Here is a 45,467-nt window from a genome sequence, read left to right on the forward strand (position 1 = left end):
AACCAGTAAAAATCCACACAAGTTGTTCTTCTATTCTCTTAATGATCTTCTCGATGATTCGTCATCATCAAGCTAGGTCGGCTATATTACTCTAAATTTCTTTAAAGTCAACAGGTAATTTAGATATTTTTAAAACTTATCAACCAACTCAAGAACCTAACTACTTTAGCCAAATCCTTGTTTCTCAACAAGTTTTTATCCGCATCACCGCCGATGGATGTGCATTCTACAGCATTTCAGGAGGGTTGCAATACCTTTCCAAAAAAAACTTATTCAACAGAACACTTTTTAGACTGAATAGTGATTTTTTATCATTTAGATTTAGTATTAAGAACTTTTTTTAAACAATTAACTCCAGTAGAATGTGCCTCTTGGTTCACATTTTTGGTTTTTTTTGATTGAAAGTACGGTTTTTGCATGCAACGGCTCAATTTATATTGCTTATAGTTTCAATAACTATAGGTCAGCTCAGTTACGCCCTTTCAAATCATACCTTTTATGAACTGACGTTAACTATATTAAGTTATACTAAATGGCCGAACACATCTAAACCCGTGATTTGTGTTTTAGATAATCCAGAAGCAGCCAATCAATTTCAAACGAGTATTAAGCTGCTCACTTACGACTATCAGGTTCAATCTGTTAATACAAAAGAATTTCCTAGAACAGAATGTCATGTGGCGTATTTTTCAAATACCTCACCTCAACAACAACAATCTTTAATTCAGTCTTATCCATCTCGCTATTTACTTTCACTGAGTACCAATAATCCTGCTTGTGAAATAGGCAGTATTTTTTGTCTTTACAATAGAAAATCATTTCCTACGTTTAAAGTTAATTTGGATGCATTAAGTTATTCCAAGGTTCACATCGACCCTCGAGTCTTAATCTTGGCGAAGAACACGGAGTAGTTAAAGTGATTTCAAATTTATATCAATCTACTTCATTACATGCATTATTCCGTAAATCTCAATTTACTATTTTTGCTATTACTTTTGTGATTTGCTCATGTACTTTCGCTACGATTTCTATGTTTACAATGGAAACCTACGCCAAACAAAATCTGCAGTTGTTAAGCCAAACTGTTATTGAACGGATTCAACCAGCAGTCGTGTTTAAGGATAAAGGGGCAATTGATCAAATTTTAAAGGATTACACAACCGAACACGCCATACGCAGTATTCATGTTTATGATCCACAACAACAATTGTTAGCAGAAAGTACAAAAAAAATAGCAAGCACGTCCTTTTTACAAAAAATGCTGGATGAATGGTTCCTGCATGATCCAATTAAACTGATGATTTTCCACCACCAAAAGAAGGTCGGAGAATTGGTTCTTTATGGTAGCTCAGAAAATATTGTTCACTTTTTAAAGACGATTATTATTGGTTTAGCCATTTCAATGTTTTTTATTGTGATTGCATTACTTTGGTCAGTTAATTTAACTTATCGTCAAATTATGCAAGCAATCAAACCACTTACACATATTGCTCAGCTAGTCAGTGATCAAAAAGCTTATAACTTAAGATTTCCTAATAATCACATTAAAGAATTCCAAAATTTGAACAATGTATTTAATGAGCTCTTAGAGGAAATTCAAATTTGGAATACGAACCTACAGAAAGAAAACAGGCAGTTATCCTTCAAAGCTCATCATGATCAACTTACGACACTGCCTAATCGTCATTTTTTCTATGAGGAATTATTGAATATCTTTGAAAACGCAAATTATAGAGAAAATTCTGCTTTAATTTTTATTGATAACAATAAGTTTAAAGTGATCAATGATCGTTATGGACACTTAGCAGGTGATGCTGTTTTAAGAGAAATGGCTCTACGTTTAAAACAATCTGTCAGACAAGAAGATTTTATTGCTCGCTTAGGTGGTGATGAGTTTGCAATTATTTTGCATTCAATTCATCACGCTGATCATCTCGAAGCGATTGCTGAAGGTTTACTCGCAAGTTGTAAGGAACCTTTAGATTTTAACGGTGAAATTATTCACTTTGGTTTTAGCTTAGGTATCGCTTTCTCCCAGTATGCAGAGAATCCAGAAGATTTGGTAATGCAAGCAGATCAAGCGATGTATAAAGCTAAAAATTTAATCCCTCATTGGTTTTTATATAAACCAGAAATTTAGGACATGTTATGCGCGCTCAAACCATTAAAATTTCATTTATAGCGTTACTCTGCCTAACATTGGCTGGCTGCTTGAGTTTTGGTCCATTAAAGTATCGTCAGGTCAAAATGTTAAAAAAAGAAGGCTTTGTGCTGACAGAAGAAGGCTGGAGCTTAGGATTACCTGAACGATTACTTTTTGATTTTAATAAATCAGATATTAAACCTGAGAATGGCAAAGAAATTGTTCGCTTGGCCAAACAACTTAACAAGTATGATCTACAAAAACTGAAAATCGTGGGTCATACAGATGATATTGGAAACCCTGAATACAATCAGAAGCTTTCTGAAGAGCGAGCTCAAAGTGTTGCAGGAATTTTCTTGAACGAAGGCTTTAAGCAAACAAATTTAAATGTGATTGGTCGTGGTTCAAATCAACCTTTCGTACCTAACACATCAGATGAAAATCGAGCTAGTAATCGTCGTGTAGCGATTATTATTCCTTAAATTAAAACTTACTGAGAAAAACCAACTGTAATGTTGGCTTTTTTATTTTAGCTCAATGATATCTATTGTCGGTGGAACTCTGAATCGAAATGGTACACCAACCATACCTGTACCTACGGTCACAAATACATCAGCATGTTCGTGGGTATAAAAGCCCTTTTTATGCCCTAAAATCGAGACTCGTTTCATAATATAATTTGTAATCCACGGCAACTCAATTTGCCCACCATGAGTATGTCCAGAAACCATCAAAGGTCTTGTAGGCAATTCTGGAACCATATCTACGGTATCAGGGTTATGAGACAGTATTAGCCATGGTTTATCCTGTGGTAATTCAGGCATGTATCGCATGTTCGCTTTACCTGCCCAAAGATCTCCAACACCGATCAATCGAAACTCGTCAAACTCAACAATCTTCCCCTCTATATCTATAACATCATTGTGTTCTAATGCTTGTTTCAACAACGCTTGAATCGGTGGCCCAGGATATTGCTCATCATGATTACCAGGTACTGAATAAACTGGCGCATGGATTTCACGCAAAATTGCTAACTCTTGAACCAATCTATTTTCAGGCTCATAAGTCCAATCACCTGCAACGACAACAAGGTCTGGTTGTTGCTGATTCAGTTTTTTAACGATGGTTTTTAATTGGCGTTCATGTCCTGAAAATAATCCAACATGCATATCGGCAACAACTGCCAATTTTATTGGTCTAGTAAACTCTCGGTCTGGATGTAAACGATATTGATGGTGCTTCACTTGAACAATATGAGGTTCAATAAATCGAGCGTAAATTAACAAACTACTCAATAAAAATACGAAAGTACTTTGGTGCAAACTATAATAGTCAGACCAACCTGCATATAAGCTAAAAAACCAAAGCGGAATTAACAAATAGGATAAATAAAAGGCTAATAAATGAATAAATGCTTTAAAAGGATGTATGGTTTCAGTTCGAGATTGATGAATCCAAGCTTGAATTAATCCCCAAAGTGCTAGAAGTGCAAAAATAGCATAGAAAATAATAATAACTGTATCTGAACTATACATTACAGACTTCATCAACCTCACCCAAGGACAGCATGCTTATATTTATCTTTTTTGATGAAATGCTATACTCAAGCACAACATTTAATCAGTAATAATTATGACGCAATTTTCTCAGATAAATAGTCAGCATACACATATAAGTACAACTACTTACAATAAAACTATGCTTGCGATTTATTGCAGTATTGCGATCGGCGTTAGTGGCTGTAGTACCTTACCTCAACATAAAACCTTGCCTACAGCTTCAGTTGCCGTAGAACCTATTGACACTTCAGAAACCACTTTAGCTCAAATCATCGAGCCTTTACAGCAACAAAACCCAAATTTGACTGGGTATCATGTTCTTTTTGAACCTTTAGAAGCATTGGCGGCTCGTCTAAGTTTAATTGATAAAGCTGAAAAAACTTTAGATCTTCAATATTATATTTGGGATAATGACAAAGTCGGTGCACTCGCCTTACATGCACTGATTCGAGCAGCGGATCGCGGCGTCAAAGTACGCTTATTGATTGATGATAATAATGCCAAACAAACTGAAGGGATTTTCCTCGCCTTAGCACAACATCCTAATATTCAAATTAAATTATTTAATCCATATCGTTTTCGCAAATATCGTGCCTTAGATATGATTTTTGACTTAAAACGCATTAACCGTCGGATGCACAATAAGAGCTTTATTACAGACCATCAAGTTGCCCTGATCGGTGGTCGAAATATGACAAATCAGTACTACAATGTTAGTGATAGTTATCAGTTCTCTGATGTTGATGTCATGCTTTTCGGTACGGCAGTCAATGATATTTCCCAATCTTTTGATGATTATTGGAATCATGAATATGCTTATGATGTTAGAGAAATCGTCAATCCCAAATCACATCGCTTGAGCTACGAAAGTTTAAAACAACAATTAGATGATCACTATAAAAAATCAACAGTGCAGAATTATCTTGATTTAACAAGCGAATCCACCGCGATCAAGTCACTAATGAATCGCGAGATTGCATTAGACTGGGTTAAAGCTGAAGTAGTAAAAGACTCTCCCGACAAAGTGAAAGCAAAAGCAAAAAAGCATGAACATTTAAACTTTCAGCTGATCAATCACCTAGAAAAACCTGAAAAAAATATCGACTTGATCTCTGCTTATTTCGTTCCAGAAAAAAAGGGTGCGAAGACATTAGGCGACTTAGCGCAAAGTGGTGTTAAAGTTAGAGTTCTAACGAACTCTTTTAAAGCCAATGATGTCGCTGTAGTACACGCTTTTTATGGTAAGTATCGTCAGAGATTGCTTGAAGACGGCGTTCAACTTTATGAATTTGTACCAGCTTTAGACAAAGAAGATTTGGATAAGCATACCGATGATTTGGCAAAAAAAGCCAAGGTCAATATGAAAGGTTTAAGCCGTTCAAGTTTACATGCCAAACTGATGGCTTTAGATGAAAAACAGGTATTTATTGGCTCCTTTAATTTCGATCCACGCTCAGCTTATCTCAATACAGAAATCGGAGTTTTATTAAATAGCCCACCTCTAGCCCAAGCTGTTCATAACACGATGGATCAAAACTTAAGCAAGTATGCATATAAATTAGTGTTAGATGCTAACAAAAAAATTAATTGGCAACGTCAAACTAATGAAGGCATGATTAATCACACCAAAGAGCCTCGAATGAAATGGTGGCAAAAAGCTGGTGTAAAATTCCTGTCATGGCTACCTATAGAAGGCTTTATGTAACATCGCTGTCAGGCATCACTTTTAATACCTTACGATGTAACTCAGCAAGTCCCTCTCTCATCTTTTGATCAACTTCTTTGGTCAGTGTATCGACTGTATGTCCAGTTACAGGAATTGCAGGTAAAGTTAGTAAGTGAGCCGTGACTTGAGGCATTTCCAAAACTCTTTGTACATGCTCTGCAAAAGACATTTCACCAATAAAAGGTGCGATCATGTCCAATTCACCTTGTTGGTTGACATAGCAAATCACGCAAATCTGCACAGGACGCTGAGCTTCAATCGCTGCCCCTAATAATCGACCATGAACTTTTTTGACTTTACGACCATCTGTCGTGGTCGCTTCTGGGAAAAAAAGAACAGGAATATCTTTTTTCAAAAACTCAGTGATCTGTTCTTTAATTCGGAGAGAATCACCTGAACCACGTTTAATAAAAAGTGTTCCACCGCCCTTTGCAAGATTGCCTAAAATTGGCCATTTCTCAACTTCAGCTTTTGCCAAAAAGAAAATGCGAGCACCTGAACCAAGCACCGCTACATCTAACCATGAGATATGATTGCTCACCCAAAGCGCTGGCTCACGAGGAATAGTTCCATGAACTTGTACCTCAATATTGAAAACCTCGCATAAACGTCGACAAAAATACTGTACATAACGTGTGTTAACAGGGTTATTAGGATCTTTATATAAGCCGTGACGATAAATGAGATAAAAACCTTCACCAATCGTTTCTAAGCCCGAAGCCAATTTTCTACTGTATAAACTAAATTTTGATAACAAATTTAAAGTTGTACCAGTAACTGCTGCTGTTTCTTGAGTCATAAATCACTAAAACCGTATGCAAGTCTGCATGTTATTAACTTGTTATATCACGCAAATATCTTTGGATAAAAGTTTCATTGATGACAAAAAGCGAACGTGGAGATAATTTTTTTCAATTTTAAATGAATAAACAGATTGATTATCATAAGTAAATCGAAATAACTGATCAAAAGGTAAGATTATGACTCCCGAAATGAGCACTCACCACGAAGACGTTAAAATTTCTTATAGATACGCTCTTAAAATGTTTCTAGGTTGGTCAATTCTATATATGGGCACCCTGATTGGTTTTATTGAGTTATTACGTCGCAATCTCATATAAACAGTCTAACTTTTTGCCCTTTCGTTGAAGTTTATTCTAGAATAGGAGTTCAATACCTAGGATAAGATACAGCGTGGAAAATATTACACAGCGACAAAGTGGTGAGCGAGCAGTTTTAGTTAGTATCTCTGTTCAAATGCTCGATGACCTTGATGCTGAAGAGTTCCAATTGCTCGCACAGTCCGCAGGTGCAGAAATTCTTGAACATATTTCTGTACAAAGAAATAAACCAGATCCTAAATTCTTTATTGGTTCTGGTAAGGTAGATGAAATTGCTGAGTTGGTACAAGAATTAGAAGCTGAGTTAGTCATTTTTGACCATTCACTCTCTCCTGCTCAAGAACGGAATTTGGAACGCATCCTGAAATGTCGTGTAATTGATCGCACTGGACTTATTTTAGATATTTTCGCCTTACGTGCACGTACACACGAAGGTAAACTTCAAGTTGAACTTGCACAACTCAAACACTTATCCACTCGCTTAATTCGCGGTTTCACTGGAAATTTAGAACAACAAAAAGGTGGTATTGGTCTTAGAGGTCCAGGTGAATCACAATTAGAAACAGATCGTCGTCTGATTCGTGTTCGAATAACTCAACTCAAAGACAAGTTAGTTAAAGTACAACAGACTCGATTACAAGGTCGTGCGGCACGTCAGAAAGCGGCGATACCGACCATTTCTTTAGTCGGTTATACCAATGCTGGAAAATCAACTTTATTTAACATCTTGGCAAAAAGTGATGTCTATGCAGCAGATCAATTATTTGCAACCTTAGACCCAACTTTAAGACGTTTAGAATGGGATGGTATCGGTACCGTTGTTTTAGCTGATACAGTTGGTTTTGTCCGCAATCTTCAACACGACTTAGTTGAATCTTTCAAAGCAACCTTAGAAGAAACTTTAGAAGCAACATTGCTATTACATGTTATTGATAGCAATAGTCCCAATATGGATGAACAAATTGAAGCCGTTGAAAGCGTGTTAAAAGAAATCGGAGCAGATGCCCCTATTTTGCATGTCTATAATAAAATTGATCTCAGTGGTGATGCAGCAAAAATCATCTACAAAGCCCCCGATGTTCCAGATCGAGTTTATGTCTCAGCTCATTCTGGACAAGGACTTGAATTATTGAGTCAAGCTGTTCAACAATGCCTTATGGGACAGTTACAACACCTCGATTTAGTTCTTAAACCTGCCTACGGTAAACTACGCACTCAGCTATACACTCTGAATGTTATTCAATCAGAACATTATGATGAGCAAGGTAATTTACAGTTAACCGTGTGTATGGCACCTAATAAACTTGAGCAGCTGATTAAACAGGCTCATTTGCCATTCGATGAAATTCTGGGAAAAAAAGCGACTCTTTTCCAACGACCACTGGAAGAGTTCGAGCTAAATGACATCACCATATCGCATTAACAGCGACCTTGAGAATATAGATACGAGTTTAAGAGAAATGAAAGATATAGATTGGACAGCTTGGTTTTGCACGATCCTGTTAATTATTGTGTTTCGTGAAGGTGCTGTTGCAATTACCAAAGTCTTTCACCATCCTGAATTAGGTAATTTAGTAGGTCTTATAGGTTTATTGGTCACATTATTAATATGGAGACGTTTCAGAAAAATCTCGAATCGTCTCATTGATACCAATAACAAAATTATGAAAGAAAGTGCTTTCGCCTTTCTTCCCATTTGTGCTGGTTCATTAATTATGTTGGTACATTTGGGCAAAGAAATTCCAATGTTTTTGTTTGTATTAACTCTCAGTACTTTATTGCCATTGTGGATTTACGCAAAAATGGCAAAACGCTGGTTATAGGAGTCTCTAAATATGTTCATGATTATTTATGGCTTTATAATCACGTTAGTTAGCTATCTGATCGCTAAACCACTGAATAAACGTATGCCACAAATTCCACTGATTGTCTTTGCGATGTTTATCGTGATTGGTTTTCTGGCTGTCTTAGGAATCCCCTACGAGCAATACATGAAAAGTGTAAATGATGTTTTTAATCATTTACTAGGTTATGTCACCGTTGCATTAGCAATTCCATTGGCTGCAATGCGCTATGATGATTTACCCCTCAAGTCTATGCTCGGTATTTTATGTTTTGCCAGTATCAGTGCGGTCGCTTTACCAATGGGACTTGCATATCTTTTGCATATGTCTGAACCGACAATCTTGGCTTTTGCAACTCGTGCAGTCACCACGCCTATCGCATTAAATATTGCAACCTTACTGCATGCTCCTTTAATGATGGTAACCTTGATTGTAATTTTATCTGGCGTGATTGGTGCTGCATTTTCTCCATGGATTCTGAAGCATATTCATGATGAGCGTGCATCAGGTTTGGCTTTAGGTTTAGCTGCACATGCGATTGGTACAGCACAAGCTTGGCAACGTGGTCCTGTCACTGGACGCTATGCTGCTTTTGGTATGGCTGTAAACGGTGTATTTACAGCGATTTGGCTGCCTACATTTATCTTGTCTTTATCTTAAAATTTGCCGCAAATATCACATAAAGATTGAACTAGTTGCCACAAATCCTACATAATGGAATATCAAACGTTAAAAGGATTTTTAATGATGGGCAAACAACTTATAGGTGCATTATTTTTATCAGTGGTCAGCAGTTTTTCATTTGCAAATGACATTACAGGAATTTGGCAAAGCATAGATGACAAAACTGGCGCACCTAAAGCATTGATTGAAATTCGTGAAGAAGCGAATGGCACATATTCAGGAAAAGTCATCAAACTTACGCCTCGTGCAGGATATACACCTAAGGAAACTTGTGTAAATTGTCCAGCGCCATATACCAACAAACCTATTTTAGGTATGGATGTGGTAACAGGTTTAAAGCATGGTGAAGGTTTGAACTATACCAATGGTCGTATTCTTGATCCAAATACGGGCAAGATTTACAGTATGAAAGCGAAATTAAGTTCAAATGGAAAACGATTACACTTACGTGGATACCTCGGTGTTTCTGCTCTTGGTCGTAATCAAATTTGGATCCGCAATGATTAAATCTTGAAGAATATCGAGCATTTAGTCCCATACTACAACTTATTTAAGACTACGGTTCAGCACTAAAAAAGCCTCATTAATGATCATTTAATCATCATGAGGCTTTTTTATTTCTAGTAAAAAATCATTGAAATTTCAAATATTAAAATAATTAACAATTGTAAAATAATGATTGAATCTATTGTTAGTAATCCGAAATAATAGCTAAACAACAATCATGGCTGAGAGGCTCAAACATGTATAAAAAAGGTATTACATTTTTCATTTTATTTAGTCTTAGCCATTTCGCTTTTGCTCAAGATATTACGGGGATCTGGCAAAGTGTGGATGATCTTACGGGCGCACCCAAAGGACAAATTGAAATTACTCAAGAGGCAAATGGTACTTTCACAGGCAAAATCATAAAAATCACGCCTCGTACAGGTTACACACCGAAAGAATTATGTACTGGTTGCCCAGCACCTTATACAAATAAGCCGATATTGGGATTAAATGTCATTACCAAACTTAAGCACAAAAAAGAGAGCACTTATACAGGTGGAAAGATTTTAGACCCTAATAGCGGAAGAATGTATAGCTTGACAGCAAAACTCAGCTCAAATGGACAACGTTTACATTTACGTGGTTATGTCGGAGTATCAGTATTGGGCCGCAGCCAGATATGGATTCGGGTAAATAATAAAGCTGCCGAGTAATACAAAAGAAGCCCTGATGATCAGGGCTTCTTTCTATGACATTTAAAGATTATCGACCTTGCAATTTTGCATAATCCAATAAAACATTTGCAGCTTCAGTAATAAAAGTTTCTTCCTCAGGTAGCGATGGACGAAGATGAGCTTTCATTTTTGCACGTGACTCAACCAAAGCATCAATTGAAGCTTGATAACTTTCCCAATTTGCATAAGGAGCCTGTCCAGTCGCTTTACGACGTTGGTTTTCTGCATCTAAAGTTTGCTTCTCAAGATCTATCAATTCAGCTCGACGTTGATCAATATCCAATACTACTTTCTTTTGATCAGCCGTTTTTTGTGAAATTGCTTTACGCTCTTCTAAATACTTAAACTGCGGATCAATTGCTACACGTTGCTGAGATAACTGAGTTAACTTCACTGTATACGGCTGAACTGAACCTTCACGTTTAAATGGCGCAGTAGGAATGGTATCCCATTTCAAGGCATTCTTAGCTTTACGCTCACCAAATTCATCGTTATAAATATCGACCAATTTAATATCAGGAATCACGCCTTTATTTTGAGTACTTCCACCTGTAACGCGATAAAATTTACGCTGTGTTAAGGTCGCCTGACCATGTGCCAAAGAATCTAGTTGAACTTGGGCTGTACCTTTACCTGTGGTAGTACTACCAATAATGATACCGCGCTCATAATCTTGGATCGCTGCAGAGTAAATTTCACTTGCAGATGCAGATGCTAAGTTAACTAGAACCGCCATAGGTCCTGCATAAATTTGCTCGCCCCCATCAGTATCTTCAAAGACATTCACATTACCGTTGCCATCTCTGATTTGTACCACTGGTCCAGATTTAATCACTTGTCCAAGCATACGAGCAACTTCTTCTAAAGAACCACCTGGATCATTACGCAGATCGACTAACACACCTTCTACTTTTTGTGCTTTTAATGATTCAAACGCTTTTGCAGTATCTTCAGACACAGAGCGATATTCAGCACCAGCACGACGTGAACGATAGTCAAAATAGAATGATGGAATTTCTATGACACCAAAGACATGCTTTTTGCCATCTCTATTGATTTCAACGGTACGTGAACGAACACCTGCATCTTCTTCTTGGATGACATCACGCACTAAAGTAACATTACGAGCCTGACTCATAGATGCGCCTGGACCAAGTAAGCGCACAACGACTTTTGTTCCACGTTTACCACGAATCAGACCAACAATCTCTGAACTCGGCCAACCTATGACATCAACCATTTTTTCGCCATCTTGGGCTACGCCAATAATACGATCGCCTGATTTGACTTGACCAGATTTACTTGCTGGCCCACCCTCTACGATGGTTTCAATTTTGGTGTAATCTTCATTGCCACGTTCAGGACGAATCGATACACCAATTCCTTCCAACTGCAAAGTTGTTTGACGATTCAGCTCCATTGCATCAATTGGTGGATAGTAATTGCTATGTGGATCATAGGTCGCCAACATTGCATTTAGAGTTTTATCTAAAACATCATCACTTTTTATACGACCTATTCTTTCTAACTGACGTGTATAACGCTTAGTGAGCGTTTGAACTGGCGTAAGGTCTTCTGGACCCGTCAAATCTTGACCATTGGCAAGAGAAGGATTTGCCTTTAATGCCTTTTGCTTCGCTTGCTCTTCTTCTTTGCTGATCGTCAAATTGATCAACTGTGAAACTAGCATTTTCTGCCAATGACTTTGTTGCTCTGCCGATGTTTTGAAATACGGCGCTTTTTCACGATCAATCTCAAGATAAACATCTTTTTGATTTAAGTTTTGTGGCTTCTTCAACTCTGCCAACATGTATTCATAAAACTGCTTCAAACGTTCACGATATTGAGCATGAATGGCATATGGTCCAGTCAAGTTCCCAGCTTTTAAAGCGCTACCAAAACTTGAGCCATATTTATTTTTATAGTCTTCAACTTCACTGCTTAAAAATAAAGAATGATCTGGATCTAAACTATCCAAATACATATCCAAAATACGATTAGATGTTGCCGCATCTAAACGCATATTTAAATAATGTTGGCGATCAACGAGTGTTGCTAACTGGCGTGCGACCAATGCTTGTTCTTGTGAAGGTTTAATTACCGTCGAAACGACTGGCGACTCTGTCGCTGCAAATGCCTCATTTACAGTATGAGAGAAAAATAATCCACCAGTCGCTATTGCAACTGCACACGCTATCATTTGAAGTTTCATAAAATTTTGGTACTTCCTTGGATATGGCAATTATTACACGCTGATCGAATCGAGATGAACATATTTCATTCGTTTTTAACCAATGTGTCTACTTATCGGCTGTGTTAAATAAATGACCAACAAGTATTTATCATCAATATCATGTAGTTTTATCATATTCTGTACTGACAAAATGTAGCAAATCATTGCACAATTTATCTATCGTTTTTTACATCAAAATTCAAACGGAATCTATATGATCGGCGCATTGATGCTAGATATTGCTGGCACAGAACTTACACAAGAAGATATTGAACTATTACAAGCACCGCAAGTCGGTGGAATGATTTTATTTGCTCGAAATATTGAATCACCTCAACAAGTACGTGCTTTAACCGATCATATGCGACAAGTTCGCCCTGACATTTTGATTGCTGTAGATCAAGAAGGTGGACGTGTTCAACGTTTAAAACAAGGTTTCACCCTACTTCCTGCAATGGGAAGACTTGGTGAACGTTACTTAGATCAGCCAGAACAAGCCGTTACTTTGGCTGAGCAATGTGGTTGGTTGATGGCAACTGAAGTACTAGCTGTAGGTATTGACTTTAGTTTCGCACCTGTACTGGATCTAAATGACATTAGTGATGTGATTGGTGATCGTGGTTTTGCTAAAAATATGCAAGATATCGTACCTCTTGCAGCAGCCTTTATGCGTGGTATGAAAAAAGCAGGCATGGCAACTACAGGCAAACACTTTCCTGGTCACGGCTCAGTCAAAGCCGATTCGCATGTTGCAGCTGCAATTGATAGCCGCTCATATCAAGAAATTTATGACAAAGATATGCAAAGCTTTATTCAGCTTATGCCTCAATTAGATGCTCTTATGCCTGCACATGTGATTTATGATCAAGTTGATCCAAATCCAGCAGGCTTTTCTCCATTTTGGTTACAACAGATTTTACGCCAAGAACTAAAATTTGATGGTGTACTATTCTCTGATGACTTAAGCATGCAAGCCGCATGTGTTGCAGGTGGTGCAGATACGCGTATTCAAGCAGCATTAAATGCAGGTTGTGACATGGGGTTGGTGTGTAATGACCGTGCAGCTGCATGTATCGCTTTAGATGGTATTGGAACATTGGCTTTACCAAATCAACAACGTTTAGAACGTATGCGCGGTAAAATTCCAAATATCGAAGTGGGTACTACACTCGTGTTAGATGAAAATTGGAACAACGTCAGAAAAGCCATTGAAGAGTTTAAGAATTCGTTTTAACTTGCGATAAATAAAAGATGATTTAACTCATCATCTGATTGACCTGTTCAGGATTGAATGGGTCAACATCCTCGCGCAAATAGGTTGTGCATGGAAATAGAATAAAATTAAGAATTGAGTCTAGGACAGATGACACAACAACTTTCAAAACATCGCCACATATCATTTACTGCGCACTATACGGGATACATTTGGTATCAAATGGGGATTTCTCATCCTGTCTTTGCTACGGCGAAAGGAAAAACGCTGGCTGCGCTTGTACATCCAATCGAAAGCTGGGCTGAGAAATATGTTGGTGGCAGTATGCGCACAACGTTGAAACAACGCCATACGATGCTTGATCAGCATTTAGAAGATCTTATTCAAAAGTATCCAGACCTTCAGGTGCTTGAAATTGCGTGTGGATTATCACCACGTGGATGGTGGTTTAGACAGCACCACCCTAGCATTTGTTATCGTGAATTAGATTTGCCTGATATGGCAGCCACCAAACAAGCGGCACTACAACAAATTGAAACCGACGCTGATGATGTACTTTCTGTTGATTTATTTACCGAAGCTTTTGCTTCTGCTTTTACCGTTTTTGATCCTCATCGCCCCTTGGTTGTGATCAGTGAAGGTTTAATCAACTATTTTGAAAAACCATTGCTACAACAACTCATTCAAGCTATTGCCAATTATGGTCGTGATTTTAAACAATTACATTATCTCACTGATCTTTATCCCGAACCCACTCAAAATAAACTAGCTACAATTATTTGGAATAGCAGCAGATTACTGAAATGGATGTCGAGAAGCGCTTTTAGCTTTCATTTCAAAACACCAAAAGAAGTTGAACATTTTTTCCACGAAGCAGGTTTTCATCAAGTTATCGTGCAACAGCCTAAACAATTTTTTGAAAATGTAAGGTTGGAAAATTCAGAACAACATTTAGGTGATCTTGTATGGATGATTAAAGCATCAAATTCTTAAAATAAAAAAGTGGTCATATAGACCACTTCTTTTTTTACAATAATTAAGCTTGTTTCTGACGCTCAATAAATCGAAGCAAACGATCTGCAACTTCAAAATTGCCATGTTTAAATAAAATACGTAATCCTTGCTCAGTTGCACCAAAGATTAAGCATTCGATTTTAAAATCGCCCTCTTCATCAGATAAATGCAATGCAAGATCACGTGGATGTTGCTTCACAAACTCTAACTGCTCAAGTTGTTCTAACTTTAAGTAAACACCAAAGAAAGTAATATCAACAATTTCTACTGGCGCTTCTGTCACATCATGGCGATGTGATAATTTAGAATGAGGATTGAGTACAGGAATACGCTCTTCACCACGACGTTCAATTTTTTTCATTTGATCACGTGTCATGGTGATAATTCCATCAAGATTGTCGATGGATTCACCCTTTAAAAAAGACGTAAACAAATTCATGGTTTCTTTGCGACGCTGCAATTGAGGTACGTGATCGGCATTCGCAATTAAAGCAAATTCCATGTTCTCGCACTGAAGCGCAAAATCAGCATTTTCGTGAGGCAAAGTAAAGCTATCGTACTGTCCTGCAGCTACCAAAGTTTTACACTGAGGTACAGGTACATCACTTAAACGCAACAAACGATTGCAGTTGATTTCATAACGCTCACGCTCTGTCGCGGTAAAATCTGCCATCTGTCTAAAGAACAAGCGCTTAGCTGTCGGAGACATCCGCGTTTTATCAAGCTTGGCATGATTTACAAGATACAAAATCACTGCTTGACCAAACTCCTCCATGCGATCTTCTCGCATGAGGTGAAGTGATTCCTCAAGTAGCATACGCCAGCTTTTACGGGTCTTTTGCATCACACCCATCAATACCATACGGTCAACCAATTCTGGTCGTTGATAGGCAAATGATGATGCGACAACCGAACCCAATGACATTCCCATCACGGAAACTTTCTCAATTCCGACGATATCAAGCCATTGACCGAGCATCTTAGACAAATCTGGTAATTCTAAAATTCCAGCGGACTCACCTGTATCAACATTGCGAATCTGCTGATTTGCACCCATTGACGGTAAGTCGATTAAAATAACAGGCCCACTTTCAAAGAGTTGCTCAACACAATACTTATAAGAGTTAAAGTTTTGAAATGCGCCCCCGACAATTACAATTGGCGTATTGTTGATCGTTTTAGGATCTGCAATTGCCATATATTCAATTTTCCAACCATCTATCCATGTTGTACGCGCTGGTTGTTTAAAACTGTTTTTATTGTAAATGTCGAAAAAACCAAAACCTGTATAGGTATGATTTAAATCCGAGTCCATTTGGATAATGGAATTCATATCCTTCCTCCATCCTTGTTTATTTTTCTGCTGCAAGAGTCTCATTTTTGGCGATTTCTACTTGCAAATTAACAAATTTATAAAATTTGTATTACATTTATCCTCTACATTTTTCATTCTATACAAATGCACGTTTTATACGCAATCATTTCCTTCACCACTCGTCCTGTTTAAAGCAATAATCTTTTGCAAAATATTTTATATTTAACATGTGCATCTCATTTATATAAGAAAAATTGCGCTAATTAACAATTTATAATTTCTTGAATTATGAGTTCAGGCTATTCATTGTTCTTCATTTGACTGTTACTATCATTATAAATACATGCAATCGTTAAAATGCTATGCAAGATTCTATTGAAAACTATATGCAACAGGTTGGTACTCAGGCACGTCGTGCGTCTCGAGTTTTAACTAGTGCATCCACTCATTTGAAAAATCATGCACTGTCTGCTATTTACACGGCTTTGGAAAATAACCAAGCGCAAATTTTAGCAGCCAATCAAATTGATATGGAAAATGGGCGCCAACGCCAATTAGATAATGCGCTTTTAGATCGCTTGGAATTAACCCCTGCTCGTTTTAAAGGGATGTTACAAGGATTAAAAGATGTCATTGCTTTGGTCGATCCTATTGGTGAAATCACAGATCTTGCTTATCGCCCCTCAGGGATTCAACTCGGAAAAATGCGTGTACCGCTCGGTGTAATTGGAATGATTTATGAATCACGTCCAAACGTAACACTTGAAGCAGCATCATTAGCTTTAAAATCGGGAAATGCCATTATTTTACGTGGCGGTTCTGAAGCACTTGAATCCAATAAAGCGATTGCAACAGCAATTCAACATGGTTTACAGGTTTCAGGGTTACCTGAACATGCAGTTCAAGTTATTGAAACTTCTGATCGTGCTGCAGTTGGTCATTTGATCACAATGACTGAGTTTGTTGACGTGATTGTGCCACGTGGTGGTAAAAGCCTCATCGAACGAATTAGCAATGAAGCTCGCATTCCTGTGATTAAGCACTTAGATGGCAATTGCCATGTATTTGTTGAAGCTCAAGCGGATTTACAAAAAGCGTTACCAATTGCATTAAATGCCAAAACACATCGCTATGGTGTGTGTAATGCGATGGAAACACTTTTGGTTGATGAAGTGATCGCTGAAGAGTTCTTGCCGAGTATTGCTGAACTTTACGCAGAAAAACAAGTTGAACTACGTGGTTGCGCTGAAACTCAACGTATTCTTGGCGATTCAGTAAAAACAGCGACTGAAGAAGATTGGTACACAGAATACTTGGGGCCAATCTTAGCGATTAAAGTTGTTAGTGGCATGGATGAGGCGATTGATCACATTAATAAGTATGGTTCACATCATACAGATGCCATCATCACTGAAAATTTTAGTTTAGCGCGTGAGTTCCTTGCTCGAGTAGACTCAAGCTCAGTCATGATTAATGCTTCGACTCGTTTTGCGGATGGTTTTGAGTATGGTCTCGGTGCCGAAATTGGTATTTCAACCGATAAAATTCATGCACGTGGTCCAGTTGGTTTAGAAGGCTTAACGTCACAAAAATGGATTGTATTTGGTGATGGTCAAATTCGCCAATAAGATAATCCTAGAATAGAACGGACAAACACGATAAAGCATCATTTTGATCTTTATCGTGTTTTTATACAAAAGATACGCTTAAAACAAACAAATCAATTAAAAGAACATTTTAATTTACAGACTATACTGATCAGATTCAATTATAAATCAGTTGTATAGGCTAAAGTCTATCTTCGCCTAAGTTACAACCCATGTTAAAACATTGCGCTTGATTCCACTGCCCCATGCGTTGCAGCAAGATCAAAGTGTTCGTCATAAAATTTAAAATCAGTTAGGTGTTCAAACGTGGCTAAATCTGTACTTGTAATTAACTGTGGTTCATCGTCGATCAAATACGCGCTTGTTTCAGAACGTCGTGAAGATCGTATTTATGGCTTGGCAGAAAACTTAGGCTCTGCTGATGCGCGTATTAAGGGAGTAACTGTCGGTGGCGAACCGCTTGAATTATCAATTCCACATGCAGACCACGCCAAAGCACTGGAAACGTTATTAGCTCGTTTAGCAAATTATAATCCTCAAGCAATTGGACATCGTGTGGTTCATGGTGGAAATCTAACGAAAGCCGAACTTTTAACACCTGAAATCGTAAAGCGTATCGAAGCAGCCACACCACTTGCACCTCTACACAATCCTGCGCATTTGATAGGAATCGAAGCAACCATGCGCTTATTCCCAGAATTACCGCAAGTTGCTGTTTTCGATACTGCATTCCACCAAACGATGCCTGAACGTGCATATCGTTATGCATTGCCACAAAATTTATATACTGAACATCAAGTACGTCGTTATGGCTTCCATGGAACTAGCCATGCCTATGTCACTGAACGTGCCAGCGAACTTGCAGGTGCCAAAAATCAAGGCGGCTGGCTCAGCGCTCACCTAGGTAATGGCAGTTCTACATGTGCAGTTTGGAATGGTCAAAGCCTTGATACCTCTATGGGTATGACACCTTTAGAAGGTGTAGTTATGGGTACACGTAGTGGAGATGTTGATCCAAGCTTACATTTATTTTTAGCTAGTAACTTAGGGTGGGATATTCAAAAGATCGACACCATGCTAAACAAAGAAAGTGGTTTACTTGGTTTATCAGGCTTATCCAATGATATGCGTACCCTTGTGGAAGCTTCTGAAAATGGTCATGAAGGTGCGACTCTAGCAATCGAAGTGTTCTGTTATCGCTTAGCAAAATCTCTGTCAGCTTTAAGTTGCGGTCTACCACGTTTGGATGGTTTAGTATTTACGGGTGGGATCGGTGAAAACTCAGCTTACGTACGTGAAAAAACGTTGGGATATTTACCACACTTCGGCTTACAGTTTAGTCAAGATAACAACAATGCCCTAGCACGTGGTACTGAAGGACGAATTGATGCTGGAACAGGTCCTCAAATTTGGGTTGTTCCAACCGATGAAGAAGGGCGTATTGCCAAAGAAACACGTCAAGTCATTGAACAGACTGCTTAAACCACAAAACAGTTAGACAAAAATTAAGGTCATTATGAATACAATTTTATTGATCCCTACAGGTGAAGGTGTTGGTTTAACATCAGCATGCTTAGGTATGATTTACGCATTGGATTGCAAAGGAATTAACGCAGGGTTTCTAAAACCTTTTTCACAAATTGCAGATACCACTATTGACCGTACTACTACGCTGTATAGTCACCTTTTTCAACATAAGTCAGTTGAACCGATTATTTATGAAAAGTTAACTCAACTAATTGCTTTAGGTGAAACTGACGAATTACTCGAAGAAGCAGTTGCCTTACATCGTCAAATCGCTGCAAATCATGATGTCATTATTGTTGAAGGACTTGTCCCAAATGGTCAGGATCATTTTGCTAGTGAAATCAATGCCGCACTTGCACAAGCACTAGATGCACAAGTCGTATTAGTCAGTACAGCTGATCTTGCAGACCCACGTAAAACAGCTGAAAAAGTTGATGCACATCTACGTCAATTTGGTGGTGCTGCATCAGCACGTACTACAGGTGTGCTCTTTATGCGCACCAAAGGACTTCCAGAAGGCACGGCTGAGATTCCTGTTACACTCGACCCAAGCTTACGTTTAGATGAAAAAATTGCAGAATTCTCAAAAGAACTGCAACGTTATAATCGTTTTATGGGCACAGATGACTTACCGATTATTGGTTTAGTCCCTTTTAGCAACATTCTGAGTGTTCCACGAAGTTTAGACATTGCATCGGTGGTTGATGGGACTTGGTTACACGAGGGTGAAGCAAAGCAACGTCGAATTCTCCATACCAGCTTGATTGCTTCAGATATCGAAGCCGAATTGCAAAAATTCGTTGCTGGTGAGCTGATCATCAGTGCAGCACAGCGAACTGACACTTTACTTGCAGCCAGTGTCGCAACTAGCAACGGGATTCCTTTAGCTGGATTAGTTTTAACAGAACAATCAGCCCCAGCGAATAACGTTCTAGAGTTCTGCCAAGGTGCCATAAAACAAGGTTTACCTATTTTACACACACCTTTAGATACGCTAGAAACAGCTCAGCGCTTACACCATTTTGGTAATGAAATCCCAGTCGATGATACTGAGCGTGCTGAACAAGTAACTCGCTTTGTTTCTAGTCATATTGATAATAACTGGCTTGATCAACACACTCAGAATAATCTACATCCACGATTATCCCCTTCTGCTTTCCGCTATGAGTTGGTACAAAAATCGATTGCAGCCAAGAAGCGTATCGTTCTACCTGAAGGTGATGAGCCACGTACTGTTCAAGCTGCTGCAATTTGTCAATCTCGCGGAATCGCGCACTGTATCTTGCTTGCAAAACCAGAATCAGTTGCTGAGGTTGCAAAAGCACGTGGCATTCAACTACCAAGTGATTTAGAAATTATTGACCCTGACAGCATTCGTGACCAATATATTGAACCGATGGTTGAATTGCGTAAAGGTAAGCTTGATGCACTACAAGCTAAAGCTCAACTGCAAGACACTGTGGTTCTCGGTACGATGATGCTAGCACTTGATCAGGTTGATGGTTTAGTTTCAGGTGCCATTCATACAACGGCCAATACTGTACGTCCAGCATTTCAATTAATAAAAACTGCACCAAATTACTCACTGGTTTCATCAATCTTTTTCATGCTATTGCCTGATGAAGTCTATGTATACGGTGACTGTGCAATTAATCCTGATCCAAATGCTGAACAGCTTGCAGAGATTGCGATTCAATCGGCTGATTCTGCAAAAGCTTTTGGTCTCGACCCTCGTATTGCAATGATCAGTTATTCAACAGGAACTTCGGGGACTGGTGCGGATGTGGAAAAAGTTGCAGAAGCGACTAAAATTGCAAAACAACGCCGCCCTGATTTATTGATTGATGGTCCTTTACAATACGATGCAGCGTCCGTTGAAAGTGTTGGTCGCCAAAAAGCACCAGACTCGCAAGTAGCTGGTCGCGCCAACGTATTTATCTTCCCTGACCTCAATACAGGTAATACCACCTACAAAGCGGTGCAACGTGCTGCCAATGTTGTAAGTGTCGGCCCGATGCTACAAGGCTTAAACAAGCCCGTAAATGATTTGTCTCGTGGTGCTTTGGTGGATGATATTGTGTTTACCATTGCCTTGACTGCGATTCAGGCAAAGCAACAAGACTAGTCAGACCTTTTTGCAATAAAGAAAGAGCCATCACTTGATCAAAGTTGATGGCTTTTTATGTTCATGGCTATGAAGTTTTAATTGCTCTGAATCGTGGCAGTTTGATAAAGAAAATCGCATTACCACATAAAATGAGAATCACACCAATCACCGCATTCATTTGCCAATCATAACCTTCCCATATAGTCGATATAACCAACGCCACCAAAGGAAATAACAAGGTGCTATATGCAGCTTTCCCCGCTCCAATTCGACCAACCAAATAAAAGTAAGCCGTAAAGCCAATCACTGAACCAAAAATCGCTAAATACAGTAATGCGCTAACCGAACTCCCTGACATGCTCGGAAAAAAGTTGTCATGCTTAAACCATGAAATTAAAGCCATTAGCAAAGAACCATACAACATGGCATAGGCATTAGTCGTAAAAATATCCAATCCATGTTTTTGATGGCGCGTACTAATCATATTGCCCAGAGAAAAACCATAAGTTCCTAAAATACACAATCCAATACCCATCAACGTATTGCTATTCAAGGTTGTACCCATGACATCGTGCCAAAACAAAGCGATGATCCCAAACAGACCAAATAATGCAGCAGGATAAAAACGGGACGATATGTGCTGAGCAAAAAATAGTTTGGCATTGATCGTGTTGAAAATCACAGCCATCGAAAAGATCACTGCTTCCAAGCCACTACTAATGTATTGCACGGCATAATAGAAACAGACAAAGTTAAATCCAAAAATACAGCATGCCTGCAACATGCAAAATAAATGATCGTGAGTTGCCAGTCTTTGCAACTTTCGACTCATCACAACAAAAGCAAACAAAACGATTGCTGAAATAAAAAATCGCCAAAACACCGCAACTGTGGTCGATATTTCACTTTGCTGTTGCAGTGTAATTGCAATCCATGTCGTCCCCCAGATCACCACAACCAAAGCATATAACAATGCATTCATAGCTTTTTAACCAAACTTAATACCACACCGAATAGTTTGATATTTGCAGCATTTCTTTTCTTTCATTTTCTTGTGATGGTTGTCATTAGCTTGCGTTTTTTAATGTTCGTTATATTCAGATGACAACTAAGGCTGAACGTCCTACACTTAAAACAATCATACTTAACACTTTGTATAGAAGATGAAATATCAAATTCTTGATCAATTACAGCAACATAAAGCTCAATTGCTTGACTCAGTTGAATTGGGTTCAGGTATGCAATTGGCCATGTGGGAAAATAATCAAGATCGCGTCAATGTCTGTAGCAATCACCATACTTTAAGTATGTATATTCATGGTGGTTATCAGAGTTATCAAAAGACACCTCAAGGTTGGCACAATGGCGGTGGGCCTGACCGTATGTGCCTCATGCCCCAAGATTATGAGTCAACATGGGACTTGCGTGATCCACTAACTTTTGTTCATCTTTACTACACAGAACAACATCTAAAACGTGTAGCAGAACAAGTTTGGGATAAAGAACCTAGCCAAATTATTTTAAATCCACAAATCTTCGTCGCTGATCCACAAATCTCAATGATCTATCGGCATTTTTTACTGAATGCTGAATGGGAAAACCGCGAAAATCATTTACAGATGAGTACAGCAACTACGCTATTGCTTAATCATCTCATCAAGAATTATAGTCATGCACAGTGGCAAGCACCTGTCGTAAAAGGTGGGCTTTCACCATATGTGCTCAAACAAGTTTTGCAATGGATTGATCAACATTTGCATTTAAGTTTGACGCTCACGGATTTAGCTGAACAAGCGCAATTAAGTGAATATCATTTTGCGCATATGTTCAAACAATCTATGAAAATGCCACCACACCAATACGTCATGCAACGTCGACTTGAGTTAGCCCATCAAGCTCTACACGCAACCAAATTAAATTTAACTGAAATTTCAATGAGATATGGCTTTAGCTCGAGCAGCCATTTTAGCCATCGTTTTAAAAAACATTTTGGATACGCACCTTCACTGCTGCGAAAAAATCAAAACTAATTATTGAAGTTTCACATATTTTAAAATCTACTTTTGTATATAGACCTTTAGCCAAAAGTCGTTTAAAACTCCCACAATCCAAGCTTTTTGTCATATAATTTAGCCCGCCAGCTTATCGCCCGCTCAAGAGAATTTTGATATGACAACGATCATCAAACAAGATGACTTGATTACATCAATCAAGGATGCCCTTCAGTTTATTTCTTACTATCACCCACAAGACTTCATCCAAGCGATGAGCCGTGCTTATGATCGTGAAGAAAACAAAGCTGCAAAAGATGCAATTGCTCAAATCCTCATCAACTCACGTATGTGTGCTGAAGGTCATCGACCAATCTGTCAAGATACAGGGATCGTCAACGTTTTCCTTGAAGTCGGCTTAGATGTTAAATTTGATTTAACCATGAGCTTAGACGATGCAGTGAACGAAGGTGTACGCCAAGGTTACTTAGAAAACTCAAACGTACTTCGTGCTTCAGTGCTTGCTGATCCAGCTTTTGGTCGTAAAAATACTAAAGACAATACACCTGCTGTCATCCACTACAAACTCGTACCAGGTAATAAAGTTGATATTACCGTTGCAGCTAAAGGTGGCGGTTCAGAAAATAAATCTAAACTTGCGATGCTAAATCCATCTGATTCAATCGTAGATTGGGTACTTAAAACTGTACCAACGATGGGTGCAGGCTGGTGCCCACCAGGTATGCTCGGTATTGGTATCGGTGGTACTGCAGAAAAAGCCATGATGCTTGCAAAAGAAGCTCTCATGGAAGAAATCAACATGGACGAATTACTTCGTCGTGGTCCACAAAGCAAGATGGAAGAACTCCGTATTGAGATCTTCGAAAAAGTAAATGCACTGGGTATTGGTGCTCAAGGTCTTGGTGGTTTGACGACTGTTCTTGATATTAAAATCAAAGACTACCCATGTCACGCTGCGGGTAAACCAGTGGGTATGATTCCGAACTGTGCTGCCACTCGTCACGCACATTTCCAATTAGATGGTACAGGCGTAGCACACATCCAAGCACCTAAACTTGAAGACTACCCTGCTGTAACTTGGGATTCATCTCAATCAAAACGTGTGAATCTAGATACGATCACACAAGAAGAAATGAATTCTTGGAAACCAGGCGATACATTACTTCTTAACGGTACAATTTATACAGGTCGTGATGCTGCACATAAGCGCATGGTCGACATGTTAAATAATGGTGAAGAACTTCCAGTCGACTTAAAAGGTAAATTCATTTACTACGTTGGTCCTGTTGATCCTGTTCGTGATGAAGTCGTTGGTCCTGCTGGTCCTACAACTGCAACGCGTATGGATAAATTTACCCGTCAAGTCTTAGAAGCAACTGGCTTGTTCGGCATGATCGGTAAAGCGGATCGTGGTCCAGCGGCTGTTGAAGCAATCAAAGATAATAAAGCAACTTACTTAATGGCTGTGGGTGGCGCTGCTTACCTCGTTTCTAAAGCTGTACGTGAAGCTGAAGTTGTTGCATTTGCTGACCTAGGTATGGAAGCAATCTACAAATTTGTGGTTGAAGATATGCCTGTTTCTGTTGCCGTTGATGTGAATGGTACGTCTATCCACGCAACTGCTCCAAAAATCTGGCAAGCAAAAATTGGTAAAATTCCAGTTGTAGATGCTGCGGCACAATAATCCGCTCAACAAAAAAAATAGCCGAATCACTGCATTCGGCTATTTTTTTATTTAAAGCTTCTGTTAAATTATAAAAATGAATAAGAATAACGAGGCAAATATGAACATAAAACCATTCCATTATCTGTTGCTATGCCTTGCTATTTGTACTTCACAGGATGTATCAGCTACTCCTGCGCAAACTAAATCTGTTCAAGAATTAATTAAAGCCAGTGACTTAGAAAAAGTACTGAACAACTCCTTTGAAGAAATGCAACCTGCTTTAGACTTAGAAGCTGAAAGGATTATTTTAGGTATTTTAAATAAAAAAAAATTAACAACCAATCAAGAACTCTTAGCAGTATTAGAACTCAGCCAATTATTAAAAGAGACCAGTTCAAAATTATTTGCTCGACCTGAAACAATTCAAGCGATTGAAAAAATTTATAAAGACACACTCAGTGAAGAAGAAATTCAGGCTTATTTAAAGTTTTTAAAAACCCCTGAAGGTAAGTCAATCAATCAGAAAAACTTACAGATTAGTACAAATGTATTTCAATATATGAATACCCTAAGTCAAAAAACGCTAAGCGATCCTGAACAAAGCATTCAATTGCAAGAGCAATTTCTATCTATCATTCAACCACTAATTCAACAGGAATAGAAATTGCTCATTAATACTATCAATTACCAAGTTAAAGGATTCCAAAGTTTAAATGGTTTAACCAAGTGAACCTCTGACTTTTGATCATATTTGGCAGGTTTTAACTCCTGAGGCTTAGAACGAACTTTACCTGAAGCATCTTGCGCAACAAAATTATAACTAGATGATTTTAATCGAGTAAATGCAATTTCTTGACGTGCCACTTTCTCTGGCATTGACATAAATGGACCTGTTGGTTCACTTCTTGGTAACTTATTCTCTTCGTCATATTTAATGAAATAAGTTTGAGCTGCATCAACTGTAAAATCTAAATATTTCGGTTTTTGAAAATGCAAACCTGCTAGAGGACGACTTACACTTAAGCGATAAGTTCCAGCTGGTAATTCCAACCAATAATAATGATTATGTAATAGACTTGGAATGCGATGACCATTGATAAATAGATTAGCAGCAGCAATTTCTTGGCGATTCCAGCGAGTGTCTGGGCGATATAAATAGACTACCGCGGCTTGCTCATTTTGTGGCTTGATAGGAGCGTAATATTGACCTAATTTTTGGTTTACCCATCCACCAACAGTAAAACCACCCACATGATATTGATCAAATAAACCTGGTTTCTTATCTGTATCGACAGGAGGTAAAGTTGCTGTTAAGACGACTGGATTTTCTTCAACTGCTTTATGGCTTTGACAGCCCGCCAAAATCCCTACACAACATAATGACAATATTAAATAACGCATGACATCCCTCAAGGCGTTTTCTTGGATTTATTTTTAACAGCGCAAAACTATGCGGATTATTCAATTTTTAAGATTAACACCTCACCGTTCAATTGCAAATAAAAAAAGCATGAAAAGCTAAGCCTTTCATGCTTTTTTAGATGAATGTGAATTAAGCAGATTTTGAATCTACAACTTTCAAATCTTTCTTCTCAATCAATTCAGCCGCTGTCGTTTGTGGTAAACGCTCTGGCTTATATGTCGGTTTAGCTGTTCCATTAATCACAGCCTCATCAACAATAACCGTGCCGACATCTTTGCGACTTGGTAAATCATACATTGTTTCAAGTAGTACATTTTCCAAGATAGAACGTAGACCACGTGCGCCAGTATTACGCTCAAGGGCTTTCTTCGCCACTGCTCGTAATGCAGACTCATCAAATACAAGGTCAACATCTTCCATCGTGAATAAATACTGATATTGGCGAGTTAATGCATTTTTTGGTTCAGTCAAAATCTGCATCAATGCTTCTTCATCCAACTCATCAAGCGTTGCAATCACTGGCAAACGACCGATAAATTCAGGAATTAAACCAAATTTCACCAAATCTGTTGCTTCAACTTGACGGAATAACTCAGAGACTTTTTTACTGTCATCTTTATTTTTCACATCAGCTGTGAAACCGATACCGCCTTTTTCCTGACGTTGCTGTACAATTTTTTCCAAACCTGAGAATGCACCACCGCAAATAAATAATATATTTGAAGTATCGATTTGGATAAATTCTTGTTGAGGATGCTTACGCCCTCCTTGTGGAGGAATCGAAGCAACTGTACCTTCAATCATTTTTAATAATGCTTGTTGTACACCCTCACCCGAAACATCGCGAGTAATCGATGGATTCTCAGACTTACGCGTGATCTTGTCGATTTCATCAATATAGATAATGCCTTTTTGAGCTTTCTCTACATCATAATCTGCCTTTTGCAGCAATTTTTGCACGATATTTTCAACATCTTCACCCACGTAACCCGCTTCGGTAAGTGTTGTCGCATCCGCCATAGCAAAAGGGACATCAAGTAAACGTGCAAGTGTTTGAGCAAGTAAAGTCTTACCAGAACCTGTTGGTCCAATTAATAAAATATTACTCTTAGCAATTTCGATGTCTTGATGTGCATGATGTGTTTGCCCAACTTTCAAACGCTTATAGTGGTTATACACCGCAACAGATAACGTTTTCTTCGCAAGATCTTGCCCAATAACATATTGATCAAGTGCTGCACGTATTTCATGTGGCTTTGGCAATGGTTTGGTTGCCCAATCACCCGCTTCAACCTGTTGACTTGTTTGAACTAAGTCTAAGCACACATCTACACATTCATTACAAATATATGCGTCCTCACCTGCAATCAGTTTCCCGACTTCAGACTGCGTTTTACCGCAAAATGAACAATGTTTTTGTCCTTGAGGATGTTCGGACATATTTACTCCAATCTTGAATCTTAAAAATTACGGACGCTTACTAAGGACTTGATCAACCAAACCATACTGTTTTGCAGCTTCAGCCGTCATGAAATTATCACGATCAGTATCACGAGCAACTGTCTCGTAATCCTGTCCGCTATGTTGCGCCATTAAACGATTTAAACGCTCTTTAATAAACAAAATCTCACGTGCATGGATTTCAATATCAGATGCTTGTCCACGGAAACCACCTAATGGTTGATGGATCATCACACGTGCATTTTCCAAGCAATAACGTTTACCTTTTGCACCGGCATTCAAAAGGAATGCACCCATAGAGGCAGCTTGCCCCATACAGTATGTCACAACATCAGGCTTAATAAACTGCATGGTATCGTAAATTGCCATACCTGCCGTTACTGAACCACCTGGAGAGTTAATATAGAGGTGAATATCTTTTTCTGGGTTTTCTGCTTCTAAAAATAACATCTGCGCGACGATTAAATTCGCCATGTTATCTTCAACTTCACCTGTCAAGAAAATAACACGCTCACGTAACAAACGTGAGTAAATATCAAAAGAACGCTCACCACGAGATGATTGTTCAACGACAACAGGAACTAAAGCATTTTCAATTGTTGGAACATACATATGTTTACTTATTCCTAAATTATTGTGACTCGATCTATGCCAACAATATGAGGGATAATCGCTGAAATTGCAAAAGGTTCAATCTGAAATATTCGAATATTTAGACTAAAATCTGGCATTTTTTAGACAAATTAACACATTCATAACACATATAAAAAAAGGCGCATTACGCGCCTTTCTTTTCAACTTTTAAAAGATTAGCCACGGCGAGCTTGTTGTTCTTTTAATAAGTCTTCGTAGCTTACAGCCACATCATTTACTTTAGCAGCAGCCAAGATGTGATCAACAACTTGGTCTTCTAACACAACTGCTTCGATTTGAGCACGTTGTTGTTTGTCATTTTTGAAGTATTCAACAACTTCTGTTGGATCCTCATAAGAAGAAGCCATGTCATTGATATAAGCATCAACGCGTGCTTGGTCAACTTCAAGTTTAGCATCAGCTAATACTTTGCTTACCAATACACCAAGCTTCACTGATTTCTCAGCTTGTTCTTTGAACAATTCATCTGGAAGCATGCTGCTGTCAAATGCGCCTGCACCTTGAGCACCAAACTGTTGAGTGAATTGTTGGATCATTTGTTGACGTTGACGATCAATTTCTTGAGCAACCATTGATGCTGGAACTTCGATTTCGTTCGCAGCTACAAGCGCATCAAACGCAGCTTGTTTAACTTGGTTGCGAAGACCGTTACGAACTTCACGTTCCATGTTTTTACGAACGTCAGCTTTTAACTTGTCTAAGCCTTCTTCTTCAGTTAAACCAAAGATTTTTAAGAATTCAGCATCAATCTCTGGAAGCTTTTGTTTTTCAACAAGTTTCACAGTGATTTTAAACTGAGCTGCTTTACCTGCTAAGTTTTCAGCTTGATAGTCTTCAGGGAAAGTTACATCAATAACTTTCTCTTCGCCTTTCTTCATGCCAACGATACCGTCTTCAAAGCCAGGAATCATACGACCTGAACCAAGAACAAGTTTAAAGTCTTCAGCTGCACCGCCTTCAAACTTCTCACCATCAACAGTACCTTCAAAATCGAAAGTCACTTGCATGTCTTTTTTTGCCATGCCTTTGGTTTCAGTCCAAGAAGCACGTTGCTTTTGTAAGTTTTCAATCATTACATCAACGTCTGCATCGTTGATTTCAGATGATTTACGATCAATCTCTAAGTCAGCAAAAGATTTAACTTCTACTTCTGGATACACTTCTACAGTCGCTTCATAAACTAAAGCGTCATCTTTGTTTTCAACTTTTTCAATGTTCGGCATGCCTACAGCATTGATTTTTTCTTGTTGAATTGCTTCGAATACTGTATCGCGAATAAGGTCATTCACAACTTCTTGATAGATGCTCGCACTATATTCACGGCGAACAACATTTAAAGGCACTTTACCTGGACGGAAGCCGTTGATCTTCACAGTTTTGGCAGTGCGTTTTAAGCGAGCTTCAAATTGCTCGTTAACACGGCTCGTCGGTACAGAAACATTTAAACGACGGGCAACGCCCGAAACCGCTTCAGTCGTTACTTGCATGGCTTCCTCGATATATAGTTAGTAGTAACAATTTTTAAAGTGCCACATTATATGACAACTTTGCTGATATACAAAATTCGACAAGCATTCTAGCAGTAAAAGTTGATCTGAACATATCAGCAAGTCATCCACGATTTATTATTTTTCATAGTTTATGAATAAACTCGGTTGTTCTTGGGTAATTTCGTGAAGAATTCTATTAGATCAATATGCTTAATTTTCACCCAATCAATTACAACACAATCTTACATTTCGCTACACTATTCTATTTCTTTTTCCAAATTTATATGATCTAAGCATCGTTAAATCCAATCGAGAAAAATTGCATATAAGAATAAGAATAATTATTATTTGCATGAATTTTAAGGTTTACATGGATACGATATGTCTTCTTTTATCAGAACACGTAAGAAGTTTGTTTCATCTGCGATTGCATCATCTCTTTCTATGATTGCAACTACAGCAATCGCGCAAGATAAAGAAAATGTGGTTCAACTCCCAACGATTCATGCAGAAGCAACTGCTGAACAATTAAAAGTTGATGTATCTGCAAACAAGAAATATGTTGCGCCATTAAAAGACACACCAAAGACAGTGTCTGTCTTATCTCAAAAGTTATTGAAAGAAACAAATTCAAATACTTTATTAGAAGCACTTCGTAATGAGCCTGGTATCACACTAGGTGCTGGTGAAGGCGGCATTCCGTATACAGATATTCCTTATATTCGTGGTTATAACGGACAAAGCGCGATCTATGTAGATGGTGTGCGCAACTCAACAACTCAAACACGTGATATGTTTGCGATTGAACAAGTCGAAGTAACTAAAGGCTCAAGCTCTGCTCTAACTGGCGGAAGTGGTGTTGGTGGCAGTATCAACATGATTCCAAAAGTTGCGCATGAAGGTGATGAATATCAAGGAAGTGTTGCAGGCGGCACAGATAACTATAAGCATATCGTACTTGACGCAAACAAAGACTTTGGTAATGGAATCGCGGGTCGTGTTATTGCGATGGGTCATGAAAATGAGAAACCAGGACAGCATAATGGTGCAGAATATGCTCGTGTTGGTATTGCGCCTAGTCTAGCTTTCGGTTTAGGAACTGAAAACCGTGCGACCTTAAGTTACTACTTTATCAAAAGTAATGATGAGCCTGATTCAGGCATTCCATTTAACAACCCTAACAATCCACCTCCAGGCTCGATCAAAGCTGATGGTCGCCCAGCAAATGTAAAACAAGGTTCTTACTATGGCTGGAAGGATCGTGATTTTGATAAGCGTGAAAACCACATTGGCTCATTGAAGCTTGAACATGATTTTAATGATGACTTAACAGTTTCAAACACTGCAACATATAGCCATTCTAAAGCAAGCTATATGTATACAAATCCAGATGATTCAAAAAGCAATATCTACAAAGGAAAAGTCTACCGTCGTGCAACACAGACCATTCGTGACACCGATGCATTTACCGACCAACTTTCTTTAGCTGGGAAATTCAAAACTGGAGCAATAACACATAGCTTCAATGTTGGTGCTGAATATAATCGTGAAGAAACCAATCGCGGTAACTATAATATTAGTTATCCTGGATATACAGGTACAACGACTGCTGGTTTCAATGATAAATGTAATGATAACAATGGCTGGTGCACGGAGCTCAATAATCCAAGTCCGAATGATCCATGGTTAGGCACACTCACACCAAATACTAAACAGACTACTATGACCAACGAAACAGTATCTGTATATGCATTAGACAGTATTGAATTCAATAAATATTGGTTATTAAATCTTGGCGTACGTTGGGATCAATTTGATACAGAATTAAAATATAACAAAGATGTAACAGCTCGTGGTGTAACAACGCCAGCAGGTACTGTGTATTCAAATGATACAGACTACTTCTCCTATCAAGCGGGTGTAGTATTCCGCCCAACAGAGCATGGTAGTATCTATGCAAGTTTCGCAACTGCTGCCAACCCTGTAGGTATCGATCCTGACCTTGATTCACTTAGTGCTTCAAATAAAGACCTAGAACCAGAAAAAGCTCGTACATTTGAGATCGGAACGAAATGGAGCCTTTGGAACAACCGTGCCAATGCGACAGCTGCAATCTTCCGTACTGAGAAGCAAAATACACGTATTAATATAGATGCGAATACAGTAACTAATGCTGGTGAAAGTAAAGTTGATGGTTTTGAACTTGCTTTGACAGGTCACATTACTGATAAATGGGAAATGGCACTTGGCTATAGCTACTTAGATAGCGAATTAACCAAAGCAGCTTATAACTTAGTTGCTCAAGAAGGTCGCCCTCTTCCATTCGTTGCTAAACAGAGTGCTAACTTGTGGAGTACATACCAAGTACTTCCAAAATTAACACTTGGTGCAGGCGTTCAATATCGCGATCAAGTTTTTGCAAATACCAATCCAAACACAGCCACCACTTCAACGAAAATTTTACCAACGTTTACTATCTACAATGCGATGGCAAAGTATGATGTAAACAAGAATGTAAACTTACAGTTGAATGTAAATAACATTTCAGATAAGCGTTATTTTACAAGTGCTCATGCTTCACACTATGCAAACGAAGGTGATGGCCGCAACGCAGTTCTTGCGATCAACTTTAAGTACTAAATCCCTTAAAAAAATTAGGGTATCTACTTAAACTCATCTAAAATAGCCTCTCTATGAGGCTATTTTTTATAATAATCAATTGAAAGGGATATGCTCAGTGATCCATCACATTCCAAATGTTTTGACAAAAGAACAAGTCGCCGAATTCCGTAAATTAATGGAAGCAGCAGATTGGGTCGGTGGAAAAATTACAGCAGGCACACTCTCAGCTTCCGTAAAACGTAATCAACAACTTTCAGAGAGTGACCCTTTAACCCACCAACTTAGTGCACTTGTGATGGATGCAATTTGGAAAAATCCAACTTTCCAAGCAGCTGCACTCCCCAAGCAAATGATTCCACCTTTGTTTAATCGCTACGATGAACACGAAAGTTTTGGTTTTCATGTCGATAATTCAATTCGTTTAGTGAGAGGGACTCATCAACAACTTCGCACAGATTTATCGTGTACTTTATTTTTGAGTGAACCTGAAGAATATGATGGTGGTGATCTCGTTATTGAGGATACTTATGGCTACCATGAAGTGAAATTACCAGCAGGTGATGTCGTACTCTACCCTTCAACAAGCTTGCATGAAGTCAGTAGTATTACGCGTGGCACCCGTTTTGCTTCTTTCTTTTGGGTACAAAGTTTGATTAGAGATGATCAAAAGCGTCATATGCTCTTTAATTTGGATGAAAGTATTCGTCAACTTCGCATAGATCATGGTGATGCATATCCAGAAGTAATGAAACTCACCAATATTTATCACAATCTCATTCGTATGTGGTCAGAACTCTGACCACTTCATTTTTCGTCATGCTGAATAAATTCTATAATTTTTATTAAAAAATAGACTTATTTAGAAAAAATATCCCACTCAACTATCAATTCTTGCAAAAAACAGGAAAACATTTTCCACAATTAAGAGCTAGAATGCTGTTATAGACCTTTGCAGCCAGCTTATTTTCACCTAGACTGATTTTTATTAGATGATTAATATAGCTGCAAAACCGAATCATAATTTTGAATGGTTGATGATGAAAACAAATTACGGCTTTACCCATCCGTCGAATATAAACCATCTTGCTGCTCTCCTGATGCTGCGCCTCGCGCGCGTATAAATTTTATTGCCTAAGTTTGAAGGCATTCGATCCAAATATTCTCTTTTAATTTATTCGTATAGACACCATATATATTTATAGTACGTTGCATTTATAAAAATCCGCGACCCCTGCTATGATAAGGAGTTACCTCATGATGTTGGCTGACCCAAGCAAAAAATACCGCCGTATGTATCAACGAGTGGATTTACCAGATCGTCAATGGCCGAATAACGAAATCAACCAAGCACCGATTTGGATGAGTACCGACCTTCGTGATGGTAACCAAGCGATTTTTGAACCAATGAATATGGATCAAAAATTAAAGATGTTCAAAATGTTAGTCAAAATCGGCTTTAAACATATTGAAATTGGTTTCCCATCTGCGTCTCAAATTGATTTCGATTTTACCCGTATGTTAATCGAAGAAAATTTAATTCCTGATGATGTTTATATCGAAGTCTTGGTTCAAGCTCGTGATCATTTGATTGAGCGTACTTTCGAGTCATTGATTGGTGCTAAACGTGCAATTGTGCATATCTATAACTCGAACTCTCCGACTTTCCGTCAAAAAGTTTTGAATGTAGACGTAAATGGCGCTAAACAACTTGCGATTAATGCTGCGAATAAAGTGAAAGAATATGCAGCACAATATCCTGAAACAGAATGGATTTTCCAATATAGCCCTGAATGTTTCTCAGCAACAGAATTAGAAGTTGCCAAGGATGTTTGTGATGCGGTTACTGAAATTTGGGAAGCATCTCCAACCAATAAAGTGATTTTGAACTTACCTGCAACAGTTGAAGTTTCAACACCAAATGTTTATGCAGATCAAATTGAGTGGATGCACCGTAACTTGCAACGTCGTGATGGCGTAATTATCTCAGTTCACTGTCACAATGACCGTGGTTGTGGTATTGCTGCATCTGAATTAGCCATTATGGCAGGTGCTGACCGTGTTGAGGGTTGTGTATTTGGAAATGGCGAACGTACGGGTAATGTCGATGTTGCAGCAATTGCCTTGAACATGTATACCCAAGGTGTTGCACCAAATTTAGATTTCTCGAACATCAACGAAATCATTGCAACTGTTGAAGAATGTACAGGCTTACCTGTTCACCCTCGTCATCCATATGCAGGTGATTTAGTCTTCACAGCTTTCTCTGGTTCCCACCAAGATGCGATCAAAAAAGGCTTTGAGTTCCAGAAAAACGAAGAAATTTGGGATATGCCTTATTTACCAATCGATCCTAAAGATTTAGGTCGTGACTATGACGCTGTTATTCGTGTAAATAGTCAATCAGGTAAAGGTGGTATCGCATATTTATTAGAATCAAACTATAACGTTGCATTGCCACGTCGTGTTCAGATTGAATTTAGTCAAATTGTTCAACAACATACTGATGAGAATGGTACTGAAATCAGTGCACATGAGATCTGGACATTGTTTGAGAAAACTTATGTCGATATCAAAAACCGTCACTACCAAACTAAACATTATCAATTATCAGACATCAATGGCACACAAATCATTGAATTAGATATTGAAATTGAAGGTGAAATTCAACGCCTACGTGGTGAAGGAAACGGCCCAATCTCAGCAATGTTAAATGCTTTACAGTTGCCGATTGACGTTGTGAACTATGAAGAACGTAGTATTAGTTCAGGTGCAAATGCCAAAGCCCTTGCATTGATTGAACTTCAAGTCAAAGGTACAGGTAAGAGTGCATTTGGTGCAGGTGTACACGACAACATCGTAACCTCTTCAATCGATGCGATTATTGCATGTACAAACCGTTTGATCGAACAAGGTGTATTAACAACTGATCAAGTGGTTGCTGCCGCAGTCTAAGCTTATGTTGTAATAACAGAAAAAATGGCTTTTGAAAGGATACCTGAATTGGTATCCTTTTCATTATTGATAAAAGATTTATACAGGCGAATTATTCCAGTGTCTTTTCCATCGGATTCAGTGGGTTTAGTCACACCACAAAAGTTTCAGTTCGAACAACCTCTTGAACTTGAATGCGGGCGTATTCTGCCCCGTTTTGATTTAATGGTTGAAACCTATGGAACACTCAATGCAGATAAGTCGAATGCCATTTTAATTTGTCATGCATTGTCAGGTCATCATCATGCCGCAGGCTATCATCATGAAGATGATAAAAAGGCTGGCTGGTGGGACAGTTGTATTGGACCTGGAAAAGCGATTGATACCAATCATTTTTTTGTCGTTTCTTTAAATAATATCGGTGGCTGTAATGGTTCTACAGGACCAACCTCACCAAATCCAGAAAATGAAAACCGTCCTTATGGTCCTGATTTCCCACTAGTTACAGTTCGTGACTGGGTAAAAACTCAAGCCATGTTATCTGATCGTCTTGGTATAGATATTTGGTATGCGGTGATTGGTGGTTCGTTAGGTGGCATGCAAGCACTACAATGGTCATTGGACTATGCTGACCGCTTACAAAAGTGTGCCATCATTGCCAGTGCACCTAAACTTTCTGCACAAAATATTGCCTTTAATGAAGTTGCTCGCCAATCAATTCTATCCGACCCTGACTTCCATAACGGTCGTTATCTTGAACATGACTGTTATCCAAAACGCGGTTTGATTTTGGCTCGTATGGTTGGTCATATTACTTATTTGTCTGAAGAAGCGATGAAACAGAAATTTGGTCGTGATCTCAAATCAGGCAAATTTATGTACGGCTTTGATGTCGAATTCCAAGTTGAAAGTTATTTACGTTATCAAGGCGAACAATTTAGTCGCAATTTTGATGCAAATACTTACTTGATTATGACCAAAGCCTTGGATTATTTTGATCCATCTCGTGAGTATGAACATTCATTGACTAAAGCAATGAGCAAGCCTAAATGTAAATTTTTGGTGATTTCTTTTACTACAGATTGGCGTTTTAGCCCGAGTCGCTCACAAGAATTGGTTGATGCTTTGATTGATAATCATAAACCTGTCAGCTATTTAGATATCGATGCTGAACAAGGGCATGACTCGTTCTTATTCCCAATCCCGCTTTATGTCAAAACACTTCGAGCATTTTTAGGTGGAGAACAACAGTTGCAATCGACACCGCAGGAGCTTCACTAATGCGTATAGATCAACGACTCGCTGAAAAATGGATTAGCCCTAATTCTAGCGTACTAGACTTGGGTTGTGGTGATGGCGAACTGTTGGCTCATATGAGCAAACAGCACAATATTCGTGCTTATGGCTTAGAAATTGATCAAGAAAAGATTGCAATTGCCATCAGTCGAGGGTTAAATATTATCCAACAGGATTTAAACTTGGGTTTAAGCCGTTTTGCCGACCAGTCGTTTGACTCTGTGGTTATGGCACAAGCTTTGCAAGCTGTAGATGCGCCCGATGTATTACTTCGTGATATGGTGCGTGTCGGAAAACAGGCAATTATTACTTTTCCAAACTTTGCGTATTGGAAGACTCGTTCTTTTCTTGCTTTGAAAGGAAAAATGCCTGTTTCTGAAGCTTTACCCTATATGTGGTATAACACCCCAAATATTCATTTATGTACTTTCCGTGATTTCGAAGCCTTATGTGCAGAAAACGGAATTAAAATTATTAATCGACTTGCCGTTAATGGTGACCAACAAGGTAGTGTGCTGAGTAAGCATATGCCGAACCTATTTGGTGAAGTCGCAATTTATCGAGTGAGCGCTCTATGAAAAAGACATTAATCAGCACGTTTTTATTTGGCATAGTCAGCTTTCAAGCGCATGCAGACTATGTTGCTCAACCACAGTCAGTAGCAACACAAGCAGCTAGATACTCTGTGATGAGTATTGGTGAGTTACAAAGCGCTGCAAAAGCTGGTCAAGCTGGTGCGCAGTTTTATCTAGCTACACGCTATCAATATGGTAAAGATGTCGCTAAAGACGAGAAACAAGCTTTTGCATTGTTTAAGGCTGCTGCCGATCAAGGGATCTCTGCGGCTCAACTGAATGTTGGTCGTATGTATGCAGATGGCATTGGCACAAAGAAAGATGAAGTATTGGCTCGCAAATATTTCGAAAAAGCAGCAAGTAACGGCGACAATCGTGCAAGCTTCAATCTTGCCATGATGGAAGAGCAAAAGAAAAACTACGTAGGTGCGTATCAGTGGTATGAGCTTTCAACACGTGATGGCATGCTCGATACTAAAGTGATTAGTCTTTCTGAAGGTAAGAAAACAGCTTTGGCTGCAAACTTAACTCAAGAGCAAATCCGTACCGCACGAGACCGTGCTGATAAATGGATTCAAGCGCAGTAAACTAGTTTAGATCACCTGATTTATTTAAAAAAACCGACTGTTGAGAGTCGGTTTTTTATTAATAAAGGAATAAAATTGAAAATTTTAACTTGGAACTGTAATGGTGCTTTCAGAAAGAAAATTGAATTATTAAAAGAGATTGATGCAGACATATACATAATTCAAGAATGTGAAAGTGAAGAAAAGTCTCAAGGAACTTATGATAGTTGGCTACCTAATCGAATATGGAAAGGCCATAATAAAAACAAAGGATTAGGAGTTTTTGCTAAAGAGCAATTTAAATTAGAACAGTTATATTGGGAAGATTCTAACCTAGAACTATTCTTACCACTTAAAATCAATGATGACTTTCAATTGTTAGCTGTTTGGACAAAATATGCTAACTCTCCAACATTCCAATACATCGGACAACTATGGAAATATTTACAATTACATAATACAGCTATTGCAACAAAAGCAACTATTATTTGTGGAGATTTAAATAGCAACGCTCAATGGGATGTATGGGATCGTTGGTGGAATCACAGTGATGTGGTCAATCAGCTAAAAACAATGAATATCCATAGTCTTTACCATGAACTAACAAATGAAGAACAAGGCAAGGAAAAGAATTCAACTTTTTTTTATGAATCGAAACCAAGAAAAAAATTATCATATCGATTATTTATTTAGTCATACTAGTTTATTCTCTGGAAGAAACTCACATTTTAAAATTTTTGATAAAGATGAATGGCTTCAATATAGTGACCACTTACCAATATTATTCGATCTTAATACTTGAACTAATTTATCTTATTTAAACAATTTTCTATTCTATCTTAAAATAACATATTAAAATCCCACTCAATCTGAGCTGATCTAAAATATATATGTCTACTCCATTATTATGGCTTAATCAAGGCAGCCTTGTGCTTGCAAGCAATAACAAAGGTAAAATTGCTGAATTTGATCATCTATTTCAACAACTCAATCTACCCGTCGAAATCATTCCTCAAGGTAAACTCAATATCGAAGATGCGATTGAAGATGGTTTAAGCTTTGTTGAAAATGCAATTATTAAAGCTCGCCATGCATCTAAACTTTCAGGCAAACCTGCTATTGCAGATGACTCGGGTTTATGTGTGCCAATCTTAGGGGGAGCACCAGGCATTTACTCAGCGCGATATGCTGGCGAACATGGTAACGATGCTGCCAACAACCAAAAACTTTTAGCTAACCTCGCACCTTTCCGAAACGACGGCGAAGTGATTGAAGGCATGTTTGTTTGCGTACTTGCATTGGTCACCCATGCCGAAGACCCTCTACCACAAATCTTTCAAGGTATTTGGAAAGGTGAAATTTTAGAAACTGCTCGCGGAGAAAATGGATTTGGTTATGATCCCCTCTTTTGGGTAGCTGAACGAAACTGTTCAAGTGCTGAACTCAGCAAAGAAGAAAAAAGTAAAATCAGTCATCGTGGCAAAGCGATGCAGCTCTTCAAAGCTAGCTTAATATAAATCGCACTGCGTGCTCTAGTTAATAAAAACTAGAGCACTTTTAGATAAAATAAAAATCAAATACGCTGAATTTAGAATAACAAAAACCTTGTGTTAAACCTTGATTACAAACTAAAAAGTAAAATTACCTATTCAACTATTTAAAGCTATTTATCCCTCTGTCGCAAAATTGCAATATAAGTGTCACATATTTGTCATGCCAAGCTGTTGAGATATATACAAAGTTTGTATAGGAATAAAATTATGGCTGGTTTATCAATTTGGCACGTACTCATTTTCGCAATCGTAGTTATTTTACTTTTCGGTACATCAAAGCTTAAAAACTTAGGTAAAGATGTCGGTGGTGCAGTTAAAGATTTCAAAAAATCAATGAAAGATGACGAAGCGGCAGCATCTCTAAATGAACCCCGTACGATTGATGCGCAAGTAAAAAATACTGAAAGCTCAATCAAAAGTTAAGCGAGCAACAATATGTTAGATGTTGGAATGTCCGAACTTTTGGTGTTCGGCATTATTGCTTTACTTGTGCTTGGACCAGATAAATTACCTCAAGCAGCTCGCTTTGTCGGGAAATGGTATGGCAAAGTGAAGCGCCTTGTAAGTAATGTGCAAAACGATATTGATCGTGAATTACGCCTATCTGAATTACGCGAGCAGATGCAGCAAGAAATGCAACGTATTGCTGAACTAGAACAAAAAATGCAAGCTCAAATGTCTGAGCTCGAACAACAAAAACGAGAAATGTTTGTTCAACCAAGCAAACAAGAACAAACAACAGATAACATTAGTTATCCTACTTATCACTATGTGAAAGAGCATTCTTCATTTGTATATGTGGAAAAAAATATTCAAAAGGCTCAGACCACTATTTATCCTGCACCAGATCATCAACCTGAATTTAAGGTGGCCGTATGAGTACATCCTCTCATTCTCAGTTACCTGCTCAATCGATTGAAGAATCAAAGCAAAAGATTGAACTTGAAGAAATGCCGATTACTAAGCATTTAATGATCTTGCGTCAGCATTTATTCAAGATCGTTGGAATTTTATTACTCTTATTCTTTTGTTTATTACCATTTGCAAATCGTACCTATCAGTTACTTTCTGAACCTTTGCGAGCTCAGCTTCCTGTTAGCTCATCAATGATCGCAACAGATGTGACTGCAACATTTATGGCACCCTTTAAGCTGAACTTTTTTGTTGCACTGATGTTAGCAATGCCTTTTATAATTTATCAGATTTGGGCATTTGCTAAACCTGCATTATATGAACGCGAAAAAACACTTGCTCTTCCGTTATTACTAAGCAGTATTTTTCTATTTTATGCAGGAATTGCCTTTGCATATTTTGTTGCATTACCTTCGATTTTACATTTTTTCATCAGTGTTTCACCTGAAACTGTAGCGCCAATGACAGATATCAATAGCTATCTAGCGTTCTGTTTAAAGCTATTTCTCGTATTCGGTTTAACCTTTGAGATTCCAGTGATTACATTACTTCTGATTCTGATTGGAGTCGTGAGTACACAAAGTCTGATTGAGAAACGAAGATTTATCATTGTTGGCTGTTTTTTCGTAGCAATGTTTGTTACACCGCCTGATGCTATTTCTATGATCATGTTAGCCGTTCCGATGTGGTTATTGTTTGAGATTGGATTATTTTTTGGCAAGATTATCGAAAAAAGAAAAACAGCTTGATTACTTAGTTCTTATTACTACAAACAGGCTTCTCGCCTGTTTTTTTAATTTTATTACTTTAATTTTTAATTGATTTTTCACAAAGCTGTCACACAAGTGTCAAGGCTTCGTCACATTTAAACATTAAGTTTATTGGGGGAAAACTTTTAGAACAACTGTTATATTTTTTAGGAAAAATTACATGACCGAGCTATCGCCATATCATGAAGATCAAGAGTTGGATAACAACACATCGGATAATATTCATTTCCGTGACATTTTAGAACAGCACATTAGCCGCCGTAGTCTCATCACTAAAACTGCGAGTGGTGCTGTTGCATTAACTTTAGCATCGACATTAACTGGCTGTAACGACGACGATAATAACTCGAGCAATAATGGTGGAACACCGCCAACACCTGTTGATCCAAATAAAAAACCAGAAAAATTAAACTTCTCTCCTGTTGCTAAAAATATAAATGACATCGTAACAGTGCCTGAAGGTTATGAAGCAACTGTACTTTATGCTTTAGGGGATTCAATCAATCCTGCTTACGGTGCGTGGGATGATAACAATATTCCTTCAGGTTTAAGTTTTGAATATCGTTCTGGTGATTGCCATGATGGTATGACATTCTTTGGTTTAAATAGCTCAACTCAACGTTACGATGCCAATGTATCTGAACGTGGTTTATTAGTTATGAACCATGAATATATCAATCCAACCTTCCTTCATCCTAAGGGACCAACGAAAGTTGATGGTCGTCGACCTGAAGATGAAGTCATTCGTGAAGTGAATGCTCACGGTGTTTCTGTGATCGAAATCAAAAAAGATAAAACGACAAATAAAGTAGAAGTGGTTAAAAACTCTGTATTTAACCGCCGTATTACAGGTTCTACAGTGATGGATTTTGCTGGTGCTGCTGCAGGTTCAACCCTTCTAGCTACTGCCTACTCTCCAGCAGCTCGTCAAACTCGTGGTACACATAATAACTGCGGTAATGGTTATACACCTTGGGGAACTTACCTGACGACTGAAGAAAACTTTATTGGTTACTTTGCTCGTAGTGCGACAGATGACACCTTGCGTCGTCCAGAAGAAATCATTGCGCTTAAACGCTATGGTTTAAAAGCAGGTTCAAGCTCTCGTTATGGCTGGGAAACAGTAAAAGCTGGTGTACTTTCACAAGATCTTTATGATCGCTGGAATGCAGATGTAAAAGCTGAAATAGCGGGTAATGATTACCGTAATGCACCAAATACATTTGGTTGGATGGTAGAAATTGACCCATTTGATGGTCGTCAAAATCCGGTTAAACGTACATCTTTAGGTCGTTTTGCTCATGAGGATTGCCGTACTAGCCGTGTAATTGCAGGAGAAAATCTTGCTTTTTATATGGGTGACGACTCTCGTGGAGAATATATCTACAAGTTTGTATCTGATGCAAAATGGGATCCAAAAGATATCAATGGTGGCTATGCTGCTGGTGATAAATACATGAATGCAGGTAAACTTTATGTTGCCAAATTCAATAATGACGGTACGGGTCAATGGATTGAGTTAGCCTTTGGTAAAAATGGTTTGAACCAAAGCAATTCAGTCTATCCATTTAGCTCACAAGCTGATGTTGTGACTTTTGCTCGTTTAGCAGCTGATGCAGTTGGCGCAACAAAAATGGATCGTCCAGAGTGGTGTGCGGTTAACCCAGAAAATGGTGAAGTCTACGTTACATTAACCAACAACTCGAACCGCGGTACTAGCTATCCAACTGATGCAGCAAATCCACGTAATTATGAAGACAAATATGCTGGTACAAAAACCAATAAAGGTAATGTAAACGGTCATATTATTCGCTTGCGTGAAACAGCTGATAAAACAACTGCTGAAAGCTTCAACTGGGATATCTATCTATTTGGTGCTGAGGCATCTGGAGCTGCAAACATCAACCTTTCAGGTTTGACAGATAATAATGATCTTTCAAGCCCTGATGGTATGTGGTTTGACCCACGTGGTGTACTTTGGATTCAAACAGATGACGGCGCGTATACTGATGTAACGAACTGTATGATGCTTGCTGCACTTCCAGGTCAAGTTGGAGATGGAGCAAAAGCAACGACTTCAAATGGTACTGAAACCTTAGTTGGTAAGAAAGTAACAGATGAAACCCTGCGTCGCTTCCTTGTAGGACCTAAAGATTGTGAAATTACAGGTGTAACAATGACACCTGATTACAAAGCAATCTTTATTAATGTTCAGCATCCAGGTGAAGACTCTGCAGACTATGCATCTCCTTCAAGTAACTGGCCAGCAACCCAAACGAACCCAAGCAACAAAACTGCACGTCCACGTTCAGCGACGGTTGTGATCACTCGTAAAGATGGTGGTGTGATTGCAGGCTAAACCCTAAAATCACACCAAAAGAGCCTATCGACCATGATAGGCTCTTTTTTATTTTACTAATGAAATAGTTAATTCGATGAATTTTCCTTGCTGTTCACCTTGTTGTGTTTTTTCAATCCATTGCCATTGATCAGTCGTCATTCTTAAAAAATTGGAACATCGTGTGCCATATATCGGACTTTGAATAAAAGTCGAAGAAAGTAACTCTTCCATTTCTTTACTAATCCCCGTGTCGGGTAATAGATCTGGAATAATTTTCCGCTCATCTTCCAAAATATCCCATGCAGCATAATTTAGATCATGTTCGGGAATTTGAGTCTGCTGTAACATCGGCAAGAACTCTTGGGTAAACCGCTTACGCAGATGCTTCGTTTTCTCCCAGTCCTCTGACATTAGACCGTTTGAAACGACATATACACCATTTGCCAAAACCTGAGGTGCTTCTCCCCGATTACTCATGTAAACAGCTTGTTCTCGATCCCCTACAAATAGGTTAAATCCTGCATAATCCTGTTGTTTGCCTTCCAATTGTTGAGCAAAACGTATAGGTGCTAAATCACTTTCTAAAAAATCTTGAATGAGTTTGCCACGTGAAGTTTCGTAATGATTTTGATCTCGTCCATTACGAAAATTAGTCACAATCGCCCAGCGACCTGAAGCTGTGACCCCCATCCATGTTCCGCCCGATTGCAAATCTTTGCCTGCAATGATCGAACTATGCTCCCATGAATGCAGCATTGCGCTTGGTCGATGGTAAAATTCATCACGATTTGAAAGTAAACAAAGTGGCATGTCTTCAAGTACATGCCATGCAAAAGCAACAATACACATTATTTTGTTCTCACATCTTTACACATTGAATGTACAACATTTTTCAGATCATTCCGCTACAATCTGCTCAAAACTTAATTTCAAATTCAAAATTGAGGAACAGCAATGCTGACCTATCCAAATATAGATCCAGTTGCATTGAGTTTAGGACCTGTCAAAGTACATTGGTATGGACTTATGTATTTATTGGCATTTCTTTTTGCATGGGGACTCGCCTCCTATCGTGCCAAACAACGTGATGGCTGGACAGGAGATATGATTTCCGACCTTGTGTTCTACGGTGCATTAGGTGTAGTGCTCGGCGGACGCGTCGGTTACGTCTTATTTTATGAGTTTGGGAAATTTCTGGAAAATCCACTTTGGTTATTCCAAGTGTGGACAGGCGGTATGAGTTTCCATGGTGGTTTCCTTGGTGTCATTATTGCAATGTTATTTTGGTGTAAAAAATATCAAAAGACTTGGTTCGAGACTTTAGACTTTATCGCTCCATGCGTACCGACAGGCTTGATGTTTGGTCGTTTTGGGAATTTTATTGGTGGTGAACTTTATGGTCGCCAAGTTCAAGATCCGAACTATGCATTTGGTATGATTTTCCCAACTGACCCTTTAGGTTTGGTTCGTCATCCATCGCAAATCTATCAAGCAATCTGTGAAGGTCTGATTCTATTTATCGTCTTATGGTGGTTTAGCTCTAAACCACGCCCTCGCATGGCAGTATCTGCTTTATTCTTGGTTGGTTATGGAGTCGCTCGTTTCTTTATGGAATTCTTCCGTCAACCCGATGCAGACCAAGGTTTTATCTTATTCGGCTGGATGACCAAAGGACAGATTCTCAGCTTCCCAATGATCATCATTGGACTCTGGATGATTTGGTATGCCTACCGTAAAAATATCTATGATTGGCAGCTTAAAAAATAATTAAAGGGAGCAAATGCTCACTACTGTCCCATAGTTTGCTTTAAATAAAAAAACCTGAGTCTAAATAGTTAAAATATGAGTGCAAACAAACACTTTAACTATAAAGGACTCA

40 protein-coding genes are annotated in these 45,467 nt (G+C 38.5%); 30 read left to right on the plus strand and 10 right to left on the minus strand.

The window, feature by feature from the left end:
* Window positions 1-437: 437 nt before the first annotated feature.
* Genes MKL32_RS02085 through MKL32_RS02095 form a run of 3 tightly spaced genes read left to right on the plus strand, consistent with a single transcriptional unit; the run spans window position 438 to window position 2,625 of the window.
* Window positions 438-911, plus strand: a complete 474-nt coding sequence (locus MKL32_RS02085) for a YfiR family protein (protein WP_080548571.1) — start codon at window positions 438-440, stop codon at window positions 909-911.
* A 5-nt stretch (window positions 912-916) separates the two neighbouring features.
* Window positions 917-2,140, plus strand: a complete 1,224-nt coding sequence (locus MKL32_RS02090) for a diguanylate cyclase domain-containing protein (protein ID WP_005403207.1) — start codon at window positions 917-919, stop codon at window positions 2,138-2,140.
* A gap of 8 nt (window positions 2,141-2,148) precedes the next feature.
* Window positions 2,149-2,625 (plus strand): OmpA family protein, encoded by a 477-nt coding sequence (locus MKL32_RS02095; RefSeq protein WP_125272507.1) that lies wholly within the window; start codon window positions 2,149-2,151, stop codon window positions 2,623-2,625.
* Between the two features lie 42 nt (window positions 2,626-2,667).
* On the opposite strand, the gene MKL32_RS02100 is transcribed toward MKL32_RS02095, so the two are convergent.
* Window positions 2,668-3,678: a metallophosphoesterase gene (locus tag MKL32_RS02100; protein WP_112987319.1), complete on the minus strand. Its 1,011-nt coding sequence runs from the start codon at window positions 3,676-3,678 to the stop codon at window positions 2,668-2,670.
* A 163-nt stretch (window positions 3,679-3,841) separates the two neighbouring features.
* Between MKL32_RS02100 and MKL32_RS02105 the strand changes: the two genes are divergently transcribed.
* On the plus strand, window positions 3,842-5,407 hold the full coding sequence (locus MKL32_RS02105; protein ID WP_227557918.1) for a phospholipase D family protein: 1,566 nt from the start codon (window positions 3,842-3,844) through the stop codon (window positions 5,405-5,407).
* Here MKL32_RS02105 and MKL32_RS02110 read toward each other — a convergent pair.
* Window positions 5,400-6,227: a lysophospholipid acyltransferase family protein gene (locus tag MKL32_RS02110; protein WP_151958750.1), complete on the minus strand. Its 828-nt coding sequence runs from the start codon at window positions 6,225-6,227 to the stop codon at window positions 5,400-5,402. The two genes, MKL32_RS02105 and MKL32_RS02110, sit on opposite strands and share 8 nt — an antisense overlap.
* Before the next feature lie 395 nt (window positions 6,228-6,622).
* Here MKL32_RS02110 and hflX point away from each other — a divergent pair, with 395 nt between their 5' ends.
* The 5 genes from hflX (at window position 6,623) to MKL32_RS02135 (ending at window position 10,279) form a co-directional block, all read left to right on the plus strand.
* The gene (gene hflX, locus MKL32_RS02115) at window positions 6,623-7,972 is read left to right on the plus strand and encodes a ribosome rescue GTPase HflX (protein WP_270900116.1); all 1,350 of its coding nucleotides are present in this window, start codon (window positions 6,623-6,625) and stop codon (window positions 7,970-7,972) included.
* A 37-nt stretch (window positions 7,973-8,009) separates the two neighbouring features.
* Window positions 8,010-8,372: a hypothetical protein gene (locus MKL32_RS02120; RefSeq protein ID WP_005403212.1), complete on the plus strand. Its 363-nt coding sequence runs from the start codon at window positions 8,010-8,012 to the stop codon at window positions 8,370-8,372.
* Between the two features lie 12 nt (window positions 8,373-8,384).
* Entirely contained in the window at window positions 8,385-9,053 is a 669-nt protein-coding gene (locus tag MKL32_RS02125) for an LrgB family protein (protein WP_004909187.1), read from the plus strand.
* An 87-nt stretch (window positions 9,054-9,140) separates the two neighbouring features.
* Entirely contained in the window at window positions 9,141-9,584 is a 444-nt protein-coding gene (locus tag MKL32_RS02130; protein WP_039908702.1) for a DUF2147 domain-containing protein, read from the plus strand.
* 236 nt (window positions 9,585-9,820) lie between these two features.
* Window positions 9,821-10,279, plus strand: a complete 459-nt coding sequence (locus MKL32_RS02135) for a DUF2147 domain-containing protein (RefSeq protein WP_039048167.1) — start codon at window positions 9,821-9,823, stop codon at window positions 10,277-10,279.
* A 49-nt stretch (window positions 10,280-10,328) separates the two neighbouring features.
* Here MKL32_RS02135 and MKL32_RS02140 read toward each other — a convergent pair whose 3' ends face one another.
* A complete protein-coding gene (locus MKL32_RS02140) occupies window positions 10,329-12,512 on the minus strand; it encodes a carboxy terminal-processing peptidase (protein WP_212387457.1) in 2,184 nt (727 codons plus the stop codon).
* A gap of 235 nt (window positions 12,513-12,747) precedes the next feature.
* Here MKL32_RS02140 and nagZ point away from each other — a divergent pair, with 235 nt between their 5' ends.
* Together nagZ and MKL32_RS02150 are read left to right on the plus strand one after the other, a co-directional pair.
* Window positions 12,748-13,767 (plus strand): beta-N-acetylhexosaminidase, encoded by a 1,020-nt coding sequence (gene nagZ, locus MKL32_RS02145; RefSeq protein WP_204379023.1) that lies wholly within the window; start codon window positions 12,748-12,750, stop codon window positions 13,765-13,767.
* 129 nt (window positions 13,768-13,896) lie between these two features.
* A complete protein-coding gene (locus MKL32_RS02150; RefSeq protein ID WP_129261651.1) occupies window positions 13,897-14,739 on the plus strand; it encodes a class I SAM-dependent methyltransferase in 843 nt (280 codons plus the stop codon).
* A 43-nt stretch (window positions 14,740-14,782) separates the two neighbouring features.
* Here MKL32_RS02150 and MKL32_RS02155 read toward each other — a convergent pair whose 3' ends face one another.
* Window positions 14,783-16,093: an alpha/beta fold hydrolase gene (locus tag MKL32_RS02155; protein ID WP_004909199.1), complete on the minus strand. Its 1,311-nt coding sequence runs from the start codon at window positions 16,091-16,093 to the stop codon at window positions 14,783-14,785.
* Window positions 16,094-16,437: 344 nt separating this feature from the next.
* Here MKL32_RS02155 and MKL32_RS02160 point away from each other — a divergent pair, with 344 nt between their 5' ends.
* The 3 genes from MKL32_RS02160 to pta all read left to right on the plus strand — a co-directional run bounded on the left by MKL32_RS02160 (window position 16,438) and on the right by pta (window position 21,334).
* Window positions 16,438-17,703: a glutamate-5-semialdehyde dehydrogenase gene (locus MKL32_RS02160; RefSeq protein ID WP_204379022.1), complete on the plus strand. Its 1,266-nt coding sequence runs from the start codon at window positions 16,438-16,440 to the stop codon at window positions 17,701-17,703.
* A gap of 285 nt (window positions 17,704-17,988) precedes the next feature.
* Window positions 17,989-19,164, plus strand: a complete 1,176-nt coding sequence (locus MKL32_RS02165) for an acetate/propionate family kinase (protein ID WP_004964219.1) — start codon at window positions 17,989-17,991, stop codon at window positions 19,162-19,164.
* Between the two features lie 34 nt (window positions 19,165-19,198).
* Window positions 19,199-21,334: a phosphate acetyltransferase gene (pta, locus tag MKL32_RS02170; RefSeq protein ID WP_004909207.1), complete on the plus strand. Its 2,136-nt coding sequence runs from the start codon at window positions 19,199-19,201 to the stop codon at window positions 21,332-21,334.
* A gap of 67 nt (window positions 21,335-21,401) precedes the next feature.
* Here the strand turns inward: pta and MKL32_RS02175 are convergent, their stop codons facing one another.
* Entirely contained in the window at window positions 21,402-22,298 is an 897-nt protein-coding gene (locus MKL32_RS02175) for a DMT family transporter (protein WP_270900117.1), read from the minus strand.
* A gap of 181 nt (window positions 22,299-22,479) precedes the next feature.
* On the opposite strand from MKL32_RS02175, the gene MKL32_RS02180 reads away from it, so the two are divergent.
* The 3 genes from MKL32_RS02180 (at window position 22,480) to MKL32_RS02190 (ending at window position 25,655) form a co-directional block, all read left to right on the plus strand.
* The gene (locus MKL32_RS02180) at window positions 22,480-23,346 is read left to right on the plus strand and encodes a helix-turn-helix transcriptional regulator (protein WP_099948066.1); all 867 of its coding nucleotides are present in this window, start codon (window positions 22,480-22,482) and stop codon (window positions 23,344-23,346) included.
* 139 nt (window positions 23,347-23,485) lie between these two features.
* Complete coding sequence (locus tag MKL32_RS02185; protein WP_004909213.1) at window positions 23,486-25,012, plus strand: fumarate hydratase; 1,527 nt, start codon at window positions 23,486-23,488, stop codon at window positions 25,010-25,012.
* A gap of 100 nt (window positions 25,013-25,112) precedes the next feature.
* Entirely contained in the window at window positions 25,113-25,655 is a 543-nt protein-coding gene (locus MKL32_RS02190) for a DUF2059 domain-containing protein (RefSeq protein ID WP_204379021.1), read from the plus strand.
* Between the two features lie 23 nt (window positions 25,656-25,678).
* On the opposite strand, the gene MKL32_RS02195 is transcribed toward MKL32_RS02190, so the two are convergent.
* The 4 genes from MKL32_RS02195 to tig all read right to left on the minus strand — a co-directional run bounded on the left by MKL32_RS02195 (window position 25,679) and on the right by tig (window position 30,019).
* A complete protein-coding gene (locus MKL32_RS02195) occupies window positions 25,679-26,395 on the minus strand; it encodes a DUF2846 domain-containing protein (RefSeq protein ID WP_005403224.1) in 717 nt (238 codons plus the stop codon).
* Window positions 26,396-26,546: 151 nt separating this feature from the next.
* Window positions 26,547-27,857, minus strand: coding sequence for an ATP-dependent Clp protease ATP-binding subunit ClpX (gene clpX, locus MKL32_RS02200; RefSeq protein ID WP_004909222.1), 1,311 nt, complete (start codon window positions 27,855-27,857; stop codon window positions 26,547-26,549).
* A 27-nt stretch (window positions 27,858-27,884) separates the two neighbouring features.
* Window positions 27,885-28,490, minus strand: coding sequence for an ATP-dependent Clp endopeptidase proteolytic subunit ClpP (gene clpP / locus MKL32_RS02205; RefSeq protein WP_004909225.1), 606 nt, complete (start codon window positions 28,488-28,490; stop codon window positions 27,885-27,887).
* 197 nt (window positions 28,491-28,687) lie between these two features.
* Window positions 28,688-30,019 carry a trigger factor gene (tig, locus tag MKL32_RS02210; RefSeq protein ID WP_270900118.1) on the minus strand — a complete coding sequence of 444 codons (1,332 nt, stop codon included), beginning with the start codon at window positions 30,017-30,019 and terminating at the stop codon, window positions 28,688-28,690.
* Window positions 30,020-30,403: 384 nt separating this feature from the next.
* Here tig and MKL32_RS02215 point away from each other — a divergent pair, with 384 nt between their 5' ends.
* The 12 genes from MKL32_RS02215 (at window position 30,404) to MKL32_RS02270 (ending at window position 43,606) form a co-directional block, all read left to right on the plus strand.
* Window positions 30,404-32,662 (plus strand): TonB-dependent receptor, encoded by a 2,259-nt coding sequence (locus MKL32_RS02215; RefSeq protein ID WP_270900119.1) that lies wholly within the window; start codon window positions 30,404-30,406, stop codon window positions 32,660-32,662.
* A gap of 97 nt (window positions 32,663-32,759) precedes the next feature.
* Window positions 32,760-33,443, plus strand: a complete 684-nt coding sequence (locus MKL32_RS02220; protein WP_004678505.1) for a Fe2+-dependent dioxygenase — start codon at window positions 32,760-32,762, stop codon at window positions 33,441-33,443.
* Between the two features lie 455 nt (window positions 33,444-33,898).
* Window positions 33,899-35,596, plus strand: a complete 1,698-nt coding sequence (gene leuA / locus MKL32_RS02225; protein WP_004909231.1) for a 2-isopropylmalate synthase — start codon at window positions 33,899-33,901, stop codon at window positions 35,594-35,596.
* A gap of 99 nt (window positions 35,597-35,695) precedes the next feature.
* Complete coding sequence (metX, locus tag MKL32_RS02230; protein ID WP_262579517.1) at window positions 35,696-36,856, plus strand: homoserine O-succinyltransferase MetX; 1,161 nt, start codon at window positions 35,696-35,698, stop codon at window positions 36,854-36,856.
* Entirely contained in the window at window positions 36,856-37,449 is a 594-nt protein-coding gene (gene metW, locus MKL32_RS02235; protein ID WP_004909236.1) for a methionine biosynthesis protein MetW, read from the plus strand. The genes metX and metW overlap by 1 nt, the downstream gene beginning before the upstream one ends.
* On the plus strand, window positions 37,446-38,033 hold the full coding sequence (locus MKL32_RS02240; protein WP_004951899.1) for a tetratricopeptide repeat protein: 588 nt from the start codon (window positions 37,446-37,448) through the stop codon (window positions 38,031-38,033). The genes metW and MKL32_RS02240 overlap by 4 nt, the downstream gene beginning before the upstream one ends.
* Window positions 38,034-38,108: 75 nt before the next feature.
* Window positions 38,109-38,705, plus strand: a complete 597-nt coding sequence (locus MKL32_RS02245; RefSeq protein ID WP_270900120.1) for an endonuclease/exonuclease/phosphatase family protein — start codon at window positions 38,109-38,111, stop codon at window positions 38,703-38,705.
* Between the two features lie 197 nt (window positions 38,706-38,902).
* On the plus strand, window positions 38,903-39,529 hold the full coding sequence (gene rdgB, locus MKL32_RS02250; RefSeq protein WP_270900121.1) for an RdgB/HAM1 family non-canonical purine NTP pyrophosphatase: 627 nt from the start codon (window positions 38,903-38,905) through the stop codon (window positions 39,527-39,529).
* A gap of 243 nt (window positions 39,530-39,772) precedes the next feature.
* Window positions 39,773-39,988 carry a Sec-independent protein translocase subunit TatA gene (gene tatA / locus MKL32_RS02255; RefSeq protein ID WP_004760687.1) on the plus strand — a complete coding sequence of 72 codons (216 nt, stop codon included), beginning with the start codon at window positions 39,773-39,775 and terminating at the stop codon, window positions 39,986-39,988.
* Between the two features lie 12 nt (window positions 39,989-40,000).
* Window positions 40,001-40,444 (plus strand): Sec-independent protein translocase protein TatB, encoded by a 444-nt coding sequence (gene tatB, locus MKL32_RS02260; protein ID WP_039048181.1) that lies wholly within the window; start codon window positions 40,001-40,003, stop codon window positions 40,442-40,444.
* 71 nt (window positions 40,445-40,515) lie between these two features.
* Window positions 40,516-41,226 (plus strand): twin-arginine translocase subunit TatC, encoded by a 711-nt coding sequence (tatC, locus tag MKL32_RS02265; RefSeq protein ID WP_171133387.1) that lies wholly within the window; start codon window positions 40,516-40,518, stop codon window positions 41,224-41,226.
* 181 nt (window positions 41,227-41,407) lie between these two features.
* A complete protein-coding gene (locus MKL32_RS02270) occupies window positions 41,408-43,606 on the plus strand; it encodes a PhoX family protein (RefSeq protein ID WP_125272513.1) in 2,199 nt (732 codons plus the stop codon).
* A gap of 48 nt (window positions 43,607-43,654) precedes the next feature.
* Here the strand turns inward: MKL32_RS02270 and MKL32_RS02275 are convergent, their stop codons facing one another.
* Entirely contained in the window at window positions 43,655-44,437 is a 783-nt protein-coding gene (locus MKL32_RS02275; protein ID WP_125272514.1) for an NRDE family protein, read from the minus strand.
* A gap of 105 nt (window positions 44,438-44,542) precedes the next feature.
* On the opposite strand from MKL32_RS02275, the gene lgt reads away from it, so the two are divergent.
* Entirely contained in the window at window positions 44,543-45,355 is an 813-nt protein-coding gene (lgt, locus tag MKL32_RS02280; protein WP_004951884.1) for a prolipoprotein diacylglyceryl transferase, read from the plus strand.
* Window positions 45,356-45,467 lie beyond the last annotated feature (112 nt).

The organism is Acinetobacter sp. AOR34_HL (assembly GCF_027854795.1).
In the GTDB taxonomy this organism is placed as follows: Bacteria; Pseudomonadota; Gammaproteobacteria; order Pseudomonadales; family Moraxellaceae; genus Acinetobacter; species Acinetobacter junii.

Bases quoted from the DNA above. Each gene is read 5' to 3' on its own strand.
- MKL32_RS02100 (WP_112987319.1), bottom strand. From the start codon at position 3,678: ATGTATAGTTCAGATACAGTTATTATTATTTTCTATGCTATTTTTGCA.
- MKL32_RS02175 (WP_270900117.1), bottom strand. From the start codon at position 22,298: ATGAATGCATTGTTATATGCTTTGGTTGTGGTGATCTGGGGGACGACA.
- MKL32_RS02275 (WP_125272514.1), bottom strand. From the start codon at position 44,437: ATGTGTATTGTTGCTTTTGCATGGCATGTACTTGAAGACATGCCACTT.
- MKL32_RS02130 (WP_039908702.1), top strand. From the start codon at position 9,141: ATGGGCAAACAACTTATAGGTGCATTATTTTTATCAGTGGTCAGCAGT.
- pta (WP_004909207.1), top strand. From the start codon at position 19,199: ATGAATACAATTTTATTGATCCCTACAGGTGAAGGTGTTGGTTTAACA.
- MKL32_RS02105 (WP_227557918.1), top strand. From the start codon at position 3,842: ATGCTTGCGATTTATTGCAGTATTGCGATCGGCGTTAGTGGCTGTAGT.
- MKL32_RS02155 (WP_004909199.1), bottom strand. From the start codon at position 16,093: ATGAATTCCATTATCCAAATGGACTCGGATTTAAATCATACCTATACA.
- MKL32_RS02185 (WP_004909213.1), top strand. From the start codon at position 23,486: ATGACAACGATCATCAAACAAGATGACTTGATTACATCAATCAAGGAT.
- tatC (WP_171133387.1), top strand. From the start codon at position 40,516: ATGCCGATTACTAAGCATTTAATGATCTTGCGTCAGCATTTATTCAAG.
- tatB (WP_039048181.1), top strand. From the start codon at position 40,001: ATGTTAGATGTTGGAATGTCCGAACTTTTGGTGTTCGGCATTATTGCT.
- MKL32_RS02150 (WP_129261651.1), top strand. From the start codon at position 13,897: ATGACACAACAACTTTCAAAACATCGCCACATATCATTTACTGCGCAC.
- MKL32_RS02195 (WP_005403224.1), bottom strand. From the start codon at position 26,395: ATGCGTTATTTAATATTGTCATTATGTTGTGTAGGGATTTTGGCGGGC.
- rdgB (WP_270900121.1), top strand. From the start codon at position 38,903: ATGTCTACTCCATTATTATGGCTTAATCAAGGCAGCCTTGTGCTTGCA.
- tig (WP_270900118.1), bottom strand. From the start codon at position 30,019: ATGCAAGTAACGACTGAAGCGGTTTCGGGCGTTGCCCGTCGTTTAAAT.
- lgt (WP_004951884.1), top strand. From the start codon at position 44,543: ATGCTGACCTATCCAAATATAGATCCAGTTGCATTGAGTTTAGGACCT.
- MKL32_RS02120 (WP_005403212.1), top strand. From the start codon at position 8,010: ATGAAAGATATAGATTGGACAGCTTGGTTTTGCACGATCCTGTTAATT.
- clpP (WP_004909225.1), bottom strand. From the start codon at position 28,490: ATGTATGTTCCAACAATTGAAAATGCTTTAGTTCCTGTTGTCGTTGAA.
- MKL32_RS02270 (WP_125272513.1), top strand. From the start codon at position 41,408: ATGACCGAGCTATCGCCATATCATGAAGATCAAGAGTTGGATAACAAC.
- MKL32_RS02190 (WP_204379021.1), top strand. From the start codon at position 25,113: ATGAACATAAAACCATTCCATTATCTGTTGCTATGCCTTGCTATTTGT.
- MKL32_RS02110 (WP_151958750.1), bottom strand. From the start codon at position 6,227: ATGACTCAAGAAACAGCAGCAGTTACTGGTACAACTTTAAATTTGTTA.
- MKL32_RS02140 (WP_212387457.1), bottom strand. From the start codon at position 12,512: ATGAAACTTCAAATGATAGCGTGTGCAGTTGCAATAGCGACTGGTGGA.
- nagZ (WP_204379023.1), top strand. From the start codon at position 12,748: ATGATCGGCGCATTGATGCTAGATATTGCTGGCACAGAACTTACACAA.
- metW (WP_004909236.1), top strand. From the start codon at position 36,856: ATGCGTATAGATCAACGACTCGCTGAAAAATGGATTAGCCCTAATTCT.
- MKL32_RS02180 (WP_099948066.1), top strand. From the start codon at position 22,480: ATGAAATATCAAATTCTTGATCAATTACAGCAACATAAAGCTCAATTG.
- MKL32_RS02160 (WP_204379022.1), top strand. From the start codon at position 16,438: ATGCAAGATTCTATTGAAAACTATATGCAACAGGTTGGTACTCAGGCA.
- MKL32_RS02240 (WP_004951899.1), top strand. From the start codon at position 37,446: ATGAAAAAGACATTAATCAGCACGTTTTTATTTGGCATAGTCAGCTTT.
- leuA (WP_004909231.1), top strand. From the start codon at position 33,899: ATGATGTTGGCTGACCCAAGCAAAAAATACCGCCGTATGTATCAACGA.
- MKL32_RS02135 (WP_039048167.1), top strand. From the start codon at position 9,821: ATGTATAAAAAAGGTATTACATTTTTCATTTTATTTAGTCTTAGCCAT.
- tatA (WP_004760687.1), top strand. From the start codon at position 39,773: ATGGCTGGTTTATCAATTTGGCACGTACTCATTTTCGCAATCGTAGTT.
- MKL32_RS02215 (WP_270900119.1), top strand. From the start codon at position 30,404: ATGTCTTCTTTTATCAGAACACGTAAGAAGTTTGTTTCATCTGCGATT.
- clpX (WP_004909222.1), bottom strand. From the start codon at position 27,857: ATGTCCGAACATCCTCAAGGACAAAAACATTGTTCATTTTGCGGTAAA.
- MKL32_RS02125 (WP_004909187.1), top strand. From the start codon at position 8,385: ATGTTCATGATTATTTATGGCTTTATAATCACGTTAGTTAGCTATCTG.
- MKL32_RS02095 (WP_125272507.1), top strand. From the start codon at position 2,149: ATGCGCGCTCAAACCATTAAAATTTCATTTATAGCGTTACTCTGCCTA.